This window comes from Lentzea waywayandensis (assembly GCF_900115955.1).
GTDB lineage: Bacteria > Actinomycetota > Actinomycetes > Mycobacteriales > Pseudonocardiaceae > Lentzea > Lentzea waywayandensis.
Genome location: NZ_FOYL01000002.1, coordinates 912,184 through 969,854, shown reverse-complemented (window position 1 = coordinate 969,854; position 57,671 = coordinate 912,184). Strand labels below are relative to the sequence as shown.

Genomic DNA, 57,671 nt, shown 5'->3' with positions numbered 1-57,671 from the left:
GTTCACCCCGTGGATGCGCAACGGGATCTGCTCGTGGACGACTCTGTGTGCCGATGGCATGGCTGTTCCCCGGTTCTTCGCAGGTGCGGTACTGCGGAATGAACCGTGAGCATGCCAGCAGCTGTGAACGCTCACAAGTAGTTGAACTCTTTGCTTTCCCGGTCCGTATCCCGTTGTGCCGGCACAAAACGTCCCCTAGTCGTGAGGTTCGAATATGTCGAGAGCGCATGCACGACCCCAGCGAGGCAAGCGGGTGCTCGTGGCCGGGGTCGCCGTCGCCGCCACGCTGACAGCGGTGACCGCGGCCGTCGCCTTCGCGGGCGGGGAGACCGCCACCGGCGCGATCGCATGTCCGCAGCCCGTCGTCCCGGCGGTGCCGGCCGCGGCGCAGGCCGAGGTCCAGCGAGAACTCGCCAACCTCGACAAGCAGATCGCCGAGGCGAACAACCGGCTGCGCACGTCGGCCGGCGAAGGCGGCCCGAACTTCGTGCAGAACGCGATTCTCGGCCCGTTGGCGAGCAAGCGGGTCGCGGCGCTGAACCGCATCGAGACCGCTATCGGCCGGGTCGCCGAGAAGCCCGAGGGTCTGGAGAGGTTCGCGACCTGCGGACTTGGTCAGGCGCCCGCGGTGTCCGCGCCGCCGGCGACGTCAAAACCGGCGTCGACGAGCACGAACGCCGGTACGGGTTCGGCGGCCGGAAAGGTCATCGAGTGCCCGCTGCCGGTGGTGCAGAACGTTCCCGCGGCCGCGCGTGCCGAGGTCGACCGCGAGTTCGCCAACCTGAGCAAGCAGCTGGCGGAGGCGAACGAGCGGTTGCGCACGTCGGCCGGTCAGGGCGGGCCGAACTTCGTGCAGAACGCGATCCTGGGCCCGTTGGCCAGCAAGCGGAACGCCGCGCTGGACCGGATCGCGATCGCCATCGGCCGCGTGGGGGCACGGCCTCAGGGACTGGAACGCTTCGCCACCTGCTCGCTCAAGTAACTCTCCTCGGGGTTCGAGCGTGCGGGCCCGTCTCCTCGGGGGCGAGCGTTCCCAGGGGTCCTGCCGGACGGACGCGCCTCCGTTCGGCAGGACCTTGACGCGTGAGTAGGTTCTCGATAGATGTTAGCGTGAACATCGCGCGTTCAACGGAGAACCGATGACCAGACTTCTCGCTCTGCTCGCCGTTTCGGCGCTTTCTCTCTCCACCGCGGCCCCCGCGACCGCTGCCGTGGAAGCCGTCACGGTGAGACCGGATCCGACCTACCAGCAGGAGCCGTTCCAGGGCTGGGGCACGAGCCTGGTGTGGTTCGCGAACGCCACCGGCGGCTACCCGGACGAGATCCGCAACCAGTTGGCGGAACTGCTGTTCGGTGAGGACGGACTCAACCTCAACATCGCTCGGTACAACATCGGCGGAGGCAACGCGCCGGACGTGCCGGAGTACCTGCGGGCGGGCGCCGCGGTCCCCGGCTGGTGGAAGGCGCCGGCCGGTACCACTCGCACGGACACCGACTGGTGGAAGCCGGGCGACGCGCGTTTCTTCGACGCCGCCGCGGATCCACGTCAGCGGTGGTGGGTAGACCGGATCAAGCAGGACGTGACCCGCTGGGAGTCCTTCAGCAACTCGCCGCCGTGGTTCCAGACCGTCAGCGGGTACGTCTCCGGCGGCTTCGACCCGAACGCGGACCAGCTGCGGGAAGACCGGATCGGCGACTTCGCCGCCTACCTCGCCCAGGCCACCGCGGAACTGGAGCGGGCCCACGGCATCAAGTTCGCCACGGTCGACCCGTTCAACGAGCCCAACACCTCCTACTGGCGCACGACGCTCGGCCCGGACGGCAATCCGACGGGCGGGCGGCAGGAAGGTGCCCACATCGGGCCCGCGCTGCAGGCGAAAATGGTGCCCGCGATGGCGGAGGCGTTGCGCGCCAACAGGGTGAAGGCCACCGTGTCCGCGCCGGACGAGACCAACCCCGGCATCTTCGCCGCCGACTGGGCGGGCTATCCCGCCTCGGTGCGCGCGCAGGTCAGCCAGCTGAACGTGCACACGTACGGCACGGCACGCCGCACGTCCGCCCGCGACATCGCCAAGGGCGGCGGCAAGCCGTTGTGGATGAGCGAGGTCGACGGGCACTGGGGCTCCGGCCAGAGCTTCACCAGCATGGAGCCGGGCCTCGGCATCGCGGAGCGCGTGATCGACGACCTGCGCGAGCTGGAACCGCGTGCCTGGCTGCTGTGGCAGGCGGTCGAGGACTACAACAACATGACGCCTGGCGCCGAGTCCCCGGACGGCATGAACTGGGGCGTGATCCAGATCCCGTTCGACTGCGGGGCTCAGGACACGTTGGCGACGTGCCCGGCTCGCGTCAACACGAAGTTCCACGCGCTGCGGAACTTCACCCACTTCGTCAAGCCCGGCGATCGCCTGGTGAAGGTCAACACCACGACCGACGTGGCGGCGGTGCGCAACACCGAGCTGAAGTCTTTGGTGCACTTGAACAAGACCGATCAGGCGCAGTCCGTGACGCTGGACCTGTCGGCGTTCGCGTCGGTGCGGTCGAACGCGTCCGTCCGCCCGGTCGTGACGGATCAGCACGGCGCATTGGTGAAGGGTGCGGCCGTGCGGGTCAAGGACCGCAAGGCGACGCTCTCCGTGCCGGCGAAGTCGGTGACCACGTTCGAGGTGAGCGGTGTCAGCGGCGTGAACCGCGAGGCGGCTCTGGGCGGGCAGTACCGGCTCACCGGGGTGCAGAGCGGCAAGTCCCTTGCGCCGTCCGGCACCTCGCTCGTCCAGCGCACCACCGACCCGGCCGCGGCGGACCAGGTGTGGCGGGTGGAACGCCGATCTGGCGGCTACGACAACCGCGCCCAGTTCTCCGTCGTCAACGCCGCCACGGGCCAGCGGATCGCGGCAGGCGGCGGGAACGTCGTGCTGAGCTCCTCCGACAGTCCGGCCGCGAGATGGGTGCTCTCGTCCACCGGCGACGGCACGTGGACCTTCGTCAACCAGGAGAACGGGAGTCTGCTCGACGTGGTCGGCGAGTCGCGTGAGGACGGTGCCAGAATTGGTTTGTACCAAGCGACATCCGGCGCCAATCAGCGTTGGTCGATGACCGCCGTTCCGCGCAGGTAGTCCACTCCGAACGGTCGATTGAGCCGGGCCCGCGACCCTCTAGGGTTGTTGATAGTTCAATGACAATTGGGGTAACGGTGTCGCGCAAGCTTTGGCTCGTCGTTCTGGTCCTGCTCACCGGAGCCTGCACGGCAGGGCCGCCGTCGCCGGCGCCGTCCACCCGCATGCCCTGGAAACCGCCCTCCCTCATCAACGAGGAGGCGCGGTACCAGGGCGTGCTGCACTTCGTGCGTGACGTGATCGACGGCCGCACCGTCGAGCTGGCGGACGGCACGAAGGCCCGCATCGCGCAGCTGGCGGCACCGCCGGCCTGCTGGGCGGAGGGCGCGCTGTCGTTCGCCAGGACGACGCTGCTGGCCAGCGCCGTCCGCATCAGTCCCGTCATCTCCGGCGACGTGAACCTGATGCTGGAGGACGGCACCGACTACGCGTTGCTCGCGGTGCGGCAGGGCGTGCTGCGGGCCGAAGGGGTCGACGGCGGCGCGTTGCTCACGGCCGAGTCCGAGGCTGCCGGTGCCGACAGGGGTCTGTGGGGACCGCCGTGCGACGGTCTCGACGTGGCTCTGCCCCCCACCGCCACCACGGGTCTCCCGGCGCCGGGCACGACCGCGGTGCGGCCGCCACCGGCTCCGGCCATCACGACCACGACGCCGCCCCGTCCGACTCCTACGACCACGTCGCCACCGAAGCCTCCCGCGCGGACGTGTGCGGTCGCCTACCGCATCTCCGGTCAGTGGCCAGGTGGTTTCCAGGCGAATGTGAGCGTGCGCAACACCGGTTCCACGTCCGTCAACGGCTGGACGCTGCAGTGGAGTTTCGCGAACGGGCAGACCGTCACCGACATGTGGAACGCGAAGGCGCGGCAGTCCGGCGCGACCGTGAACGCCGCGAACGCCGACTACAACCCGCAGATCCAGCCCGGCGGTTCGGTGTCGATCGGGTTCAACGGTTCGGTTCGAGGTGGTAACTCCGCTCCCGGCGCGTTCACGCTCAACGGTCAGTCCTGTTCGGTCGAGTGATCACGCGCTGTCCCGCACGACGAGTGCGGAGGGGTAGAACGTCGCCCCGGACGTGTCACGGCGGTCGAGGACTGCCTGTGCCGCGGCGGCGGCGATGTCCTCCACCGGGTGCGTGCTCGTCGTGAGCGCCGGGCGGCTGAGCCCGGCGAACGCGATGTCGTCGAACCCGGCGACGGCCACGTCCCCCGGCACCCGCACGCCCAGCGCGTGAAGTCCGTCGAGGACACCGAGCGCGGTGAGGTCGCTGAGCGCGAACACCGCGTCGGTGTCCGGCCACCGCGCCATGATCTCGACGGCCGCCTTGGCGCCACGGGCGGCGGTGAAGTCACCGGTGACGACCCGGGGTTCGCCGCCGCTGTCGCGCAGCACCCGCCGGTAGGCGTCGACGGCGCGGTCGCCGCAGGGCAGCCACGACGGCCCGGTGACCATCGCGATCCGGTGCCTGCCGGTGCGCACGAGATGCCGCACGACCCCGTCAGTACCGGCGCGGTTGTCGACGTCGAACGACGGCACGTGACGCGCGCCGACCCCTACCGCGGCGACCCGGCCGCGCAGGGTCCGCGGCACGGTCTCCAGCGCCGGCCGCGTCGGGTTCACCACGACCAGGCCACCGAGGCCGCGCCCGTCGGCGAGCCGGGCGAGCGAGCCGGGGTCGGCCAGGGGCAGCCAGTGCAGGGAGACGCCGACCTCGCGCTCGGCGGCGACGTGCGCCGCCGACGTCAGGACCCGGCCGACGTAGGGATCGTCGAGCACGGCGGCGGTGTGGCCGATGACCGCGATGGCGAGGCGTGTGCCGGTGCGGGTGACCAGCGCGCGGGCGGAGGCGTCCGGCACGTAACCCAGTGCGGCCACGGCCGCCGTCACCCTGTCCCGTGCCCGCGGCGATGCCGGACCCTGGCCGGTGACCACGCGCGAGGCGGTGGCCCGGGACACGCCTGCGGCCCGTGCCACGTCGTCGAGTGTCGCGGTGCGTACTCCCGTCATCTCAGCAGTATTGCGGTGGAAGCGCTTCCATGTGTGGGGTAAGTACTTCAGTATCGAGAAAGGAGGACCGGGATGTCGGTCACGGTGCCACGCAATCAGGTCCGAGCCGCCGCCGCGGGGGTCGCGGTCACCTTCGGGCTCAACGGCGTGGCCGTGGCGACCTGGTTCGCCCGCGTGCCCGCCGCCCGTGACGCGCTGGGCCTGACGCCCGGCGCGCTGGGGTTGCTGCTGCTGTCGATGTCCGTGGGCGCGTGCCTGGCGATGCTCACCGCAGGCGAGGTCACGCACCGGCTCAGGCCGAAGCGGACGGTGAGCCTGTCGGCCGTGACGGTCGCGCTGGGACTCGCGGTGGCGGGCGTCGGCATCGGCGCCTACCCGTCGCCGGTGGTGACGGCGATCGGGATCTTCGTGCTCGGCTACGGCTCGGGGCTGTGCGACGTGGCGATGAACGTCGAGGCCGCAGAGGTGGAACGCGCTCTCGGCAGGACGGTGATGCCACGCTTCCACGCCATGTGGAGCCTCGGCACGGTGGCCGCCGCCGGCCTTGCGTCGTTCGCGGCGTGGGCGGTTCTGCCCGTGACCGCGCACCTGGCCGTGGTGGCCGTGGTCGTCGCCGGCGGCACGCTGGTGGCCGCGCGCACGTACCGCCTGGCCGCCGAGGCGGAGCAGGGCAGCGGCAGCGGGGTCATGGCGGCGTGGCGGGAACCCCGCACGTTGCTGATCGGGCTGCTGGTGCTGGTGCTGGCGTTCACCGAGGGCACCGCGAACGACTGGGTGGCGGTCGCGTTCATCGACGGCTACGAGGCCGACCCGGCGCTGGGAGCCCTGGTGTTCGGCGTGTTCGTCACGACGATGACGTTCGGCCGGATCTTCGGCACCATCGCGCTGGACCGCTGGGGCCGCGTGCCGGCGGTCGTCCTCTCGATGCTGCTGGCCGCCTCGGGCGTGACGCTGGCCGTGTTCGCCGGGTCGTTCGGTGTGGCGGTCGCCGGCGTGGCCGTCTGGGGACTCGGGACCGCGCTGGGTTTCCCGGTGGGAATGAGCGCGGCCGCGGACGATCCGGAGAGGGCTGCGGCTCGGGTCAGCGTTGTCGCGGTGATCGGCTACACCGCGTTCCTGGCGGGGCCGCCGCTCGTCGGGCTGCTCGGGAACCAGCTGGGGGTGTTGCGGGCCTTGCTGGTCGTGCCGTTCCTGCTGTTGCCCGCGTTGGTGCTCACGCCTTCGTTGCGGCAGCCCAAGGGCTGAGCCTCTCCGAGCCGACGGGCCACGAACGCCGCGATCAAATTTGATCGCGGCGTTCTGCTGTTCGACGGTATTCGATTCGAAGAATGGTCGAACGCCGTGCTGAATCGTCGAATGAATTCACTTCGTTGACGCATGCCGGAAGCATTCGTAATACTCGGTTCACGATCGTGGACCTTGTTCAAGAATGTGAATCCTCCTTTCCGAAGGGTATTCCGTCATGCGGCTTTTCGTTGGTGCGCTGGTGCTGGCCTGCGCATCCGCCGGGGTGGTGAGCCTCCCCGCGCACGCCGGTCACGACCCCGCGCGGCAGGTGCTGCCCGCGGGGGACGGCTGGGCGTCGGCCGGGCCGGGCACTACCGGGGGAGCGGCGGCCCCCGCCGCGAACGTGCACGAGGTGCGCACGCGTGCCGAGCTCGTCGCGGCGCTCGCGGCCCCGGCTCCGCGGATCATCAAGGTCAGGGGCGTGATCGACGCGAACACCGGTGACGACGGGAAACCGTTGCGGTGTGAGGACTACGCGGCCGACGGCTACACGCTGGCCGGTTATCTCGCGGCGTACGACCCGGCGGTCTGGGGATGGGAGCGCGAACCCGAAGGGGCACTGGAGGACGCGCGGGTCGCGTCGGCGAAGAGGCAGGAAGCGGTCATCGCGCTGAACGTCCAGGCGGACACGACGATCGTCGGGGTCGGCCGTGGCGCCGGCATCACCGGTGGCAGCCTGCGGATCCACGGCGTGCGCAACGTGATCGTGCGCGATCTGACCTTCCGCGACACCCGTGACTGCTTCCCCCAGTGGGATCCCACCGACAACAGCCCCGGCTCGCCGCCCGGCAACTGGAACTCGCTCTACGACTCGGTGTCGCTCCAGCGTTCCGAGCACGTGTGGGTCGACCACAGCACGTTCACCGACGAGCCGAACATCGACAGCACCCAGCCGCTCCACTTCGGACGGCCGTACCAGGTGCACGATGGCCAGCTCGACATCACGAACGGCTCCGACCTCGTCACGGTGTCCCGCAACGTCTTCGCCGAGCACGGCAAGACCATGCTCATCGGCTCGTCGAACTCGTCCACGACCGATCCGGGCAAGCTGCGGGTCTCGGTGCACCACAACGTCTTCCGCGACGTGCTGGAACGCGCGCCCCGCGTGCGGTTCGGCCAGGTGCACGTCTACAACAACCTGTACGAAGGCGCGCAGACCTACAGCTGGGGTGTCGGCGTCAAGTCCCAGATCTACGCGCAGAACAACTTCGTCAAGGGCATCGCGCCGCAGGAGATCGTCTACAACTGGGGCGGCACGGCGATCACCGACACCGGCAACCTGGTGGACGGCAGGCCGGTGAGCCTGGTGAACGCGCACAACGCGGCGTTCCCGGACAAGGCCCTCGGCACGGACGCCGGGTGGACGCCGACGCTGAACCGCGGTCTCGAACCCGCGCACCGGATCAGGCACCTCCGGGCGGGCGCGCCGCCGGCGGGACACCACCTCGTGGTGGGTCAGGGTTTCGCCACCGTGCAGGCCGCGATCGACGCGGCACCGGCGGGAGGCGTGATCACCCTGCCGAAGGGCGTGTACCGGGAGGTCGTCAAGATCCCGGCCACCAAGCAGAACCTCACCCTGCGCGGCGCCACCGGACGAGCCCAGGACGTGGTGATCGACTTCGACAACGCCAGCGGCACCAAGAAGCCCGACGGCACCACCTACGGCACGACCGGCAGTGCCACAGCCACCATCGCGGCCAACGGGTTCACCGCCCGGGACGTCACCTTCCGCAACTCGTTCGACCGCGCGAAGCACCCGGAGATCACGGCCACGCAGGCGGTCGCGGTCAAGGCCACCGGTGATCGAATGCTGTTCGACCGCGTGCGCTTCGAAGGCCACCAGGACACGCTGTACGCCGACACCCCGGCCACGAACACCCGTTCGCGGCAGTACTACCGGGACTGCGCGATCACCGGTGACGTCGACTTCCTGTTCGGCAGGGCGACGGCCGTCTTCGAACGCGCGACCATCACCGCGCTGAACCGCGGCGGCGACCCCAACGGGTACGTGACCGCCGCCAGCACCCGCAAGGACAACCCGTACGGCTTCCTGATCGTGAACTCGACGATCCGCAGCGACGCACAGGCCCGCACGTACTTCCTCGGCAGGCCCTGGCATCCCGGCGGTGACCCGGACGCGATAGCGCAGGTCGTCATCCGCGACACCGTGCTGCCCGCCGCGATCAAGGCCGCGCCGTGGACCGACATGTCCGGATTCCCGTGGCGGGGAGCCAGGTTCGCGGAGTACCGCAACACCGGGCCCGGCGCGGGAACGGGAACGGACCGTCCCCAGCTCAGCGACGAGCAGGCGCGGCAGCACACGAAGGCCACCTACCTGAGCGGGTGGAACCCGGCGTGAGGACCCGCACGTGGGCGCCTTACGCCCTGATCGCCCCGACGCTCGTGCTGATGGCGGTGTTCCTGGTCTATCCGATCGCCAGCGTCGGATGGTTCAGCCTGCGTCAGCACACCGTCACGCAGCCCTGGAAGAACGGCTTCATCGGGTTCGAGAACTTCCGGCGGATGCTGTTCGAGGACCAGCTGTTCTGGCAGAGCCTCGCGTTCAGTGCCAAGTGGGTCGTCGTCGAGGTCGGTCTGCAACTGGTGCTGGGACTCGTTCTCGCGCTGATCGTGAACGAGACGTTCGTCGGCAGGGCGATCGCGCGGGCACTGGTGTTCTCGCCTTGGGCGGTGTCCGGGGTGCTGACCACCGGCATCTGGATCCTGCTCTACAACCCGTCGACGGGGATCTTCCAGCAGCTCGCCCAGTGGGGCATCGGTGATCCCGGCACCTCGGTGCTCGGTGATCCGGCGACCGTGTTCCCCGCGACCGTCATAACCGAGCTGTGGCGCGGGGTGCCGTTCTTCGCGATCCTGCTGCTCGCCGACCTGCAGAGCATCCCGAACGACCTGTACGAGGCCGCGTCGGTCGACGGTGCCGGGCGGTGGCGCAAGTTCGTCAGCATCACGCTTCCGCACCTGCGCGACGCGATCGTGCTGTCCACGTTGCTGCGCGCGGTGTGGGAGTTCAACAACGTCGACCTCATCTACACGCTCACCGGTGGCGGACCGGCGAACCAGACCACCACGCTGCCGCTCTACGTGGCGCGCAAGGCCGTCGACTCGCACGACTTCGGGTACGGCTCGGCGCTCACGATGGCCGGCTTCGTGATCCTCCTGTTCTTCTCGATCCTCTACCTGAGGCTGTCCAAGTTCGGGAGCCGGGAATGACCCAGACGCTCACCCGCCCGGCGACGACGGTCGTGCCCCCACCGGCACCGCCGCGACGCAGGAAGCACCGCGACCCGAGCCGGTACTTCCGGCTGCACCTCCCGCTGGTGCTCTATCTGCTGTTCACGCTGATCCCGTTCTACTGGATGCTCGTCTTCGCCTTCCGGCCGACGGGCCGGACCTCGCTCGTGCCGTGGCCGATCACGTTCGAGCACTTCGACACGGTGTGGAACGGCGTCGGGTTCGGGGTGTTCTTCCAGAACAGCCTGATCATCGGGGTCGGGACGCTGGTCGTGGTCACCGTGTTCGCGCTCATGGGCGGCTACGCGCTGGCGCGCTTCAAGTTCCGCGGTCAGCGGGTGTTCCTGCTGGCGTTGCTGTGCACGCAGTTCATCCCCGGCGCGATGATGCTGATCCCGTTGTTCGTGATCTTCAAGTCCGCCGGGCTGCTGAACAGCCTCACCGGCCTGGTGATCGCCGACACCGCGTTCCAGCTGCCGCTCGCGCTGATCCTGATGAGCGGCTTCGTGCGCAACGTCCCGGTCGAGCTCGAAGAGGCCGCGATGGTCGACGGGTGTTCGCGGCTGCGCGCGTTCTTCGCGGTGACGCTGCCGCAGCTCAAGCCCGCGATCGTGGCCGTGGGGTCGTTCGCGTTCATCGGTGCCTGGAACAACTTCCTGTTCGCGCTGATGTTCGCGAGCAGGCAGGACAAGTTCACGCTGCCGGTCGGGCTGAGCTACGCGCTGGGCGAGTTCAACACCGACTTCGGGGCGCTCGCGGCGGGCGGAGTCGTCGCCGCGGTGCCGGTCGTACTGGTTTTCGCCGTGGTGCAACGGTTCCTGGTGCAGGGGCTGAGCGCCGGTGCGGTCAAGGGATGAGGGAGACATGAGGAGACTGCTGGTCGCGCTGGCACTTGTGCTGAGCGCGTGTTCCGCGGGACAGGACGGGCCCACGACGATCACGTTCTGGGACAACAACGGCGGCCCCGGCCGCACCCCCATCTACCAGGAGCTGATCAAGCGGTTCGAGGCGGCGAACCCCGACGTCAAGGTCGAGTACGTCGGCATTCCCAGCTCGTCGGTGCAGCAGAAGTACGACACGGCCATCGCCGGCGGGTCCACTCCGGACGTCGGCGGCGTCACGACGTCGTACCTCGCGCACCTCATCGGCCAGGACGCGCTCGAACCGGCCGACGACCGGGTGGAGAACGGCGCGCTCAAGGGAAAGCTGCTGAACGGCCTGCTGGAGACCGTGCGGCAGACCGCGCCCGACGGCAAGCTCTACGCCGTGCCCGCGTCCGGCAACATGGACATCATCTGGTACCGGTCCGACCGGTTCGAGGAGAACAAGATCCCGCAACCGTCCACCTGGGATGATCTGACCAAGGCCGCCACCCAGCTGACGAAGCCGGCGGACAACCAGTACGGCTTCACGATCCGCGGTGGTGCGGGGTCGGTCTTCCAGCTGCTGTCGGAGGCCTACTCCTACTCCGGTGTCGAGAAGTTCTACGAGGGCGGCAAGAGCACGGTGTCCGACCCGCGCAACGCCGAGCTCGTGCGCAAGGTGGCCGAGCTGTACAAGAAGGCCACGCCCGAGGCCGACGTGAACAACAGCTACACGCAGATGGTCGCGCAGTTCACCGGCGGCACGGTGGCGATGATGCACCACAACCTCGGCTCGACCGCGGACGTGATGAAGGCGCTCGGCCCGGAACGCGTCGCCGCCATGCCGTTGCCGAAGGGACCGTCCGGCAAGCGCACGGTGGTGCCGAACCCGACCGACGGGTTCGCGGTGTTCAAGGGCGGCAAGAACCGGGACGCGTCCTGGAAGTTCGTCGAGTTCCTCACCTCGGCCGAGAGCAACGGCTACTGGAACGAGAAGGTCGGCCAGATCCCGGCGAACACCGACGTGCGCGGTGCCGAGTGGATCCAGAAGAACCCCGCCGTGAAGATGGCGCTCGGGGTGCTGGAGGACCCGGCGACCGTGCTCGTGCCCGCGCCGGTCTACCTGCCGGAGTACTCCTCGATCACCAAGACCGACACCGAACCGCTGTACCAGAAGGTGTTGCTGGGGCAGATGTCCGCGCAGGAGTTCCTCGACCAGCTCGCGGCCAAGCTCACCACCGCCCAGCAGGACTGGGAGAAGCGCAAGTGATCGAACAGGTGGTGGTGCGGACGTTCAAGACTACGGCGGCCACGTCCGTCGACGCGGAGGGACACCGGCATCCGGCGCCCGAGCACGAGGTCGTCGAGGCACTGCTGGAGATCACCGACACCGACGGGGTCACCGGGTACTGCCAGATCCAGCCCGACCAGCTGCGACCCGCGGTGCTGGACAAGCACGTGCGGCCGGTGCTGCTGGGCCAGGACCCGTGGGACCGCGAGCGGTTGTGGCGGCTGCTCGCGCGACGGCAGCGGGGATCGCACGGCGGGTTCACCGACCGCGCACTCGGGTTCGTCGACCAGGCGCTGTGGGACCTGGTGGCCCGCCGCGCCGAGCTGCCCGCGTGGAAGCTCGCCGGGGGCGCCCGCGATCGGATCCCCGCCTACGCCAGCACGATGTGCGGCGACACGGACGGCCTCGCGACACCGGGCGACTACGCGGACTTCGCGAAGCACCTCGTGTCGGTGGGCTACCGGGCGATCAAGCTGCACACGTGGATGCCGCCGGTGCCCGGTGCGCCCAGCGTCACCCGCGACGTCGAGGCGTGCCAGGCGGTGCGGGACGCGGTCGGGCCGGGCATCGCGCTCATGCTCGACGCTAGCCACTGGTACTCGCGGACCGAGGCGCTGCGGCTCGGCAGGGCGTTGCAGGAGCTGGACTTCTACTGGTTCGAGGAGCCGATGGAGGAGGCGTCGATCAGCTCCTACCGGTGGCTGTCCGAGCAGCTGGACATCCCGGTGATCGGCCCGGAGGTGGCGTGGGGCAAGCACCTCACCCGCGCCGAGTGGATCGCCGCCGGAGCGTGCGACATCCTGCGGGCGGGCCCGGCGGGAAGCGGCGGGATCACGCCGGTGCTCAAGACCGTGCACCTCGCGGAGTCGTTCAACATGGACTGCGAGATCCACGGCAACGGGTCGGGCAGCCTCACCGTGCTAGGGGCGACCGACGCGGGCCGGTGGTACGAACGCGGCCTGCTGCACCCGCACGTCGACTTCGACCGCGTTCCGCCGCATCGCAACGCGATCGCCGATCCACTGGACGAGAACGGGTACGTGTCGTTGCCGTCGATTCCCGGAATCGGGGACGACTGGAATTTCGAACACATCGGAGTTCACACTCTTGAAGTGTGGTGAGAAATGCCCCGGCCGGCGGCCGGGGCATTTCCGCTGTCGGCGCTATCGGTAGGTGATGTCCGAGGACTTGAACAGGCAGTTCGTGCTGTCCGCCCCGGTGCCGATCTTCTTCGGCTCGCCGCTCGTGACACCCTGGTACTTGTCGCAGATCGAGATCTTCTTGCTGCTGTCGCCGACGATCGCGATCCTCGAGAACCGCGCGGTGTCGCCGTAGTTCGTGTTGATGCCGACGAGCGACTTGCCAGGCGAGAACGCGGTGATGTTCTCCAGCACGACGTGCCGCTTGTGCTGCGTGCCGCAGTTGCCGCAGGACCGGTAGAGCTTGCCGAAGTCGTCCACCTGGAAGTTGCGGATGATCATCGTGCCCGGCCCGTTGTGCTGGAACACCTTGTCCGACGCCTTGCGCGCGCCACCGCCGCTGATGGTCATGGTCTGCGACGACGAGGTGCCCTTGAACGTGGCCGCGTCCTCGCCGACGTCCTCCCACCACACGTTGGTGAGCGTGCAGGTGCCGAGGCAGTGGACGCCGTCCGCGGCCGGCGCGCCGAGCACGACGTTCTTCAGCGTCGCGCCGTCGGCCAGCTGGAAGATCGGGCCCTGGTCCTCGTTCTGGCCGCCGGAACCGAGGCTGCCGGTGCCGTAGAACCGTTGCATGCCACCGTCGTAGCCGCTCGACCCGACCTTGATGGTCGTGCCGACCGGTTTCGACCCGGAGGGCGTGGGGAAGGTGCTGCCCGCGGCCTGTGCCTGAGGTGCGAGAAACGCGGCCAATGCCGCGGCCAACATCAATGGTGCGAGTTTCTTCATGTGTGCTCCGCTTGCAGGGGGATATGCGGCGATAATTCGATGGTAGGGAGAGGATCTTTCCTGTCAACTTCTTTCGATTGTTCGAATCGAATTTCTTCGAATTGGTTGACCGCTCCGCCGCGCGCTGGTTGTGTGAGTTGTACCGTCGCTCACCAATTGGAAGGCATGGAATGATTCCAAAGCGTGCAGCATTGATTTCCGCAGTGGCGCTGGTCGCCGGCGCTGTTGCAGTTCCCCAGGCCGCGGCGGCCCCGTTCGGGCTGGTCGGCTGGGCCACCCAGGGCGGTGGCACGACCGGTGGCGGTGGCGCCTCACCGGTCACGGTCACCACGGCGTCCGCGTTCGTCGCGGCCGCGAAGGCGTCGGGCGCGGCGGTGATCCGAGTCTCCGGGACGATCTCGTTGTCGAGCATGACGAAGGTCGCCTCGAACAAGACCATCGAGGGCGTCGGCTCGTCCTCGGCGATCACCGGGCAGGGCCTGAACATCGCCAACGCCTCGAATGTGATCGTGCGCAACCTCAACTTCCGCAGCTGGGGTGACGACGCGATCAACGTGCAGTACTCCACCCGCGTGTGGATCGACCACAACACCTTCTCCAACGGCTACGACGGTGCGGTCGACGTCAAGCGGGCCTCGGACTACGTCACGGTGTCCTGGAACAAGTTCACCAGTCACAACAAGACGATGCTGCTGGGCCACAGCGACGACAACGGGCCGGAGGACCGCGGCAAGCTCCGGGTGACCTACCACCACAACTGGTTCGCCGGCACGCAACAGCGCCACCCGCGCGTGCGGTTCGGCAACCCGGTGCACGTCTACAACAACTATTACGGCGGTGTGACCGACTACGGCGTCGCGTCGACCGTCGAGGCCGGGGTCCTGGTCGAAGGCAACTACTTCGAGAACACCGAGGATCCGTTCCACCGCGGTGAGGGCAGCTCGCCCGGTGGCTCGCTGGTGGCGCGCAACAACCACTTCGTCAACTCGGGAACGGGCGACCAGGGCGGCTCGGTCAAGAGTCTTCCCTACTCCTACCCGCTCGACGGCGCGAGCAGCGTGAAGAGCGTGGTCACGGCCGGTGCGGGAGCCGGGCGCGGCTGACGAGACCAGGGGGCGTCCGAAGTGGCGTGGGCGCCCCCACCCTCGTCTGGGACCGCTCCCAGAATTCCACTCGAAGAGAGCAGTAAGAGGAACCGGCAGACGAATTGCCGTTGTGCCGTGCGGGCTAAAGTCCAGCGCCCTTCAGCTCATCCTCGGCTGCACCGGCGTCCAGTTGGCCGATGTGGCCCACGTTACAGTGCCGTGAACTCTGGGAGCGCTCCCAGTTGTCGAGAGGGCGGCGGCATGACTCGGCGAACAATGGCGTTGGCGGTCACGGCGGTGGTGTTGATCGGCGGGGTTCCCGCCGTCGCGGCACCGCTCGCGGTGGCCTGCACCGTCACCTATCAGATCACCAACGAGTGGAACACCGGATTCGGCGCGGCCGTGTCGATCCGCAACGACGGGGAGGCGCTCAACGGCTGGAACCTGACCTGGACGTTCCCGGACGGCCAGCGCGTCACGCAGGGCTGGAGCGGCAACTTCACCCAGACCGGCGCGGTGGTGAGCGTGACCAACCCCGCCTGGGCGCCGAGTCTGCCCTCGGGCGGCACCGCGCAGGTGGGCTTCAACGGCAGCAAGGGATCGGCCAACCGGCCACCGACGGACTTCGCCGTGAACGGCGTGTCCTGCACCGGCCCCAACCAGTCGCCGTCCGTGGCACTGACGGCGCCGGCCACGGGCAGCAGCTACACCCTGCCCGCGCAGATCCCGCTGGCGGCGACCGCGCAGGACACCGACGGCACGGTGGCCAAGGTCGACTTCTACGCGGGCGACCAGCTGATCGCGACCGACACCAGCGCGCCGTTCAGCGGCACGTGGACGTCGGCGCCGGCCGGTGATCACAGCATCACCGCGCGGGCCACGGACAACCGCGGCGCCACCACGACCTCGGCACCCGCCGCGGTGAAGGTGCTGTCCGGACCGGCGGTGCTGGCATCGCCGAGCACGGTCTCGGTGAAACAGGGACAGACGGCGACGTTCGACGTCTCCCTGGCCACGGCACCAAGTCAGCCGGTCACGGTCACGATCGCCCGCAGCGGCAGCGCGGACCTGACGGCGACCCCGGCCACGCTCACGTTCTCCGGCACCGCGAAGCAGACGGTCACGGTGACGTCGGCGAACAACGGTGGCGCGCTCGGTACCGCCACGTTCACGGCGTCGGCCACCGGGTACAGCCCGGCGAGCGTCACGGTCAACGAGATCGATCCGTCCACATCGGACTTCAACAAGGCGTTCCTCGACCAGTACAACAAGATCAAGTCGCCCTCGAGCGGCTACTTCCGCAAGTTCGGCGACCTGCTCGTGCCGTACCACTCGGTCGAGACGCTGATGGTGGAGGCACCGGACCACGGTCACCAGACCACGTCCGAGGCGTTCAGCTACTACCTGTGGCTGGAGGCGAGCTACGGCCGCGTCACCGGTGACTGGGCGCCGTTCAAGTCCGCCTTCGCGTCGATGGAGAAGTTCATCATCCCGGCGAAGGCCGACCAGCCGACCAACGACAAGTACGACCCGGCGAAGCCGGCCACCTACGCGCCGGAACACCCGAGGATGGACTCCTACCCGGCGGTGCTGGACACCGCGGTCCCGGTCGGGCAGGACCCGATCGCGGCCGAACTCAAGGCCGCGTACGGCAACTCGGACGTCTACGGCATGCACTGGCTGATCGACGTCGACAACACCTACGGCTTCGGCCGGTGTGGCGACGGCACGACGGCACCGTCGTACATCAACACCTACCAGCGGGGTTCGTCGGAGTCGGTGTGGGAGACCATCCCGCAGCCCTCGTGCGACACGTTCAAGCACGGTGGCCCCAACGGCTTCCTGGACCTGTTCACCAAGGACGCCTCCTACGCCAAGCAGTGGAAGTACACCAACGCACCGGACGCGGACGCCCGCGTGGTGCAGGTGGCGCTGCTCGCCCAGCAGTGGGCCACGGCGCAGGGCAAGGCCGGGGACATCTCCAGCGAGATCGGCAAGTCCGCGAAGATGGGCGACTACCTGCGGTACGCCATGTTCGACAAGTACTTCAAGCGCGTCGGCAACTGCACCAGCCCCTCGTCGTGCCCCGGCGCGACGGGCAAGAACAGCGCGCACTACCTGATGTCCTGGTACTACGCCTGGGGCGGCGCGACCGACACGTCCGCGGGCTGGGCGTGGCGCATCGGTGACGGCGCCTCGCACCAGGGCTACCAGAACCCGTTGGCAGCGCACGCTCTCGCGAACGTGCCCGCGCTCAAGCCGTTGTCCGCCACCGGACAGCAGGACTGGACGACGAGCCTGAGCCGGCAGCTCGAGATGCTGCAGTGGTTGCAGTCGGCCGACGGTGGTTTGGCCGGTGGCGTCACGAACAGCTGGGAGGGGCAGTACGCCTCGCCTCCGTCGGGCACGCCGACGTTCTACGGCATGTACTACGACGCCCACCCGGTGTGGCGCGACCCGCCGAGCAACCGGTGGTTCGGCTTCCAGGTGTGGGGGATCGAGCGCACGGCGGCGCTGTACCGGCTGACCGGGGACGCGCGCGCCAAGAAGATCCTCGACAAGTGGGTGCCGTGGGCGATCGCCAACACCACCACGGGCACGAACTTCCAGATCCCGGCCGACCTGGAGTGGTCGGGAGCGCCGGACACGTGGAACGCCACCAACCCCGGCGCGAACGCGAACCTGCGGGTCCGCGTGCTCAATCGCAATCAGGACGTCGGTGTGGCCGCGTCCTACGCCAAGGTGCTGCTGAACTACGCGGCGCGGTCGGGCAACGCCCAGGCCAAGACCACGGGCGAGTCCCTGCTGACGTCCCTGCTGTCGCACCAGGACAGCCTCGGCATCGCGACCCCGGAGACCCGCACGGACTACAACCGGTTCGACGACGTCTACAACACCAGCACGCGCGAAGGCCCGTACGTGCCGAGCGGCTGGACCGGCCGGATGCCCAACGGTGACCAGATCGGCCAGGGCTCGTCGTTCCTGTCGATGCGGTCGATGTTCCGCAACGACCCCCAGTGGCCGAAGGTGCAGTCCTATCTGGACGGTGGACCGGCGCCGACGTTCACCTACCACCGATTCTGGGCGCAAGCCGAGATCGCCACGGCGTTCTCCCTGCACGCCGAGATCTACGGGTGAGGAGTCCCGAGATGAGGAAACGCATAGCGCTCCTGACAGTCGCGGTCGCGGTCGGCGCTGTTCTCGTGCACACCGGCGGCACGGCGGTCGCGCACGGGTCGATGGTCTGGCCCGGCAGCCGCACCTACCTCTGCTACGAGGACGGTCGCGCCGGCAGCGGTGGCGGCGACCTTCAGCCGACCAACCCGGCGTGCGTCGCCGCGGTGGCCCAGGGCGGGAAGCAGCCGTTGTGGGACTGGTTCGGCAACCTGATCAGCAACGCCGCCGGACGCCATCGGGAGATCATCTCCGACGGCAACCTGTGTGGCCCCACCACGAAGTACGCCGCCTACAACCTCACTCGCGCCGACTGGCCGTCGACGCAGGTGCAGGCGAACAGCACGGTCACGTTGCGGTACAACGCATGGGCGCCGCACCCCGGCACGTGGGAGCAGTACGTCACCAAGGACGGCTTCGACGTGACGAAGCCGCTCAAGTGGTCCGACCTGGAGTCGGTGCCGTTCGACAAGGTGACGAACCCGCCGCTGGCGAACGGCGAGTACGCCTGGCAGGCCCGGCTGCCCAACAAGTCGGGCCGGCACATCATCTACTCGCTCTGGCAGCGTTCGGACAGCCCTGAGGCGTTCTACAGCTGCTCGGACGTCGTGTTCGGCGGCGGCACCGGCACACCCGACACCACCGCGCCGTCGGCGCCCGGCACCCCTGTCGCGTCGGGCGTCACCAGCAGCACGGTGAAGCTGGACTGGACCGCGTCGACGGACAACATCGGTGTGACTGGCTACCGCGTCTACAACGGCAGCCAGGTGGTCGCGACCTCCGCCACCAACTCGGTGACGGTCACCGGTCTGACCGCGGACACCCAGTACTCGTTCACGGTGGTCGCGACGGACTCGGCGGGCAACGCGTCGGCGTCGTCGTCGGCGGTCGCGGTCAGAACAGCGAGTGGTGGCAGCATCGGTTCCTGTTCGGTGGCGTACACGCGACCGAGCACGTGGAACGGCGGATTCACCGCGAACGTGACGGTGTCGAACAGCGGCACCAGCGCGATCAGCGCGTGGCAGCTCGTGTGGGCTTTCCCTTCGGGACAACAGCTCTCGCAGGCCTGGTCGTCGACGATCACCGTCGCGAGCGGGCAGGCGACCGCGAAGGGCGCGTCGTACAACGCGGACATCCCGGCCGGAGGCTCGGTCACGTTCGGGTTCAACGCCACGACGACGTCCACACCGACTGATCCGACGTCCTTCACGCTCAACGGTTCCGCGTGCGCCATCCGGTGATGAGGGCCCTGGTCGCCCTCCTGGTGGTGGGTTCGGTCGCGTTCGCCCTCCTCGTAGGACGCGCCGAACCCACCCCGGACCTCAGCAGGGGTGTCGACGGCGTCGCCGCGTGGCTGCACGACCTGACCGACGAGTGCGCGAGCGTCAAGCGGGACGACGACTTCACCGACTTCGCAGGTCCGGTGCGGTCGAAGGTCTACGCGCCGTTCATCGCGGAGTGGGGGACCTGTGCCAAGCAGCCGTACGAACGGCTGGGGCTGCTGATCCTGCGGCCGGGCCTCGAACAGGCCTGGCGGACCGCGCTCGCGAACGGCGAGGTCCGGGGAGATCCGGACCTCGCGTTCGGGGACGGGTTCGCGCTCACCGGCTCGATCGGCATGGAGTACCTCGGCCTGAAAAGACTTGAGTGCACGCCCACCGCGTGTTCGCTCATGGAGATCAAACACCATTGAGAGACGGGAGATCCGGAGCAATGAAGCTCAACGGACAGAGGCGGTGGGCCGCGGCGGGAGTCGTGGTCGCCACCACCGCGGCGACGATCGCGGTGGCGCTGACCGCACCACCCGCGGGCGCCGCACCCGGTTGCCGTGTCGACTACACGGCGAACCAGTGGGGTGGCGGTGGTTTCGGTGCCGCGGTGAAGATCACCAACCTCGGCGACGCCGTGACGGGCGGCTGGACGCTGAAGTTCGCGTTGCCCGGCAGCCAGCGCGTGGCGCAGGGGTGGAGTGCGAACTGGACGCAGTCGGGCGCCAACGTGACGGCGACGAGCATGTCGTGGAACGGGGGCCTGGGCACCAACGCGTCCATCGACATCGGCTTCAACGGCTCCGGTGCCGCCAGCGGTGACGTGAACCCGACGACGTTCACCCTGAACGGCACGGTGTGCACCGGAGCACCGACGACGACCACGACGACGACCACCACGACCACCACGACCACGAGCGGCAACCCGAACCCCGGCAACCGGGTCGACAACCCGTACGCCGGCGCGAAGGTCTACGTGAACCCGGACTGGTCGGCCAAGGCGAGCGCGGAGTCGGGCGGCAGCCGGATCGCGAACCAGCCGACCGGTGTGTGGATGGACCGCATCGCCGCGATCAGCGGCACCACCGGTGCCCGCGGGCTGGCCTCGCACCTGGACGAGGCGGTGCGCCAGGCGGCGGGCACGCCACTCGTCATCCAGCTCGTGATCTACAACCTGCCCGGCCGCGACTGCGCGGCACTGGCCTCCAACGGCGAGCTCGGGGCCACGGAGATCAACCGCTACAAGACCGAGTACATCGACCCGATCGCGGCGATCCTCGCCAGGCCCGCGTACGCGAACCTGCGCATCGTGACCGTGGTCGAGATCGACTCCCTGCCCAACCTGGTCACCAACGTGACGCCGCGACCCACTCAGACGCCGCAGTGCGACGTGATGAAGGCGAACGGCAACTACGTGACCGGCGTCGGGTACGCGCTCGCGAAGCTGGGCGCGGTCCCGAACGTCTACAACTACCTCGACATCGGGCACCACGGCTGGCTGGGCTGGGACGACAACTTCGGCCCGTCGGCGGAGCTGCTGTTCCAGGCCGCCAACGCGTCCGGCGCCACGAAGGCCAACGTGCAGGGCTTCATCGCCAACACCGCCAACTACGGCATCCTGACGGAGCCGAACTTCACGATCGACGAGTCGGTCAACGGAACGCCGGTGCGGCAGTCGAAGTGGGTGGACTGGAACCGCTACACCGGTGAGCTGCCCTACGCGCAGGCGTTCCGGCAGCGGGCCGTGCAGGCGGGCTTCGACGCGAACGTCGGCATGCTGATCGACACCAGCCGCAACGGCTGGGGCGGCGCGGCGCGTCCGTCCGGTCCCGGACCGAAGACGACGGTGGACACGTACGTCGACGGCGGCAGGCTCGACCGGCGCATCCACCTCGGCAACTGGTGCAACCAGTCCGGGGCCGGCATCGGTGAACGCCCGAAGGCGGCACCCGCCTCCGGCATCGACGCCTACGTGTGGATCAAGCCGCCGGGCGAGTCGGACGGCGCGAGCGAGGACATCCCGAACAACGAGGGCAAGGGCTTCGACCGGATGTGCGACCCCACGTACACCGGCAACCCTCGGAACAACAACAACCTGTCCGGCGCGCTCGGGAACGCGCCGCTGTCCGGGCACTGGTTCTCCGCCCAGTTCCAGGAGCTCATGCGCAACGCCTACCCTGCGCTCTGAGCAACTCGATGTGAACGTGCCCATGCGGCCGGCCCTGTCGTTCGGGGCCGTGCCGTGTGGGCGCGCTCTTCCTACCTGCTCTCAGTTTCTGTCGGGCAAGTTTCCAGACAGTGCTGAATTCGTCTGGACCACCCGAATTGCGCAATGTTAACGCACACATAACTCTTGATGTCATCAGAAGGTGCTCCCTATGGTGTCGACACGCTCACTGAGCGCAAGCGCGAAAGGAGGCTGTGTGGTCACCATCGCGGACGTCGCAAGGCACGCCGGGGTAGCCCCGAGCACGGTCTCCTACGTCCTCACGGGCAAGCGGTCGATCTCCGCGGACACGAAGTCGAGAGTCCGCGAGAGCATCAGGGCGCTGGGCTACCAGCCGCACGCCTCCGACCGCACGATGTCGGCGGGCCGGACGAACGTGATCGGGCTGGTGCTCCCGCTGCGGGCGGGCACGCACCTGCCCGCGGTGATGCGCTTCGTCACCGCCGCGGTGACGACCGCGCGTCGCTACGACATGGACCTGCTGCTCATGACCGCGGACGACGGCGCGGCGGGCCTGCGCCGTGCCGCGAACAGCGCCCAGGTCGACGGGTTCCTCGTGATGGACGTGGAGATGGACGACGACCGCGTGCCGCTGCTGCGGCAGCTGTCCAAACCGTCCGTCCTCATCGGACATCCCGCGGCTGCTCGCGGGCTCACCTGCGTGGACCTGGACTTCGAGGCCGCGGGCGCGAAGTGCGTCGACCACCTCGCCGACCTCGGCCACCGCTCCATCGGTTTCCTCGGCGCGCCGAGCGCCGTCTACCGGCGCAGCACCGGCTTCGCCCACCGCACCATGAACGGGTTCAGCGCGGCCGCCATGCGCAGGGGGGTCGCCGCGACGGCACTGGCCGTCGAGGGCGACCACGACTCGGTGCTCAGAGCCACCAAGGCCCTGATCCGCGCCCACCCGTCGATGACGGCGCTGGTCGTGCACAACGAGGCGGCGCTCGGCTGGATCACCACCTGCCTGCGCGCGGCCGGACGGCAGGTCCCCGGTGACGTGGCCGTGGTCGCGATCTGCCCGGACGAGCTGGCCGAGCAGACGTCACCGCTGCTCACCTCGGTACGCCTGCCGGCGGAGGAGCTCGGGAGGCACGCCGTCGACCTGCTCGTCGCCAAGCTGGAGGGCAAACAACCACCACCCCTGATGCTGTTGCCGCCCAGGCTCTCCCGCCGGGCGAGCACACCGGACCCGGCCGCGCACCGCGGTACGGCCTGACCGGTCCGGGCATGGACGGGCGACGCTGGGACAGACAGCGTCCGCGCGTGCGGACATGCGGCGCGCACACGCGGACGGTCCTGGTGGTCGTCTTGGAGGAGTGCGCGATCTGTGACTGTCGCGCACTCCTCCTTCCTCGAAGCCGACCTTCGCCCGCGTTCGTCTCGCGGGCGGTGTGACGGACGGTCGTCGGGCTGGTGTCGTTCTGTGCGGACATGCGGCGCGTACGGAACGACATGCCCTCAGGACCGTCCTGGAGGAGTGCGCGACTCACGGCGGAGCGGTCGTCGCGCACTCCTCCTCCCTTTAGGCTCGCCCCGTGGAACTGGCAGAGGCTTTGACGCGCAGGGTGGTCGTGCTCGACGGCGGGATGTCGACGGCACTGGAGGTCGCCGGGCACGACCTGTCCGACGAGCTGTGGTCGGCGCGGTTGCTGCTCACCGATCCGGACGCCCTGCGCTCGGCCCACCTCGCCTACTTCCGGGCGGGTGCCGAGGTCGCGATCACCGCGAGCTATCAGGCGAGCTTCCCCGGTTTCGCGCGGCGCGGGATCAGCGAGAGCGAGACGGCGCGCCTGCTGCGTTCCAGCGTCGAGCTCGCCCGCTCCGCCGCGTCCGATGTGGACGGACCGCGCTGGGTGGCGGCGTCCGTCGGGCCGTACGGCGCGGTGCTCGCGGACGGGTCGGAGTACCGCGGCCGCTACGGCCTGAGCCGGCAGGAGCTGATCGACTTCCACCGCCCGCGGCTCGAGGAGCTGTGCGCGGCGGGGCCCGACGTGCTCGCGGTCGAGACCGTCCCGGACGTCGACGAGGCCGAGGCCGTGCTGGAGGTGGTGCGCGGCAGCGGTGTGCCGGCCTGGCTCTCCTACAGCGTGCGCGGTAACCGGACCTGCGCCGGGCAGCCGTTGGAGGAGGCGTTCGAGGTGGTGGCGGGTGTCGCCGAGGTGATCGCCGTCGGTGTGAACTGCTGCGCGCCGGAGGACGTGGCGGGCGCGGTCGCCGTGGCCCGCGAGGTCACCGGGCTGCCGGTCGTGGTCTACCCGAACAGCGGGGAGCGGTGGGACGCGCGGGACCGGTCCTGGACGGGGGACGGGACCGGCTTCGCCGCGCAGGCCGGGCAGTGGGCTGACGGCGGTGCTCGGCTGGTGGGCGGGTGCTGCCGGACCGGGCCGGACGCGATCGCGGTGCTGGCGAAGGGCCTTGCCACGAGGTCGTGAACAGGCGAACGGCCTGCCGGTCCCCGTCCGACCGGCAGGCCGCCGCGCTTTCCCCGTGGTGGTCAGGCGACCGCGCAGGCGTTCCCGTTGAGGCTGAACGAGGCCGGAGCGGCCGAGTCGCCGGTGTGGGTGGCCTGGAAGCCGATGGTGATCGACGAGTTCGGTGCTATGTCGGGGTTGTAGGAGACGTTTCTGGCCGTCACCTGTCCCGACGAGGGGGAGTAGGTCGCGCTCCACCCGGAGGTGATCGTCTGCCCGCTCGGCAGCGTGAAGGCCAGAGCCCACCCTCGGACCGGCGCGGAACCGGTGTTGGTGATGGTGATGTTCGAGGTCAGGCCGGTGTTCCAGGCGTTGACGACGGTGCTGACCCGGCAGGCCGAGCCGCCGGGAGGCGACGTGGTGGTCGTTGTCGTGGTGGTCGTGGGCTCGGTGCCGGTGAACTGGGTGATGAACTTCCAGGCCTCGCCGGAGGTCCAGGTGCGCCAGCCGTCGCCGCCCGAGTCGATCGGTCCCGGTGTGTGCCCGCCGTCGAACGCCGCCCACACCACGGGGTAGCCCGCCCGGCAACCGCTGTAGGCGGTGACGACGTGCGTCCGGCTGCCCGCGCTCGGCTCGCGAGGGTTCTGCGGTGTGCAGCCGTTGTTGCGCACGAACGTGTCGCGCAGCCCGCGGCCCAGGCCGATGCCCAGGACGTTGTCACTGATGCCGTGGATGCCCATGTACCCGATGGGTTGGGTACCGCCGTCGCAGCCGCTGAGCTGCGCGCCGGAGTAGGCGACCACGGCGCGGAACACGGTGGCGCGGGCACACGCCACCGCGTACGACATGCCGCCGCCGTAACTGAAACCACCGGCGAAGCGCTGGGTCGTGTCGATGCACAGCCCGGCGTCGAGCAGCCGGACGAGGTCGTCGACGAACCTCAGGTCCTGGCCGCCGGGGTTGGCCCAGCCGTTGTCGTTGCCCTGCGGCGCCACGAAGATCGTGCCGTTGTTCGCGGCGTCGGAGAGCCGCCGAAGCCCGTAGTAGGACCAGTTGTAGCCGTCACCGCCGCCGGAGTCGACGTCGTTCGCGGTGCCTCCCCGCCAGTGGAAGCCCACGAACAGCCGGTACTGGCGGTTGTTGTCGTAGCCGGGCGGCAACCGCAGTGTGTAAGAGCGGTTCTGGCCACCACTGCTGATCGTGTGCTGGCCGCTCGCCAACGCCGGTGGCTTGCCGCATCCCGCCGTCGCCGCCGTCGTGCCGGAGCCCGGACCGCCGAGGGCGATGCCCGCGGCGCCCAGGAGGGCGACCGCACTCGCGACGGCCGCGGCGATCACGGACCTATGCCGGGGCATGGTTCAGCTTCTCGTGCACCATCGTTCTTCCCTTCGATCGTCACACCGGTCAGGCAGCGGAGCAGCGCACGCCGTTGAGAGTGAAGCCGTCCGCGGGGCCGCTGTTGCCCGTGTGCGTGGCCTGGAAGCCGATCGACACCTGGGCGGAAGGCGCTATCTGCGCGTTGTAGTTGACGTTCGTCGCGGTCACCTGGCCGGTGGCGGGGGAGTAGGTGGCGCTCCAGCCGCCCGTGATGGTCTGTCCGCCGGGCAGCGTGAACTGCAGCTTCCAGCCGTTCACGGCCGTCGCGGACGTGTTGGTGATGGTGATCGTCTCGGTCAGGCCGGTGTTCCAGGCGTTGACCGCCGCCTTGACCGAACAGCCCTGGGACGGCGGCGGAGTGGTCGTCGTGGTCGTGGTCGTCGTCGTGGTGGTACCGGTGGGCGGGCGGTCCAGGCCCAGGAACGTGATGGCGTAGCCCACCATTCCGGCGGTCGGCACGTCGTGGCCGGTGCCCTGGGCGCTGATGCCTTCGACGACGCCGGTCGCGCCGTATCGCGTGCGGGTCCAGTTCGACTGGGGCTGGTCGGTGGACGCCGGCGTCCTGCTCACCCCGTGCAGGTTCGTCCACTGGTCGAGCGCCTCACCGAAGTTCGGGTAGGCCAGCGTGGTGTCGTTGGTGCCGTGCCACAGCTGCATCCGCGGGTAGCGGCCGGTGTAGCCGGGGTACATCGCCCTGGCCTGGTCACCCCACTGCTGCGGGGTCTTCAGAAGCGTTCCGCCCGAGCACTGGCTGTTCCACATCGATCCGTCGGTCGTCGCGAAGCAGCCCGCCGGGACGCCCGCGAAGGCCGAGCCGGCGCTGAACACGTCCGGGTACTCGGCGGCCAGCACGTTGGTCATCATCGCTCCGGACGAGATGCCCGCGACGACGATGCGCTCCGGGTCCACGTTGTAGCGCTGACGCGCGTACGACACCATCGACATGATCCCGGTCGAGTCGCTGCCTCCGTTGCGGCGCAACGCGTTCTGCGTGGAGACGTCGAAGCAGTGGCCGTCCCTCGTCGCTTCGGGGTAGACGATCACATAGCCGTTGCGGTCCGCCGCGGTGACGAAGTCGCGTCCACCGCCGTTGTGCACCGCGCTCGCGGAACCGGTGCAGTAGTGGATCATCACGAGGAGTGCGGGGCGTGCCGCGACCGTGTCGGGCGCGTAGACGTACATGTTCAGGTTGGTCGGGTTGGTGCCGAAGTTCGTGACGCGCACGAGCGACGCGGCGCTCGCCGGCTGGGGCACGAGCGAGAGAGCGACGGCGGCGGCCAGCAGCACGGCCGCCGCGACGATGGCAGCTGTGCTGCTCCAAAGCTTGCGGGTCAAGGTCATCATGGTCTCCCCGAGGGCAGGCCGGCTCCCGCGGAGGACGTGTCGCCCGATCCGCGGGAGCCTGCCCGGTGTGTGGTGCGGGACGTCAGCTCGCGGTGCAGGCCGGGTTCAGCCCGGCTCCGCTTCCGCTGCCCTGGAAGCCGAACTCGGTTGACCCGCCGGCGGGCACGTTGGCGTTGTAGTCCACATTGGACCAGGTGACGGTTCCGCTGTTGCCGCTGCGGGTGGCACTCCACGAGCCGGTGACGGTGCCGTTCGACAGGGTGGTGGTGACCTTCCAGCCGCGCAGGGCACTGGACCCGGCGGTGACCTTGATCGTCGCGACGAAGCCCTCGTTCCACTGGTTCAGCGACACCGACGCGCTGCACGCGCCCGGAACGGGGTCGTTGCTCGTCGTCGTGGTGGTGGTCGTGGTGGTTGTCGTCGGGTCGGTGCCACCACCCGCGTTGAGCGCGTCCAGCGTGGAGTTGTAAGCGGCCTTCTTGTTGCCGCTGTTGTCGAACAGCAGCGGAGTGCCGGAAGCGCGCCAGGAGTCGGAGTCGCGGATGCCCCACACGGTGATGCCGGTGCACCGCGAGACGGCCAGACAGGCTCGGGTGACGGTCTGGTACCGCTGCGCCTGGGTGCTGCCGGAGCCCTCGATGTCCAGTTCGGTGATCTGGACGTCGACGCCGAGGTTGGCGAAGTTCTGCAGGGTGGTCTGGTAGTTGGACGGCACCGGGCTGTTGTTGTTGAAGTGGGACTGGAAGCCGACGCAGTCGATCGGCACGCCGCGGGACTTGAAGTCCTGCACCATCCGGTAGACGCCCTGCGTCTTGGCATGCGACCAGTCGTCGGTGTTGTAGTCGTTGTAGCAGAGCTTCGCGTTCGGGTCGGCCGCCCGTGCCGCGCGGAAGGCGACCTCGATCCAGTCGTTGCCGGTGCGCTGGAGGTTGGAGTCACGGCGGCCGCCGCCGCTGCCGTCGGCGAAGGCCTCGTTCACGACGTCCCAGGCGTAGATCTTGCCGCGGTAGTACGTCGCGACCTGCGTGACGTGGTTCAGCATCGCGTTGCGCAGCGCGGAACCGGACATGTTCTGCATCCAGCCGGGCTGCTGCGAGTGCCACGCCAGCGCGTGCCCGCGGACCCGCTTGCCCTGGTTGCGCGCCTGGTTCACGATCCGGTCAGCGTTGCCATAGCTGAACTGGCCCTGGTTCGGCTCAGTCGCGTCCATCTTCATCTCGTTCTCAGCCGTGACCATGTCGAACTCGCGGTTCAGGATCCCGGCATAGGTCGAGTCGCCCAGTTTGTTCGCGGCCACCGCGGTGCCGAAGTAACGACCGCTCTGCTGGGCCGCCGCGCCGAGGGTGGTTGCCGCGTTCGCGGCGGGAGGTGCGATCAGGGTGGCGCCGATTGCCGCTGTCGCGACCGTGGCAATGATCGGGATCAGGGCCACTGACTTCGATGTCAGTTTCATCATTCACGCTTTCGCAGGAACACCCCGTCGCGGGGTGTGATGGGCAGGGTCAGCTCACGAGGTCCGGTGCGCCAGTGCCGGATCCCGTTGAGCGACAACGAGTGTCGCAGCTCGCTGTTCGCGCTCACAAGAACGCGTCGTCGAATTCGACAGCAGGTTGACCTGATCGGCGTAGGAATGTAGGGGAGCGCTCCCAGTCTGAACTTCAAACCGTTTGAGCACAGTGGTCGAACAAGTTTCGAAACTGTATTCCGCAAAAGTGAGCGCTAACAACTTCAGCGTTGACCGAACCTTGTTCCACGGCTACATTGGCCGCAACTCGTATTCGCTTTCCGCGGTGCTGGTCCGATGCGGACCTGGTGCTCGACCACACGGCAGTGGAATTCGCACGCCGTTCGTGGGAGCGCTCTCATGCGCCGTGACTCCTGATGCCCACCAGCGACGATGCTGCGAGGACCCTGAATGAGAGCAACCGATCCGGCTCGCGCCGGTGCTTCCCCGTCGACCCGTGACTCCCCATCGGGTTCGTCTTGTCCGCGAAGTTCATCCAGCAATCGGAGAGGAAGCACGATGGCACGGTGGAAGCGGGGAACAGGCGCGTGCGTGCTCGCGGGCGCGGTCGTCACCGGGGTCACCGCCCTGGTCGTCAGCACCGGCGTGACCGTCAGCGCCGCGGAGTCGGCGTTCTACGTCGACCCGTCGAGCTCGAGCGCGCGGTGGGTGGCCGCGAACCCGGGAGACTCGCGGGCGTCGGTCATCCGTGACCGCATCGCGTCGGTCCCGCAGGCGCGGTGGTACACGACGACCAACACCTCGACCGTGCGCTCGGAGGTCAGCTCCTTCGTGGGCGCGGCGGCCTCCGCCGGGAAGATCCCGATCCTGGTGGTCTACAACGTCCCCAACCGCGACTGCGGAGGCGCCAGCGGCGGCGGGGCGCCCTCGCACGAGGCCTACCGGGCCTGGGTGGACGAGGTGGCGGCGGGCCTGGCCGGTCGTCCGGCGACGATCGTGCTGGAACCGGACGTGCTGCCGTTGATGACCACCTGTCAGAACGCGGACCAGCAGAACCAGACCAAGGCGTCGATGGCCTACGCGGGCAAGCGGCTGAAGTCCGGTTCCGGCCAGGCGAAGGTGTACTTCGACATCGGGCACTCCGCGTGGCTGGCCCCGGCGGAGGCCGCGAACCGGTTGCGCGGCGCGGACATCTCCAACAGCGCCGACGGCATCTCGACCAACGTGTCGAACTACCGCGCCACGTCCGACGAGGTGAACTTCGCGAAGAACGTGCTCAACGCCGTCGGGGACGGCCGGCTCAAGGCGGTCGTGGACACCAGCCGCAACGGCAACGGTCCCGCCGGCAGCGAGTGGTGCGACCCGGCGGGACGCGCCATCGGCACACCCAGCACGACGAACACGGGTGACTCGAAGATCGACGCGTTCCTGTGGGTCAAGCTGCCGGGCGAGTCGGACGGCTGCATCGCGCCGGCCGGTCAGTTCGTGCCGCAGCGGGCCTACGAGCTCGCGATGGCGGCGGGGCCGATCACGACGACGACCACGACGACTACCACCACGGGCGGTAATCCCGGCGGCGGGTGCAAGGCGACCCATCGCGTGGTCAGCCAGTGGAACGGCGGCTACACCGGGGAGATCCTGATCGAGAACCGCGGCCCGGCGATCAACGGCTGGACCTTCACCTTCTCGGCACCTGGCGTGTCCGTCACCCAGGGCTGGAACGGCACGTGGACGGACACGGGCGACGTGGTCCGGGTGGCGAACGTGGCGTGGAACGGCTCGCTGGCGTCCGGTGCCCAGCTGAGCATCGGGTACAACGCGAACTACAACGGCACGCCGCCGTTCGCGTCACCGGCGCTGAACAACGTCGCCTGTTCCTGAGGCGACGACAGGGAAAGCGGGTCCCGTCACCGCACCGCCGTGACGGGACCCGTCGCCGTGCGCCACGGAGTCCTCTGTGGACACGACGCGTCCGCACCCGCCATCGGACCGGATGAAGAGCGGGTGGCCACGACCATCTCGTGGAACTCCGGCCGTGACGTGGCCGGGCCCGTACGGGAGGCGGATCCGCGGTGGGACGAACGCGCGTGACCCTGGCCGACGTGGCGGCGGCGAGCGGGGTGTCGGTCACGACCGCGTCGCTCGTGCTGACCGGAAGAGCGCGGGAACTGCGCATCTCCGAGGCGGCCGAACGGCGCGTGCGCTCGACCGCCCTGGACCTGGGTTATCGGCGTGGCACGCTCGTGACGGGACCCCGGCCAGGACGTTCGCGGACGATCGGGTTCGTGCTCGACACAATCGCCTCGACCGGGCTGGCCGGCGACGTGCTCAGCGGCGCGCTGGAGGCCGCGCATCGGCGCGGGTTCGTGCTGTTCGTGGGGGAGACCGGTGGCGACCCGGTGGAGGAACGGGCGCTGTTCGCGGCGATGTGCGACCGGCGTGCCGACGGCATCGTCCTCGCGGCCGCGGACACGAGGGTGGTCGCCCTGCCGGACGGCCCGCACCACGTGCCCGCGGACGCGAGGGTGGTCGCCCTGCCGGACGGCCCGCGCCACGTGCCGGCGGACACGAGGGTGGTCGCCCTGCCGGACGGCCCGCGCCACGTGCCGGCGGACACGAGGACGGTCGCCCTGCCGGACGGCCCGCACCACGTGCCCGCGGTGCTCCTCAACGCCACCAACGCCTCCCGCCCCGGTCTTCCGTCGGTGATGCCAGACGAGCGGCAGGGCGGCCGTTCGGCGGCGCGTGTCCTCGTCGAGGCCGGGCACCGGCGCGGCGTTCACCTGATCGGCGTGGGTCCCCGCGGCGTGCCGCCTGGCGGTGTCGCGGCCGTGGAGCGCCTCGTCGGCATACGCGAGGTGTTCGAGGCCGCAGGCGTCGAGATCGCCGGTGCGCATTGCTGTCCGAAGTGGACACCGGAGGACGGCTACGACGCGACCCGGCGGCTGCTGAGCGCCCATCGGCCGCGGGCGCTGGTGTGCTTCGACGACCGCCTGGCGTTCGGGGCGTACCAGGCGCTCGCCGAGGCCGGGCTCTCCGTGCCCGGTGACGTCTCCGTGCTCGGGTTCGGCGACCACCCCGTCGCCTCGTGGATGCGACCCCGGCTGACCACCGTCGCCCTGCCGCGCCACGAGCTCGGCGCGCGGGCGGTCGGGGTGCTGGTGGAGATGCTGGAACGGCGGCCGCGTGGCGTCCGGTCGTCCCTGGTCCACCGGGTGCCGATGCCGCTGCGTGAGGGCGGCTCGGTGGCACCTCCGCAGCGCTGAAGCGCCGATTGTTCGCGTTAACAGCGGTGTTGGTACGGATGGCGTTCTGGGTGTTCATGGAGCGGAAGCTGCTAAAAGTTAGCGCTCACATTTAGCTTTGACCCCGCGTGACGGGGTCTTCTACATTGCTGGAAGCAGCCCCCTGTCGCTGACCGCCCGCGCCAGTGCGTGATCGTGCTCTCCGCTTCCTCCGACGACGAAGGGTGATCATGTTCTTCGTACGACTGTTCACATCCCGGCGGGCCCGGCTCACGGCCGCCGCCGCTGTACCGCTGATCGCCGTGTCCGCACTCGCCGCGGTGACGGTGCCTCCGGCCGCGGCCGCGCCGGGCTGTTCGGTGACGTACTCGGCACCGTCCCAATGGGACGGTGGGTTCACGGCGAACGTCAGCGTCACCAACCTCGGTGACGCCGTCAACGGCTGGACGCTCACCTGGAGCTTCTCCGCCGGCCAGCAGGTGAAGCAGGCCTGGAGCGCGGAGACGACCCAGTCGGGGAGCCAGGTGACCGCGCGCAACGTCTCCTACAACGCGGCGATCCCCACCGGCGGCAAGGTCGAGTTCGGCTTCAACGGTTCCTCCACGGGAACCTCCAACCCGAACCCCACGGCGTTCACGCTCAACGGCACCCTCTGCACCGGTGAAGTCGGCCCCACCACCACAACCACAACGACGACCACGACGGGCAACCCGCCCGTGGGCAACCTGCCGTCGAGCTTCCGCTGGAACTCCAGCGGCGTGCTGATCAGCCCGAAGCCGGACTCCACGCACGCGAACGTCGCGGTCAAGGACCCGAGCGTCATCTACCACAACGGCAAGTACCACGTCTTCGCGTCCACCTACACCGACGGCTACAACCTGATGTACACCAGTTTCAGCGACTGGTCCCAGGCGTCGTCCGCACCGCACTACTACCTCGACCGCTCTGGCGTCGGCGCCGGGTACCGGGCCGCGCCGCAGGTGTTCTACTTCGCGCCGCAACGCCTCTGGTACCTCGTCTACCAGACCGGGTCGAACGCCTCGTACTCGACGACGTCCGACATCTCCAACCCCGCGTCGTGGTCCACGCCGAAGAACTTCTACGCCAACGGGATGCCGCAGATCATCCGCGACAACATCGGCAACGGCTACTGGGTCGACTTCTGGATGGTGTGCGACACCGCGAAGTGCTACCTGTTCTCCTCCGACGACAACGGCCACCTCTACCGGTCCGAGACCAGCCTCGGCCAGTTCCCGAACGGCTTCACCAACACGGTGATCGCCATGCAGGACAGCAACCGCAACCGGTTGTTCGAGGCGTCCAACGTCTACAAGATCGCCGGGAAGAACCAGTGGTTCCTCGTGCACGAGGCGATCGGCTCGGACGGCCGCCGCTGGTTCCGCTCCTGGACCGCGCCCTCGATCACCGGTCCGTGGACGGGGCTGGCCGAGAGCGAGTCGAACCCGTTCGCCCGCGCCAACAACGTGACGTTCCCAGGTGGACAGTGGACGCGCGACATCAGCCACGGCGAGATGGTGCGCACGAACGTCGACCAGACGATGGAGATCAGCCCCTGCAAGCTCAGCTATCTCTACCAGGGCATGGACCCCAACGCCGGGGGTGACTACAACCGGCTGCCCTGGCGGCTCGGCCTGCTGACCCAGACCAACTCGACCTGCTGAGTGCAGGACCGACGCCGCCGGGCACGCGCACCGGCGGCGTCCCCCCGCGAGAAAGGGGCGACGATGCCCTCCTGGTCCAGGAAACTCACGCGCCTCGCCGCCGTCCTGCTGGCGGCGATGGCGACCGTCACCGCGAATCCCGCCACCGCCGCTCCCGGCAGTCCGGCGCTGACCCCGCCACTCGGCTGGAACAGCTGGAACAGCTTCGGCTGCGGCATCACCGAGAGCCAGGTCCGCCAGGCCGCCGACGCGATGGTGTCGTCGGGCATGCGCGACGCCGGCTACCAGTACGTCGTCGTGGACGACTGCTGGTTCGACCCGCAGCGCGACTCCGCCGGCAACCTGCGCGCGCACCCGTCGAAGTTCCCGAGCGGGATGAAGGCGCTGGGCGACTACATCCACACCCGCGGCCTGAAGTTCGGCATCTACCAGGCACCCAACGAGAAGACGTGCGCGCAGGGCACCGGCGCCCACCCCGGTTCGACGGGGAGCAAGGGCCACGAGGTCCAGGACGCGCGGAGCTTCGCGTCGTGGGGCGTGGACTACCTGAAGTACGACTGGTGCTCGGGCGCCGGCACCCGGGACGAGCAGATCGCCCGGTTCACGATCATGCGCGATGCCCTGCGCGCCACCGGCCGCCCGATCGTCTACAGCATCAACTCCAACAGCTTCCACGCTCCCACCGGTGACAGGTACGACTGGAGCGAGGTCGCCGACCTGTGGCGTACCACCGAGGACCTGCTGGACATCTGGCAGAACGGCAACACCAACAGCTATCCGATGGGCGTGGGCAACGTCGTCGACATCACCGCCCCGCTCGCCGTGCAGGCCGGTCCCGGCCACTGGAACGACCCGGACATGCTCGTCGTCGGGCGCCCCGGCCTCACGCTCACCGAGTCGCGGTCGCACTTCACGCTGTGGTCGCTGATGGCGGCGCCCCTCATGGCGGGCAACGACATCCGCACCATGTCCGCCGACGTCAGCGCGGTCCTGCGCAACCAGCGCCTGATCACCGTGAACCAGGACGGCCTCGGTGCCGGAGGGCGCCGGGTGCGCGACGACGGCGCCACCGAGGTGTTCGCCAAACCGCTCGCGGACGGCTCGGTCGCCGTCGGCCTGTTCAACCGGGGCGGCGGCACGGCGACCATCTCCACCACGGCCGCCCAGATCGGCCTGTCCGGCAACGGTTTCACGCTGACCGACCTCTGGACCGGCGGCACGTCCAGCACGTCGGGCGCGATCTCCGCGTCCGTTCCCGCACACGGCGTCACTGCGTTCCGGGTGACCGGTGGCAGCCCGCTGGAGAACACCACCTCGCGGCTGCGCGGTGCCGGGTCGAACCGTTGCCTCGACGTCGAGAACGGCTCCACGGCGGCCGGGGCCGCGGTCGTGATCCAGGACTGCCTCACGCCGGCCTCCCAGCGGTGGACCTCCTGGACCAACGGCGAGGTCCGGGTGTTCGGCGACAAGTGCCTCGACGCGTACGACCAGGGCACCGCCAACGGCACGAGGGTCATCGTCTGGCAGTGCAACGGTCAGGCGAACCAGCGCTGGACGCTGGGTTCGGACGGGACGCTGCGCAACACGAACGCCGGTCTGTGCCTCGACGTCGAACGGGCCGCGACCGCCAACGGCTCGAAGCTGGTGCTGTGGACCTGCAACGGCCAGACCAACCAGAGGTGGTCGCGATCATGAGATGGGCTCCCGTCGCGGCGGCGGTGTCCGCCCTCACCCTGGTGGCCGCGGGACTCGCCGCGAGCACGACCGCGCAGGCCGCCCCCGGCTGTTCGGTCGCCTACATCAAGACCTCCGAGTGGCAGGGCGGCTTCGGCGCGTCCGTGTCCATCACCAACACCGGTGACGCGATCACCGGCTGGACGCTCGAGTGGACGTACGCCTCCGACCAGCAGGTCGGGCAGCACTGGAACGCGGTGATGACGCAGAGCGGCGGTGAGGTCAGCGCGCGCAACGCCTCCTACAACGGGTCTGTGCCCTCCGGCGGCAAGGTCGAGTTCGGGTTCAACGCCACGTCCGGCTCCGCCAACCCCGACCCGGCGTCCTTCCGCCTCAACGGAACCAGCTGCAACGGCGGCACGGATCCGACCACCACCACGACCACGACCACCACCACAACGACCACCACCACAACGACACCCAGGCCGGCGTCGTTCAGCAACCCGGTGCTGTGGCAGGACTTCGCCGACATCGACATCATCCGCGTGGGCGACGCGTACTACTACTCGGCGTCGACCATGCACTACTCGCCGGGCGCGCCGATCCTGCGTTCGTACGACCTGGTGAACTGGGAGTTCGCCGGGCACTCCGTGCCACGACTGGACTTCGGCTCCAAGTACGACCTCAACGGCGGCAGGGGGTACGTGCGGGGGATCTGGGCGTCGTTCCTCAACCACCGCAAGAGCAACAACACCTTCTACTGGGGCGGGTGCGTCGACTTCGCCCAGACCCACATCTACACCGCCGCGGCCGTGGACGGGCAGTGGTCGAAGCTCTCCACGATCAACAAGTGCTACTACGACGCGGGAATGCTGGTCGACGACAACGACACGATGTATGTGGCGTACGGCAACACCACGATCAGCGTCGCGCAGCTGTCGGCGGACGGGAAGTCGGAAGTGCGTTCGCAGCAGGTCTTCCAGACGCCGTCCAACATCGGCACCCTGGAGGGCGCGCGGTTCTACAAGCGGGGCGGCAGCTACTACATCTGGCTGACCAGGCCCGCGAACGGCCAGTACGTGCTCAAGTCGTCGAGCCCGTTCGGCCCGTACACCGTCCAGCAGGTGCTGCTGAACATGCCCACGCCGATCCAGGGCGGGGGAGTGCCGCACCAGGGCGGCATGGTGCAGACGCAGAACGGCGACTGGTACTACATGGCCTTCGTGGACGCCTACCCCGGCGGCCGCGTACCGGTGCTCGCCCCGATCACCTGGACCTCCGACGGCTGGCCGCGCATCACCACCGTCAACGGCGGCTGGGGCGCGAACTACCCGATGCCGAACCTGCCGTCGCGCCCGGTGAGACCCATGACCGGCGTGGACACCTTCGACGGCACCGCGCTCAAGCCGCAGTGGGAGTGGAACCACAACCCGGACACGACGAAGTACAGCGTCGGCAACGGTTTGAGGCTGTCCACCGCGACCGTCACCAACGACCTGTACAACGCCCGCAACACTCTCACCCACCGAACACAGGGCCCGACCTCGACGGCCACCGTCACACTCGATCTCGCCTCGATGCGCGACGGTGACCGCACCGGACTGGCGATGCTGCGCGACTCCTCGGCGTGGATCGGGGTCAAGCGCGACAGCGGCCGCAACCGCGTGGTCATGGTCAACGGCCTCACCATGGACAGCAACTGGAACACCACCGGCACCGGCACCGAGGTCGCGAGCGCGAACCTCACCGGCACCCGGATCTGGTTGCGCGCCAACGCCGACATCCGTCCCGGCAGCGGACGGCAGGCCCGGTTCTCCTACAGCACCGACGGCGTGAACTTCACGTCACTGGGCAGCGGCTTCACGCTGAAGAGCGACTGGCAGTTCTTCATGGGCTACCGGTTCGGCATCTTCAACCACGCCACGCAGGCGCTCGGCGGCTCGGTGGGGGTGCAGCGCTTCGAGCTGACCACTCCCTGACAGCTCAGAGATAGCAACAGAACAGCGCGGCGAGCACCGCGCCGGTCACGGCGGCGACGAGAACCGTCGCCGCCGTGACCACGAGGTGACGCCGCCGCACGGCCCGGACGAGCCGGGGCAGGACGGCGGCGGGCACCTCGGGGTCGGTGTCCAGCGACTGCACCGCCCACGCCACCGGCACGCGCGACAGCAGGCCCGTCACCCCCGCGAGCCCGCAGACCTCGCGCTCGCACGAGGCGCACTGCGCGAGGTGCTGCTCGTAGGCCAGCCGGTCCGAGGTCGACAGCGAGCCCAGGACGTAGGCGCCGTCCCACTCCCGGAACGGATCCGGTGCGTTCACCGCCCCGTGACCCCGTTCTCCTGCAGGGCCAGCCTCAACGCGCGCAGGCCGTAGTGCAGCCGCGACTTCACCGTGCCCTGCGGCACCTCCAGCGCGTCGGCGAGTTCGGCGATGGACTCGCCGCGGTAGTAGGCCCGCACGATCACCAGCCGGTGCTCGGGTTTGAGCGTGGACAGCGCGTCGGCGACGAGCCAGGCGTCGAGCGTGGAGTCGGTGTGGTCGGCCCGCGACCGTTCGGGCAGGCTCTCCGAATCGACCTCCCACCGGGCACGGGCGCTGCGGCGTTCGTCGATGGCGTAGTTGCGCGCCACGGCGTAGAGCCACGCCTTGGACGCCGACGAACCCTGCTCCAGGACCTCGGGATGTCTCCAGGCGCGCAGCAGAGCCTCCTGGACGATGTCCTCGGCGAGTTGCTCGTCCCCGGTCAGCCGCAGGGCGTAGCGCCACAGGGCGGCGGCGTGGCCGTCGTGCAGCGCGCGCAACAGGGCGATGTGGTCGTCGTTGATGACGCACCCCGCCTAGGTGCGGAACGCCGGGGAGCGCTTGCCGAGGAACGCCGCTGTGCCCTCACGCATGTCGTCCGTGGTGAAGGCGTGCCGGAACGCCTCGAGCTCGGCGTGCAGCCCCAGACCGACGGGCACGCCGTCCGCGGCGTTGATCACCGACTTGCACGCGGCGACCGCGGCGGGCGAGTTGGCGGCGATGTCGGCGAGCACCAGCCGTGCGGCGGCGAACATCTCCTCGCGGGTGTCGAAGACCTGGTTCACCAGTCCGGTGCGGTGCGCCTCCGCCGCGTCCACCCGCCGGCCGGAGTAGATCATCTCGCGGGCCCGTGCCACCCCGACCCGCCGGAACAGCCTGACGCAGCCACCGAAACCGGGGATCAGGCCGAGGAGCACCTCCGGCTGCCCGAAGACGGCCTTGCGGGTGGCGTAGACGAAGTCGCACGCCAGCGCCATCTCGCAGCCGCCGCCGAGCGCGTAGCCGTCGACGCAGGCCACGACGGGGACGGGAAGCCGTTCGAGCAGGCACGTCACCTCCTGGCCCAGCGCGCCGAACGCCTCGCCCTGCTCGGCGGTCATGGCCGCCATCTCGCGGATGTCGGCGCCGGCGATGAACGCGGGGCCCTCCGATCCCGTGAGCAGGACCGCGCGGGGACCGGAGAGGGTCGACAGCAGGTGGCGCAGCTCGGTGAGGGTCCGCTGGGACAGGGCGTTGCGGGCGTGCGGCCGGTGCACGGTCACCGTCAGCACGCCGCCCTGCTCGTCGAGCACGAGGTCCTGATAGTCCACAGTGGTCTCCTCACGAGTCCCAGATCGCGCCGTAGGCGGGGATTCCCCTGGCCTCCAGCTCTTCGACGACGTGCCAGGTGGTCTGTTTGTTGGAGATGCAGATGACCGCCTCCGCGTCGAACCGGCGGCAGGCGTCGTGCGCGAGCGCGACGAGATCAGGCTTGCCCTGAACGGCGGTGTCCCAGACGACGGCGTCGGGTTGCGCGTCGAGGATCTCGTCGACCAGCGCGTCCCCGTAGGTGCGGCGCGGGTCGCGGGTCGACCACACCAGCGTGGCCGGCGCGGTGCGGGCGAGCAGGTGCGGCAGGCAGGGGCCGATGCCGCTGCCGGTGGCGACCCACACCACGCGGCGGAACAGCTTGTCGATGTTGCCGACGCCCGCGGTCGGGATCCCCTTCACCCACAGGTGGCTCGGCTGGTCGGCGATGAGCTTCGCCGTCCAGTCGCCCGCGCGGGAGATGGTGAGCCGGAAGCCGGAGCGTCCCGGGGCGGGCACGTTCGCGAACGAGTGCCATTCGAGCAACGGGTTGCGGCTCACCGCTGTCGAGGAGCCCGCGAACGGCGTGACGCCGTGGTCGAACGACACGAGCGCGACGTGCGGTGACGGGCTGACGATCCGCACCGGCACGCGCCGCAGCCGCAGCCACGGGAGCGCCACGCTGACCACCACCAGGGCGAGAGGCCAGAGGAACACCGGGTTGGAGACCGCGGCCAGCGCGCCGAACAGCACGAGCACGGTCCAGCCGCCGAACCGGTGCGACCGTTCGAAGAGGTCGTGATGGCGGGCACGGAACCGGGGGAGCGCGAGCACGGTCATCGCGACGAGCAGGGCGAAGATCGTCCAGCTCAACCCGACAGGCAGTGCGTCGCGCATGGTGATCGCGAGCGGGAGGAACCAGGCCACGGCGCAGACGGCGGCGCCGACGTGCAGGCCACCGAAGTGGTAGACCTTGCCCAGCGTCCACCGCACCCGCAACGGCCAGTGGGTAGGCGCGCTGGTGGCCACCCGGAACAGCAGGTTGATCACCAGTTGCTGCCGGACCAGCGCGGCGAGGGTCACGTTGGTGACCACGAGCGTGGTCAGCACGTCCTGGTCGCCCCACCAGTCGCCGGCCACCGCGAAGGCCAGGTTCGCGAGGACGACGGCCGCCGCGAGCCGGTTGTGGTGGGTGAACGGGCGCCGGCGCAGGACCGCGCGCAGGGATCGTCCGGCCGGTGGCAGAACCAGATCGCGCACCGTCATGCCACGGGCTCCCGCCGCAGTCCGTCCACATGCGACAGAAGTGCGCGCCGGTCGACCTTGCCGCGGTCGGTCGTCGGCAGCGTGTCGACCGGGACGATCAGCGTCGGCACGCAGTAGTACGGCAGCCGTTGCGAGACCGCCCGCCTCGCCCGCTCCGGCGTCGCGGTGGCGGGACTGATGAAGCCGACGAGCTTCCCGTCGTGCACCACCGTCGTGGCGCGGTCGCAGTCCTCGGCACGCTCCAGAGCCGCGGTGACCGCGTCCAGCTCGACGCGGAACCCGCGCACCTTGACTTGGTCGTCGGTGCGGCCGCGGTGCTCCAGCCTGCCCTCGCGGGTCCACCTGCCGAGGTCGCGCGTCCGGAACATCAGGTGGTCGCCGCCGAGGAACGGATCGGGGCGGTACCGCTGGGCCGTGAGGTCGAGGTCGCCCAGATAGCCCGCCGTGACGCACGCCCCGCCGGCCCACATCTCACCGACCGCGCCGATGGGGCACGGCCGCAGGTCGTCGTCGAGCACGTACACGGTCGTGTTCGGCACGGGCCTGCCGATGGTGAGCTGCCCGGAGCCCGGTTCGTAGCGCTGCACCGTGTTGACGATGGTGACCTCGGTGGGACCGCAGGCGTTGTGGAACGCCACCCGGCCCGCCCACACGTCCGCGAGGGCCTGCGGGCAGCGCTCACCGGCGACCGCGACCGTGCGCACCCGGTGGCACGCGGCGGGATCCAGCGTCGCCAGCACGCTGGGCGTGGCGATCACGACGTCGACCGTGCTCGCCGTCCGCGCGAGGTCGTCGCCGCGGATCACGAGCGTGCCGCCGTTCGCGAGCGTGCCGAGGATCTCCCACATCGCCATGTCGAACGCGATGTTGAGCAGCTGCGACACCCGGATCCCCGGTGCGACGCCCAGGGATCCGGGCGCGGTGAGCAGGACGTTGCACAGGTTGGCGTGGGAGACCCGCACCCCGTTGGGCCTCCCGGTGGTGCCGGAGGTGAAGATGACGGCGGCGATGTCCGACTCCGCGGTGATGGTGCGGCGGAACGCACCGGCCTCGGGCAGCGTGTCGATCGTGATGATCGTGGCGAGGTGAGGGGGCAGGGAGGCCGCGTCCGCGGTCGTGGTGAGCACGACGTTCACCCGTGCGGTCCGGACGATGTGCCGCAGATGGGCCTCGGGGGTGATGCGCACGTCCTGCGGCACGTAGGCCGCACCGGCCTTGAGCACCGCGAGAACGCCCACCACCATGGAGATCGACCGCGTCAGGAACAGTCCTACGTGGTCGCCGGGGCGTACACCGCCCCGGACCAGGAGCTCGGCCAGCAGTGTGGCCCTGGCGTCGAGCTCCCGGTAGGTCAGGGACTCACCTAGGTGTTCCACCGCGGTCAGGTGCGGGCGACGCGTCGCGTGTGTCTCGAAGGCGTGGTGGACGTGGTCGGACGGAGGGGTCCGGACAGGACCGGCGCCGAACACCTGGAACAGTTCGCGGTCGGTGGGGGACAGGTCGAACAGGGCGGATTCCTGGAACACGGCTGTCACGACGGGTGCCCTTTCGTGAGCGGTGCGTGGGCAACCGCTTGAACGAGACAGCCCGCCGGGAGGTTCACGTCGTGTCGAATCGCCCGTCGAATTCGAAAAGTCCTTGCCGTGCAAAGTTTTTCTTCGCGCGTGGGCGGGACTGTCCCGTCACCCAGACGGATGATCCAGGCTTCCTGCGTTTGTCATAGTCGTCTGCGCATATGAGCATCTGTCCTATGACGACTGTCGAGCACGCTCCGGCGGAACTGCACCGCAGCCACACCCACGGTCCCGGCTGCGGTCACGACGCCCTCGTGCACCGGGACCACGTCGACTACCTGCACGACGGACACCTGCACCGCGAACACGTGACGGATGGCGGCGTGCACTACGACGAATGCGACAAGTGCAGGTGTGCGCACTGTTCGGACTCCTGCGCGCAGTGCAACTGCTCGGAATGCGACTGCCCGACCTGCAACCACGCCCAGTGCGCGTGCGACGGCTGCACCGACTCGTGCGCCAACTGCACGTGTGCCGAGTGCAGTTGTCCCACGTGCGGCCACGCGGCCTGATTCAGTCCGTGGTGGACAGTTGGAAGACCGTCTCCTGGTGGTAGACGTCGCCGGGCCGCAGGACCGTGCTCGGGAAGTCCTGACGGTTCGGCGAGTCCGGGAAGTGCTGTGCCTCCAGGGCGAAGCCGGCGCCACGGCCGTACGGGCGGCCCCCTGTGCCGACCAGGTCCTCGGTCAGGAAGTTGCCCGAGTAGAACTGGAGACCGGGCTCGCTGGTCCACAGGGTCAGCAGCCGCCCGGAGACCGGGTCGCAGGCCTGCGCGGCGAAGGAGGCACCGGAGGAGTCCAGCACCCAGTTGTGGTCGTAACCTCCCGCGATCCGCAGCTGCGGGTGGGCCGCGCGGATGCGGGCGCCGATCGCGGTCGGCAGCCGGAAGTCGAACGGGCTCGCCTCGACCGGAACGGGACCTCCCACCGGGATCAGGGCCTCGTCGACGGCGCAGAACCGGCTCGCGTTGAGCATCAGCGACTGGCGGTGCACGTCGCCGCTGCCTTCCCCGGCCAGGTTCCAGTAGGTGTGGTTGGTCATGTTGAGGACGGTGGGCGCGTCCGTCGTCGCGTGGTAGGTGATGCTCAGGCGGTTGTGCCGGTCGAGCCGGTACGTCACCTGCGCGTCCACGGCACCTGGGAAGCCGCCGTCCCCGTGCGGGCTCACCAGTTCGAGCCGCACGCCCACGCTGTCCGTCTCGTGCAGTTCGGTCGCGGACCACACGCGCGTGTCGAAGCCCGCCGGTCCGCCGTGCAGGCTGTTCGGGCCGTTGTTGAGCGGAAGCTGGTGCTGGACGTCGTCGAGGGTGAAGGCGCCGCGAGCGATCCGGTTGGCGTACCGGCCGATCACGGCGCCGAAGAACACCCTGGCCGCGCCGGGCCGGTTGTTCGCGACGTAGTCGTCGAGCGCGGGGAACCCGAGCACCACGTTGGCGGGAACGCCGTGGCGGTCCGGTGCCTCCAGGGACTGGATCACCCCGCCGTAGTCCAGCACCCGCACGGTGAGGCCACCCGGCCACGCCAGGACGTACCGGTGGACGTCGGTGTCACCGACCCGGCCGAACCGTTCCCGGCGGAGCTCGGGTTCCCGCTGCGACATCGAACTCCTCGTGTCAGTCGACCAGGGCGCGGCAGTGCTGCGGCCGGATCCGTTGTGGTGCGACGCTTTCCAGGGTCGGCTTGATCGGGACGATGGAGCCGTCGCGGTCGAACCTCATCCTGTCGATCGTGGTCTCGCGGTGCGTGCCGTCCCCGCCGGGGATGGCGAAGCGGTGGTAGACGACGTACCAGTCGTCGGTGCCCGGTACCTGGAGCATCGAGCTGTGCCCGGTGCCCTTGATCCCGAGCTTCACGTCCTTGCTCAGGATCAGGCCGCGGTTCGTGAACGGGCCGGTGGGGCTGGGCGCGGTCGCGTAGGCGACGCGGTAGTCCTCGCTGCGGGTGTCGTCGATCGACCAGCTCAGGTAGTACGTGCCCTTGCGCTCCACCATGAACAGGCCCTCCCGGAAGTCCGTCAGCCCGGTGAGGCGGGTGATCTTGGCCGGGTCGTAGGAGATCATGTCACTGTTGAGCGGAACGACGTAGGCCTCACCGTTGCCCCAGTAGAGGTACGCCTGCCCTGAGCGGTCGACGAAGACGGCAGGGTCGATGGCCTGGCCGCCGGTGGGGTTGCGGGCGATCAGCGGCTGACCGGAGTCGACGAACGGGCCGGTCGGGGAGTCGCTCACCGCGACGCCGATCTTGGCCTCGGCGCAGAAGTAGAAGTAGTACTTCCCGCCGCGTTCGACGATGGTCGGCGCCCACGCGTTGCGGTCCGCCCAGCTCACGCCGGGACCGAGGTCGAGGATGACGCCCTCGTCCTTCCAGTCGACCAGGTTCTTCGACGACCAGGCGGAGAACTTCGTGCCGCTCCAGCCGTCGAAGCCGTCCGTGGTCGCGTAGATGTAGTAGGTGTCGCCGAACGCGACGATGTTCGGATCGGCGTTGAGACCGGGCAGCACGGGGCTGCGCATCTCGTGGGCCTCGACCGTCCACACGCGACTCTCGCGGCCCAGCCTCACGGTGAACTGCCTCGGCTTGCGCAGATCGACCGGGCCGCTGGGCGTGATGGAGGCGCCAGGAGCGAGTCCGAAGTCGAGCTGGACCCGCCGCAGGTCGGTACCCGGTCGCACGGGAAGCACCACGCTGCCGGGTTCGATGACCGCGGGCGCCTTGAGCGAGTCGTGCGCGACCGACCGGATCAGGGTCGCGTTGAACGGCAGCGCGGCCACCTCGGTGCTCGCGAGCGCCCGGTTGTAGAGCCGGACGTCCTTCATCCTGCCCTGGAAGGTCCTGTCCGCCGCGTAGACCGATCTGCCGAGGTAGTTGGCCGCCGTGATCCCACCGCCGATGTCGGACGGCTTGATGGAGACAGCGGTGTTGCGCGCCACTTCGACGCCGTCGAGGTAGAGCACCTCCACGCCGTTGCCGACGGTCAGGGTGACGTTCTTCCAGACGCCGCGCGGCAGCGCGCGACCGGAGTTCACGCCCTGCTCAGTCGTCCAGTTGCCGGTCGCGATCGCGCCGCGGTAGCCGTCACCGGTGCTGAACAGGTAGCCGTTGCCGACGCCGTTCGGCGCGGTGTTGCCGAAGCCGTAGAGGAAGTACGGCGTCTGCTGGGCCGGATCCACCAGCACGTCGGCGGAGATCGTGGCGGCCGGAGCGCCGGTCAGCATGTTGTTCGGCAGTTGGACGTGCCCGCCCTTGAGCGACAGGGATCCCTCGGACCACGTGGCGTCGCCGGCGAGCACGCCGTCGTAGCCGTGGCCGGTGGCGTCCGCGGCGGAACCGTTGAGCGGCCAGTGCGCGACGAGGCCCTTGCTGTCGGCCTTCACCGGCGCCGGGGGAGCGGTGAGCCGGGTCAGCTCGGCCTGGGTCACCGGAAGCACCGTGCCGTGGCGCGGAGAGGTGGGCAGACGGGCGCCCGTGGACATCGTCCACTTCCCGGAGGCGAGGTCGGTCGTCTCGAACGGCACGTAGCCGCGGCCGCCGTACTCGTCGATGAAGAGGTACCACTTGTCCTCGGTGTTGGACTTGAACCCGGTCGGGCCCTCACCGGCGCTCAGCCCCGGACTGGTCGAGGTGGCCTTGCCGATGCACTCGGCGACGAAGTCGTACTTCGGGTTCAGCAGATCCGTCGACTTCTCGGCGGTGATGTACTTGCTGCACGGCGAGGACGACGAGTTGTTCCGTTCGTCCTTGGTGTAGCGGTAGTAGGTGCCGTTGTGCTCGATGACCGTCGAGTCGATGACCGAGTAGCCGGGGTCGATCCACACCTTCGCCGGGCTGAACGTCACGAAGTCGCGCGTGGTCGCGTACATCATCCGGTTGTAGCTGTCGCCGGTGTGGCCGGGATCGGTCTCCGCGTACAGCTTCGACGCCCAGTAGACGACGTAGTGGCCGCGCTTGGCGTCCCAGAACGCCTCCGGTGCCCAGGTGTTGCCGGCGGTCGGCGGTGAGACCTGGACGCTGCGCTGGCGCGACCAGTTCCGCAGGTCCGTCGACTCCCACACCATCAGCGACCGGCTGCCGCTGCGCTGCGCCGCGTCCCAGCCACGTCCGCCGTTGATCTTCAGATCGGTGGCCAGCAGGTAGAACTTGTCCCCCTCGGGGGAGCGCAGGATGAACGGGTCGCGCACGCCCAGCTCGCCGAGGCTGGACTTCAGGACCGGCTGGCCGCCGTTGACCTCGGAGAAGTCCAGCGGGTTGTTGCCGTTGCTGGCGGCGGCGTAGATCTGCTCGCCGATCGGGCTGCCTTCGCCGGTGAAGTAGAAGAAGCTGTAGCCCGCCAGCGGTTCCTTGACGGGCAACGGGACGACGGTCGCGGTGAGCGCGCGGGTGGCGCTCTGCTGCCCGCGGCTCACCTTCGCCGTCAGCACGACCTTGGTGGGCTTGCCGCCCGCAGGAGGGCGGCTCACCTCGCCGGTCGCCGTGATCACCTTGCCGTTGGACGACTTCCACGTGACGGTCGTGTCGTGCGCACCGGTGGCCGGCAGGGTGAGATGTCCGCGGACGTCGTCGAGGTTCGGCACCTCCAGCGCGTTCGCCGCTGTCCGCACGAGCGGTTCGGCGGCGGCCGGAGTGATGGGGACCAGGGCGGCCGTCACGGCCACCACGAGGCCGAAACGGCGCAGGGATGACAACATCGTTGTTGTTCGCCTTCCGGGGGTGGAGACAGGGGACTTCAGGCGCGTCGCTTGGTCCAGACGTCGTAGGCGACCGCCGCGAGCAGGACGAGACCCTTCACGAGCATCACGCGTTCACTGGGCGCGCCGATCAGCGACATGCCGTTGTTGATCACGCCCATGATCAGGCCGCCGGTGATGGCGCCGACGACCTTGCCGACACCGCCCTGCACCGCCGCACCACCGATGAACGCGGCCGCGATGGCGTCCAGCTCGAACGACATGCCCGCCGTCGGGCCCGCCTGGTTGAGCCGGCCGGCGAAGATCACGCCGGCGAGGGCGGCCAGCGCGCCCATGTTGACGAACACCCAGAACGTGACGGCCTTGACCTTCACGCCGGACAGCGTGGCGGCCTGCAGGTTGCCGCCGATCGAGTAGATGTGCCGTCCGAACACGGAGTTGCCGGCCATCAGCGAGTAGCCGAGCGCGAGCGCCGCGAGCAGCACCAGCACCCACGGCAGGTTGCGGAACCGGGCGAGCTGCACCACGACCGCCATCACGACGACGCCGACGCCGACGATCTTGAGGATGAACACCGGCATCGGCTCGACGACCTGGCCGTAGCCGAGCCGGGCCGCGCGCTTGCGCCACTGCGACAACGCGAACCCGGCCACGAACGTGAGTCCGGCGAGCAGGCTGACCAGGTCGGCGCCGCCGAGCGGGCCGAGAGCGATGTTGCCGAGGTAGCCGCCCGTGAAACCGTTCGCCAGCGCCCGGATCTCGTCGGGGAACGGACCGATGCCCTGGTTGCCCAGCGTCGTCAGGGTGAGCGCCCGGAACACCAGCATGCCCGCCAGCGTGACGATGAACGCCGGAATGCCGAAGTACGCGATCCAGTAGCCCTGCGCCGCACCGATCAACGCGCCCGAGAGCAGCGTCAGCAGCACCGCCACCGGCCACGGCAGTCCCCATTGGACGGTCAGCACCGCGCAGATCGCCCCGGTCAGCGCCACCGTCGAGCCCACCGACAGGTCGATGTGCCCGCCGATGATCACCAGGATCATGCCGATCGCGAGGATCAGCACGTAGGAGTTCTGCACGATGATGTTCGAGATGTTCTGCGGCTGCAGCAATGCGCCGTCGGTCAGCACCGCGAACAGGACGACGATCAACGCGAACGCGACGTAGATGCCCGACTGCCGCGGGTTGATCGAGAACCGCCGGGACTGCGCCGGCGGGACGGCGGTGGGAGCGGGCGCGGTCTTCGTGGTCATCAGCTCTGTCCTCGCGTCATGTACTGCATCAAGCGTTCCTGCGTGGCCTCTTCGCGGCTGACCTCGCCGGTGATGCGGCCCTCCGACAGCGCGTACACGCGGTCGCACAGGCCGAGGAGCTCCGGCAGCTCCGAGGAGATCACCAGCACCGCACGGCCTTGGGCGGCGAGCTCGTTGATGATCGAGTAGATCTCGTACTTCGCGCCGACGTCGATGCCGCGCGTCGGTTCGTCGAGGATCAGCACGTCCGGGTCGGTGAACATCCACTTCGCCAGCACGACCTTCTGCTGGTTGCCGCCGGACAACGTGCCGGTGACCGTCGACACGGCGGCCGTCCTGATGCCCATCGACTTCCGGAACCGTTCCGCGACGGTGTACTCCTCGTTCTCGTTCACCCACCCGCGATTGGCGAGCTTGTCCAGCGCCGCGGCGGAGACGTTGCGCTGCACGCCCTCGATCAGGTTGAGCCCGTACCGCTTGCGGTCCTCGCTCACGTACGCGAGGCCGTGCCGGATCGCGCCGCGCACGGTGCGCGTGTCGATCTCCTGGCCGTCCTTGACCACGCGCCCGGAGATGCCGACGCCGTACGAACGGCCGAAGACGCTCATCGCGAGCTCGGTGCGGCCCGCGCCCATCAGGCCGGCGAGACCGACGATCTCCCCGCGCCGCAACGACAATGTGGCGTTGTCGACGACCACCCGGTCCGGCTGGGCGGGGCTGTGCACCGTCCAGTCCTCGATGCGCAGCACCTCCTCGCCGATGTCGGGCGTGCGCGGCGGGAACCGGTGCTCGAGGTCGCGGCCGACCATGCCGGAGATGATGCGTTCCTCGCTGAGACCCTTGGCGGGCAACGTCTCGATGGTCTTCCCGTCGCGCAGCACCGTGACGGTGTCGGCGATCCTGGTGACCTCGCCCAGTTTGTGGGAGATGATCACCGAGGTGATGCCCTCGTCCCGCAGGCCCTCGAGCAGGTCGAGGAGGTGCTGGGAGTCGTCGTCGTTCAAGGCTGCCGTCGGCTCGTCCAGGATCAGGAGGCTGACCTCCTTGGACAGCGCCTTGGCGATCTCGACGAGCTGCTGCTTGCCGACGCCGAGGTCGTTCACCGGGGCCGTCGGGTTCGCCCGCAGTCCCACGCGGTCGAGGAGCGCCTGGGCCTCGTGGTTGGTGCGGTTCCAGTCGATGAACCCGCGCCGGGCCCTTTCGTTGCCCAGGAACAGGTTCTCCGCCACGGAGAGCTGGCCGCACAGCGCCAGCTCCTGGTGGATGATCACGATGCCGCGGCGCTCGCTGTCGCGAATGCCGTCGAACGCGCACGGCTCGCCCTCGAAGAGGATGTCGCCGTCGTACGTGCCGTGCGGGTGGACTCCGGACAGCACCTTCATCAGCGTGGACTTGCCCGCGCCGTTCTCGCCGCAGATCGCGTGGATCTCACCGCGCCGCACGGTCAGGGAGACCTCGTGCAGCGCGGTGACACCCGCGAACCTCTTGGTGATGCCGCGCATCACCAGGATGTCGTCGGACACCGGACCTACCTGAGCTGGTCGGCGGTGTAGTAACCGGAGTCGATCAGCTCTTTCTGGTAGTTCGCCTTGTCCACGGGGACGGGCTGGAGCAGGAAGGACGGCACGACCTTGTTGCCGTTGTCGTAGTCCTTGGTGTTGTTGACCTCGGGCTTGCCGCCCTTGAGCACCGCGTCGGCCATCTTCACCGTGACGTCGGCGAGCAGGCGGGTGTCCTTGTGGATCGTGGAGTACTGCTCACCGGCGATGATCGACTTCACCGAGGCGACCTCGGCGTCCTGACCGGTGACGATCGGGTAGGCCTGGCCGGCCGAGCCGTAGCCGCCGCTGCGCAGCGCGGAGAGGATGCCGATCGAGATGCCGTCGTAGGGGGACAGGACGCCGTCGACCTTGGCACCGCCGTAGGTCGAGGTGAGCAGGTCCTCCATGCGCTTCTGCGCGGTCGCGGGGTCCCAGCGCAGGATCGCGACGGTCTTGAAGTCCTTCTGGCCCGACTTCACCACGAGCTTGCCCTGGTCGACGAGCGGCTGGAGCACGGACATGGCGCCGTTGAAGAAGAACGTGGCGTTGTTGTCGTCCGGTGAGCCGGCGAACAGCTCGACGTTGAACGGGCCCTCGCCCTTCGTCTTCAAGCCGGCCAGCAGCGAGTTCGCCTGCTCCACGCCGACCTTGAAGTTGTCGAACGTGGCGTAGTAGTCGACGTTCGGGCTCTTGCGGATCAGCCGGTCGTAGGCGATCACCGGGATCTTCGCGTCGGCGGCCTGCTGGAGCTGCGAGGTGATCGCGGTGCCGTCGATCGAGGCGACGATCAGGAGCTTGGCGCCCTTGGTGATCTGGTTCTCGATCTGGTTTGCCTGGGTGGGGATGTCGTTCTCCGCGTACTGGAGGTCGACCTTGTACCCCTTGCCCTCCAGGGCCTTCTTGATGTTGTCGCCGTCGTGGATCCAGCGTTCGGACGACCGCGTCGGCATGGTGACGCCCACCAGCGCACCCTCACTGGAGCTCGTCTGCTGGTCGACCGTCTTCTGCGCCGAACCGCAGGCGGCGAGGGTGACGGCGAGTGCGGTGGTGGCCGCGATCCTGGCAAGCCTCATTGCTTCTCCTCGATGTCACCGACAGGCAACAGTGCTGTAGGCGGCGAGTGTTATCGCTAACAACTGGCCCGTCAAGTTTCATCTGGATAACAGCAGGTAGTTCCTGTTAGCGCTCACAGAGGCCGTAAAGCGCACGCGCCTGCGGCCTTGCAGCCCAAGTTGCCGAGGTCGAAGGACGTCTTCCTGGCGGTCTTGGTCCCGCCGGCGGGCCGTGCCCTGGCGACTGAGGGCCTGTCGAGTTTCCGGGTGGGATGTCAGAGCTGGTGTCGCGTGCCGCTCCCGGGCTTGCCCTCGCGCCCGCGGCCGTGTGGTCGGGCGTGGTGGTGATCTGGCGATGGTGCAGCCGGGAAGCCGCGTCCGAACCACGAATGCCGAGCGCCCGCCGCCACCGAGGTGACAGCGGGCGCATCCCTGGTGCGGGTCAGGCGATCTTGCAGGCCTTCCCGTTGATCGTGAAGGCGGCCGGGTCGGCGCCGGTGCCGGAGCCGTTGAATCCGATGTGGACGGTCTTGCCGGGTTCGACCCGCCCGTTCCACGGCATGCTGGCCGCCGTCACGTCCCGCCCGGTCTGGCTCCACGTCGCCGACCACCCGGCGGTGACCTTCTGGGTGCCGGGCAACGCGAACCCGAGCTTCCACGACGTCCACGCGGTCTTGCCGGTGTTGGTGATCTTCACCTGCGCCGACAGACCGTCGGGCCACCTGCCGGCGGTGAAGCCGACCTCGCAGTCCGGCTTCGGCGTCGAGGTACCGGACTTCTCCGCCGCCCAGCCCGAGACCCAGGCGAGCGCGGAGTTCCAGTTCACCGCCACCTCGTTCACCGAGTACGCGCCGATGTCGTCCACCCAGCACTTCTGCTGCGGGCAGCCGACGAGCAGCCGCTGGGCCACCGGGTCCTGAAGCGCGCTGTTCGGACCGCCGGACAACGAGCCGGGCGGCGCGATCGGCAGCGTCGGGTCGTTCTGGTTCGCCCAGAACCGGTGGTGCGCGTTGCGCATCGCCTGGTCGCCGTAGCCCGCCACGTACGACGTGCTCAGCGGGTTGCGGCCGAGGATGTAGTGCAGCGCCTCGAAGACCCCTTCGCGGTACTTCGCGGCGCCGGTGAAGTCGTGGGCCAGCGCGAGCACCTGGGCGTTGTTCAACACCGACGAGTTCGAGCCCCAGACGTACCCGGCCGTGCTGTTGTCGTACGGCGCGGCGTATCCCATTCCGGCCATGGCCGTCAGGTGCTGGTCCGCGACGGTCGCGAACGCGGCCTTGATCGCCGTGACGTCCGCGGCGGGCAGTCCGTTGGGTGCCAGGGCGAGCGTGATGTCACCCAGCGGGGCCGTTCCGCCCCAGTGGAAGCCCGCCCTGCTCAGGCTCGCCGCCTTGTAGTGCGGGGAAGCGGTGACGTCGGTCCGGTAGGCGCTCTCGCCGGTGGTCGCGAACAGCTCCGAGGCGGCCCAGTAGAACTCGTCGCTCACGGTGTCGTCGCTGTACGCGCCACCGCCGGTGCCGTCGTTCGGGTCGGCGAGCTTGGCCGGGTTCGCCTTGGCCGCCGCGTAGGCCTTGCGGGCCGCCGTGAGCAGCGTGGCGGAGTACGTGGCGTCGATGCCCTTCCACAGCCGGGACGCCTGTGCGGCGACGGCGGCCAGGTTCAGCGTGGCGGCGGTGCTCGTCGCGGACAGGCGGCGCGGCTGGTCGTCCAGTTCGGGACGGGTGGGCAGGGCGGTCCAGTTCGCGTCGTGGATCTTGTGGTGCGCCATGCCGTCGGGCGCCTGCATCTTCAGCAGGAAGTCGACCTCCCAGCGTGCCTCGTCGAGGAGGTCCGGTACGCCGTTGGACTTCTCCGGGATGGCGAGTGTGCCGTCGCGGAACGCGGACGCGTCACCGACACGGGTGGCCCGCTCGTAGGAGTTGAGCAGCTGCCAGGCCGAGATGCCGCCGTTGACCACGTACTTGCCGTGGTCGCCCGCGTCGTACCAGCCGCCGCGCACGTCGAGCGTGTAACCGCACGCGAGGTCGGCGCGGCACGGCACGTTGTCGTCACCCTGGTTGGGCGCGACGTTGACGTGACCGGCCGGGCGCGCGTACTCGTCGCCGACGTACCGCGCCTCGATCGGTGTGCCGCTGCGCTGGTGGTAGAAGAACGCGAGGGAGTCGTAGCGCAGCCGCTTGATCGCGTCGGCGGAGATGTCGAACGGGAAGCTGCTGTCCTCGCCCACGGACAGCGTGTAGCCGGTGCCGGCCGTGTCGAACGACGAGAAGTCGATCAGGTGCACCGAGTCGCCGGACGTCGCGTCCGCACCCTTCGGCGTGCTTTGACCGGTGGCCACCGCGGTGCCCGCGGAGTTCTTGAGAGTCCACGGTTGTGGCGTGGTGGCCGTGGACACGAGGGTCGCGCGCTTGGGCAGACCCGGCACGTACGCCACCAGGTCGACCTGGACCTTCTTGGCGGGGTTGGGGTTGACGCCACCGGGCGGCTTCACGCCGCCGACCAGCGACACGTTGTCCACGCAGATCGTGTTGTCCGAGGGCTGTCCGCCCAGCTGGAACGCGACCTGGCCGTTGCCCGCGTCGGGGAAGTCCAATGTGGACGTGAAGGTGAACGAGAAGCGTTGCTTGTCAGGGGACAGCGTGAACTGCTGGCTCGCAATCCCGCGGTACGGGCTGACGCTCTCGCCCGCGGCGGCCGTGACGGGCTGCGCCGTCGTGGCGTGGGCGTCGAACGAGAAGGTGTAGGACTGGCCGTTCTCGAACGGGACGCCGTTCTGGCCGATCAGCGCGTCCCAGGGGTTCGCCGTGCCACCGGTGACCGCCGCGCACAGTTCGCCACCGGTGACCCGGTTGGTGACACCGGCGCCGCTCCACCACGGATCGGGGGAGCCGCTGTCGAAGGTTCCGTTGAGCACGCGCTCGTAGTCCGCCGCCGCGGCCGCGGCGTGCAGCGAGGTCGCCGTCAGCGCCGCGAGCAGGGTGGCGGCGAGTAGCCGCAGGGGTTGAGATCTCATGCTGGGAGGGTCTCCGTCCTCGTCGACGGTCTTCTGGGAGCGCTCCCAGGGACCGTAGGGCGAGTTCGGGGACGGCTACAAGCCCCGTGCGGTCACTGATCGCATTCGACCCTCGATTCGACTCGATCCGCGAGGGCGATCGGGGACGGTCAGCCCAGGAGTCGGTCGACGAGGTCGTGCCACCCGGCCTCGAGTCGCTCCAGCGACATGCCGCCCTCGCGCAGGAGGTGGTCGGCCAGGACGACGTCCACCGAGGCCAGCAGGGTGTGGGCGAGCAGGTCGGAGTCGGCGCCGGGGAGGACCTCGCGCAGCAGCACGACCACGTGCCTGTGCCGCAGCTGATCGGCCGGGACCGCGAACCGGCGGTCGGGCGGCGGCTCGGCCGCCAGGTAGAGGTCGCGGTGCTCGTGCTCGTGGCGCAGGAGGGCGGGACCGAACGCCCTGAGCCTCGTGGCGGCGTCGGCGCCCGGCCCGAGCGGCGGAGGACCGCTCAGGAACGCCTCCTGGAACCGGCTCTCCGAGTGGTCCAGCAACGCCCGCAGCAGTCCGTTGCGGTCGCCGAAGCGGCGCGACACCGTGCCCTTGCCGACCCCCGCCGCCGTGGCCACGGTCTCCATCGTGATCGCCGCGGCACCTCGTTCGCTCGCGATGCGCGTCGCCGCTTCGAGCAACAGGGCCCTGTTGCGCACCGCGTCCGCGCGCAGGTTCGTCTCCGGCCCGGCGAGCGGGACGGGTGTGCCGTCGATCACCTTCGCAGCCTAGCCGGAAGATAACCGGGCCGCGTCCCGTTTAGGGGGTAGTCGCTCGATCACCATCTGCACCTGGGAGTCACGTCATGGCCGTCCGCATCCTCACGCTCGTCGGCAGCCTCCGCGCCGGATCGCACAACCGCAGGCTCGCCGAGGCCGCGGTCCAGATCGCGCCGGAGCACGTCGAGGTCGGTCTGTTCGACGGCCTGGACACCGTGCCGTTCTACAACGAGGACATCGACGCCGAAGGCAGCGTCCCCGCTTCCGCCGTGAAGCTGCGGGAGGCCGCCGCGCAGGCTGACGCGCTGCTGCTGGTGTCGCCCGAGTACAACGGCACCATTCCCGCGGTGCTGAAGAACGCCATCGACTGGCTGTCGCGTCCCTACGGTGCCGGCGCCCTGTCCGGCAAGCCGGTCGCCGTCGTGGGCACCGCGTTCGGCCAGTACGGCGGGGTGTGGGCGCAGGACGAGGCCCGCAAGGCCGTCAAGATCGCCGGCGGCGAGGTCGCCGAGGACCTGACCCTGTCGATCCCCGGCTCCGTCGTGCGCTTCGCCGAGCTCCACCCGGTCGACGACCCCGAGGTCACCGAGAAGCTGTCCGGCGTCATCGAGGGCCTGGCCGCCCGCACGACCGCGACCGTCTGACCGGGCCGCGTTCGACTGTCGATTCGAGTCGAACGTGCCCCGAAAGGCGCAGCGCCCCAACGGAAGCGCCGACTTCCGTTGCGCCACCGGGAGAAGCCTCCGATGATCACGTGAGCGTCCCGCTCACCACGGAGGTCTCCTGATGGCTGTCCTGCCCGAGCGGGTGTTGTTCGGCGCCGCGTACTACCACGAGTACCAGCCGTACGAGCGGCTCGAAACCGACCTGGACCTGATGGCACAGGCCGGTTTCACCGTCATCAGGGTCGGCGAGTCGGTGTGGTCGACGTGGGAGCCGGAGAACGGCCGGTTCGAGCTGGACTGGCTCCAGCCGGTGCTCGACGGCGCTCACGAACGCGGGATCTTCGTCGTGCTCGGCACGCCGACGTACGCGGTGCCGCCGTGGCTCGCCCGGCAGTACCCGGAGATCGCGGCCGAGCGGGCCGACGGCCGGCGCGTCGGCTGGGGAGCCCGGCAGGAGGTCGACTTCACCCACCCCGCCTTCCGCTTCCACGCCGAACGGGTCACGCGCAGGATCGCCGAGCGGTACGCCGGCCACCCCTCGGTCATCGGTTTCCAGGTGGACAACGAACCGGGCGTGCACCTGCTGCACAACCACGGCGTGTTCCAGCGCTTCGTCGACCACCTGCGCGCCACCTACGGCGACGTCGAGAACCTCAACCGCGCGTGGGGCCTGGTGTACTGGTCCCATCGGCTGTCGGACTGGGCCGACCTGTGGACGCCGGAGGGCAACGCCCAGCCGCAGTACGACGTCGCGTGGCGCGCCTTCCAGGCACGGCAGACCACGGAGTTCGTCGCGTGGCAGGCCGGCATCGTCCGCGAGCACGCGCGGCCGGAGCAGTTCGTCACCACCTGCCTGCACTACCCGCACGTGGCTCTGAACGACGACGAGCTGACCGACCACGTGGACGTCACCGCCGCGAACCCCTACTACGACATGCAGGACGGGCTCACGCTGCCCGACCCCACGCCGGACGACCACGAGCAGGGCTGGAAGACCAGGGGAGTCTGGGCGTTCTACCGCGGTGCCGACTGGATCTTCTCCTCCCGCCGGGAACCGTTCCTGGTCACCGAGACCAACGCCGGGAACATCGGCTCGCCCTGGGACAACCGTCCCGCCTACGACGGCCAGTGGCGCCAGGCCGCCTGGGCGTTCGTGGCCCGCGGCGCGCGGATGATCGAGTACTGGCACTGGCACACGCTGCACTTCGGCGCGGAGACCTACTGGGGCGGCGTGCTCCCGCACAGCGGCCGGCCCGGTCGCGTGTACAGCGAGCTCGTGAGGCTGGGAGCCGAGTTCGAGACCGCGGGCGCGGCGGTCGCGGGCGTCGAGCCGGACGCCGACATCGCGATCGTCCACTCGGTGCCCAGCAAGTGGTTCATGCAGAAGTACCCTCCGCTGTCCACTCCGGACGGTGGGCCGGACGCCGCCGCGTACCAGCGGATCTTCGACTCGTTCTACCGGGGCGCGTTCGAGGCGGGACGGCAGGTGCGGATGATCCACGCCCGCCGGCTGCCCGACCTGGAGGAGGCCGCGCGACGGCACCCCGTGCTGATCGCGCCCGCCCTGTACCTCGCCGACGACGCGACGATCGACTGGCTCGCGGAGTACGCGCGCTCGGGCGGCCACCTGGTCATCGGACCTCGCACCGCCTACGCCGACCAGGAGGGCAGGGCACGCCACGAACCCGCTCCCGGCCGCCTCACCGAGGCGGCGGGCGTCCACTACGACGAGTTCAGCAACCTCTCCGGCGACCTGCGCGTGCGTGCCGCGGCGGGATTCGCGCCGCACCTGCCCGCGGACGCGGTCGCCACCCGGTGGGTCGAGGGGTACACGCTCACCGACGCGGACGTGCTCGTGGAGTACGACCACGACCACTTCGGACGCTGGCCCGCGGTCACCACCCGGCGGCACGGCGCCGGTCGTGTCACCTGCGTCGGCACGGTGCCCGGCCGCGCTCTCGCCGCCGCGCTCGCGAGGTGGCTCGCGCCCGCACCGGTGTCGGGCTGGGCGGATCTCCCGGAGACGGTCACCGTGACGACCGGCACCTCGCCGGACGGACGTCGTCTTCACGTGGTGCACAACTGGAGCGGAGACCGCACCGAGGTCGTCACGCCGGTCGCGCTCACCGACCTGCTGGGCGGTGACGGCGTTCCGGCGGGCGGGCGCGTCGCACTCGGGGAACGGGACGTGCGCGTGTTCGCGTCGGACCGGTAGGTGTTCGCCTAGTCCGGTCGACGTCGTTCAGCGCATGGTGACGGCGCGCCAGTGCGCCGAGTCGTCCTGCGAACCCCGGCCGGGGCGGTTCTCCTGGTACCAGTCCATGATGCGCCGCCGCCCGGCGTCCGTGATGTGGTAGCCGAGGTGGTCGCCGACCGGCGCCCAGATCAGCTCGCTCTTCAGGGCGTGCTCGATGGCGTCGCCGCGGCACATGCTCTGCAGCAGCCACGGCCACACCATTCCCTGCGCGGTCATCCACAGCACGCGCAGCACCGCTGTGTCCGGCAGTTCCGGATCGTCGTCCGGTGAATCGTCGAAGAATCGGCCCGCCTGCATCCGCAACCCCCGCTCTCTCCCACTCGCATGTCGTAATACGGCCTGGTCCTGGCTCTGGTTCAGGCCCGGGAGGAATTACTTCCGCGTCGAATGGGTTCGATTCGATTCGACGCGAGGGCGATCGAAACGGTGGGGTGCAAGCACGATCAGGCGCTCGCCCGGCGCACCAGTGACGTGGGCAGCAGCATGGACTGCGGCAGCTTCTCCTCGCCCGCCAGCTCGGCCAGCAGCCGCCAGGTCATGGTCCGGCCGAACCCCTCCACGTCCTGCCGCACGGTGGTGAGCGGCGGTACGGCCGTCGCGGCGAGCACGGAGTCGTCGAACCCCACGACCGCCACGTCGTCGGGGATCCGGTAGCCACGTGCCTGGAGCACCCGCAACGCTCCGAGCGCCATGATGTCCGCCGCGACGAAGACCGCGTCGAGATCAGGTGCCCTGCGCAGCAGCTCCTCCATCGCGAGCGCGCCGCTGTCGGGCGTGAAGTCGCTGTGCACCACGAGTTCCACGGCCATGCCGTGTTCCGCGAGCCCGCACCGCCAGCCGCTCAGGCGATCCATGCCGACCGCCATGTCGTGCGGTCCGGCGATCGTCGCTATCTTCTCGCGGCCCAACGAGATGAGGAACCGCACGGCCCCCAGCGCGCCGTTGAAGTTGTCGGCGTCGACGAACGGGACGGAGCCGCCCGCGAGCGGACGGCCGCCCACCACGATGGGCAGCCCCGTCTCGTGCAACGTCCTCGGCAACGGGTCCTCGCCGTGCAGGCTCACCACGAGGGCACCGTCGACGTGCCCGCCGGTGAGGTACGCGATCTGGTCCTCACCGTCGAGCGGTTGGTTCATCATCAGCAGGAGCTGCACGTGCCGCCCGGCGAGCTCGGCGTGCACCCCGCGCAGCACCTGGGCGAAGAACGGGTCGGCGAGCACCCGGCTGCCCTGCTCGGAGATGACCAGGGCGATCGCGTTCGCCTTGCTGCCGGCCAGGGTGCGCGCGGCGTGGTTCGGGCTGTACCCGAGCAGCGCGATCGCGCGGTGCACCGC

The 57,671-nt window shown here is 69.4% G+C and carries 45 protein-coding genes (2 of these 45 only partly in view); 25 read left to right on the top strand and 20 right to left on the bottom strand.

Features of this window, described 5'->3' with window-relative positions; all coding sequences use genetic code 11:
* Window positions 1-60 carry the start of an alpha/beta fold hydrolase gene (locus BM417_RS09190; protein WP_093589968.1) on the bottom strand. The gene continues 768 nt to the left of window position 1, outside the view, so only the first 60 of its 828 coding nucleotides appear in the window; its start codon is at window positions 58-60; the stop codon falls past the left edge of the window.
* 154 nt (window positions 61-214) lie between these two features.
* On the opposite strand from BM417_RS09190, the gene BM417_RS09185 reads away from it, so the two are divergent.
* The 3 genes from BM417_RS09185 to BM417_RS09175 all read left to right on the top strand — a co-directional run bounded on the left by BM417_RS09185 (window position 215) and on the right by BM417_RS09175 (window position 4,135).
* A complete protein-coding gene (locus BM417_RS09185; RefSeq protein WP_093589966.1) occupies window positions 215-982 on the top strand; it encodes a hypothetical protein in 768 nt (255 codons plus the stop codon).
* A 157-nt stretch (window positions 983-1,139) separates the two neighbouring features.
* The gene (locus BM417_RS09180) at window positions 1,140-3,116 is read left to right on the top strand and encodes an RICIN domain-containing protein (RefSeq protein WP_093589964.1); all 1,977 of its coding nucleotides are present in this window, start codon (window positions 1,140-1,142) and stop codon (window positions 3,114-3,116) included.
* Between the two features lie 77 nt (window positions 3,117-3,193).
* Complete coding sequence (locus BM417_RS09175) at window positions 3,194-4,135, top strand: cellulose-binding domain-containing protein (protein WP_177320344.1); 942 nt, start codon at window positions 3,194-3,196, stop codon at window positions 4,133-4,135.
* Here BM417_RS09175 and BM417_RS09170 read toward each other — a convergent pair whose 3' ends face one another.
* Window positions 4,136-5,119, bottom strand: coding sequence for a LacI family DNA-binding transcriptional regulator (locus BM417_RS09170; RefSeq protein WP_093589960.1), 984 nt, complete (start codon window positions 5,117-5,119; stop codon window positions 4,136-4,138).
* A gap of 72 nt (window positions 5,120-5,191) precedes the next feature.
* Here BM417_RS09170 and BM417_RS09165 point away from each other — a divergent pair, with 72 nt between their 5' ends.
* From BM417_RS09165 to BM417_RS09140, 6 genes are all read left to right on the top strand, one after another.
* Entirely contained in the window at window positions 5,192-6,364 is a 1,173-nt protein-coding gene (locus tag BM417_RS09165) for an MFS transporter (protein WP_093589957.1), read from the top strand.
* A 217-nt stretch (window positions 6,365-6,581) separates the two neighbouring features.
* Complete coding sequence (locus BM417_RS49130; protein WP_245821797.1) at window positions 6,582-8,765, top strand: pectinesterase family protein; 2,184 nt, start codon at window positions 6,582-6,584, stop codon at window positions 8,763-8,765.
* On the top strand, window positions 8,762-9,637 hold the full coding sequence (locus BM417_RS09155; RefSeq protein ID WP_218164403.1) for a carbohydrate ABC transporter permease: 876 nt from the start codon (window positions 8,762-8,764) through the stop codon (window positions 9,635-9,637). The genes BM417_RS49130 and BM417_RS09155 overlap by 4 nt, the downstream gene beginning before the upstream one ends.
* Window positions 9,634-10,515 (top strand): carbohydrate ABC transporter permease, encoded by an 882-nt coding sequence (locus BM417_RS09150; RefSeq protein WP_093589954.1) that lies wholly within the window; start codon window positions 9,634-9,636, stop codon window positions 10,513-10,515. Before BM417_RS09155 ends, BM417_RS09150 begins: the two co-directional genes overlap by 4 nt.
* 7 nt (window positions 10,516-10,522) lie before the next feature.
* Window positions 10,523-11,791: an ABC transporter substrate-binding protein gene (locus tag BM417_RS09145; protein WP_093589951.1), complete on the top strand. Its 1,269-nt coding sequence runs from the start codon at window positions 10,523-10,525 to the stop codon at window positions 11,789-11,791.
* Window positions 11,788-12,933: an enolase C-terminal domain-like protein gene (locus BM417_RS09140; RefSeq protein WP_093589948.1), complete on the top strand. Its 1,146-nt coding sequence runs from the start codon at window positions 11,788-11,790 to the stop codon at window positions 12,931-12,933. Before BM417_RS09145 ends, BM417_RS09140 begins: the two co-directional genes overlap by 4 nt.
* A gap of 42 nt (window positions 12,934-12,975) precedes the next feature.
* Here BM417_RS09140 and BM417_RS09135 read toward each other — a convergent pair whose 3' ends face one another.
* On the bottom strand, window positions 12,976-13,740 hold the full coding sequence (locus BM417_RS09135; RefSeq protein ID WP_093589946.1) for a pectate lyase: 765 nt from the start codon (window positions 13,738-13,740) through the stop codon (window positions 12,976-12,978).
* Window positions 13,741-13,931: 191 nt separating this feature from the next.
* On the opposite strand from BM417_RS09135, the gene BM417_RS09130 reads away from it, so the two are divergent.
* The 7 genes from BM417_RS09130 (at window position 13,932) to mmuM (ending at window position 23,929) form a co-directional block, all read left to right on the top strand.
* Window positions 13,932-14,843 (top strand): pectate lyase family protein, encoded by a 912-nt coding sequence (locus tag BM417_RS09130; protein WP_245821796.1) that lies wholly within the window; start codon window positions 13,932-13,934, stop codon window positions 14,841-14,843.
* A 243-nt stretch (window positions 14,844-15,086) separates the two neighbouring features.
* A complete protein-coding gene (locus BM417_RS09125) occupies window positions 15,087-17,963 on the top strand; it encodes a glycoside hydrolase family 48 protein (protein WP_218164402.1) in 2,877 nt (958 codons plus the stop codon).
* An 11-nt stretch (window positions 17,964-17,974) separates the two neighbouring features.
* Window positions 17,975-19,240 carry a lytic polysaccharide monooxygenase gene (locus BM417_RS09120; protein ID WP_218164401.1) on the top strand — a complete coding sequence of 422 codons (1,266 nt, stop codon included), beginning with the start codon at window positions 17,975-17,977 and terminating at the stop codon, window positions 19,238-19,240.
* Window positions 19,240-19,692 (top strand): hypothetical protein, encoded by a 453-nt coding sequence (locus tag BM417_RS09115; protein WP_143138571.1) that lies wholly within the window; start codon window positions 19,240-19,242, stop codon window positions 19,690-19,692. The genes BM417_RS09120 and BM417_RS09115 overlap by 1 nt, the downstream gene beginning before the upstream one ends.
* Window positions 19,693-19,712: 20 nt before the next feature.
* A complete protein-coding gene (locus BM417_RS09110) occupies window positions 19,713-21,455 on the top strand; it encodes a glycoside hydrolase family 6 protein (protein WP_093589934.1) in 1,743 nt (580 codons plus the stop codon).
* Between the two features lie 235 nt (window positions 21,456-21,690).
* Window positions 21,691-22,713 (top strand): LacI family DNA-binding transcriptional regulator, encoded by a 1,023-nt coding sequence (locus BM417_RS09105; RefSeq protein ID WP_218164400.1) that lies wholly within the window; start codon window positions 21,691-21,693, stop codon window positions 22,711-22,713.
* Between the two features lie 370 nt (window positions 22,714-23,083).
* On the top strand, window positions 23,084-23,929 hold the full coding sequence (mmuM, locus tag BM417_RS09100; RefSeq protein WP_093591009.1) for a homocysteine S-methyltransferase: 846 nt from the start codon (window positions 23,084-23,086) through the stop codon (window positions 23,927-23,929).
* Window positions 23,930-23,991: 62 nt separating this feature from the next.
* Here mmuM and BM417_RS09095 read toward each other — a convergent pair whose 3' ends face one another.
* The 3 genes from BM417_RS09095 to BM417_RS09085 form a co-directional block, all read right to left on the bottom strand.
* Window positions 23,992-25,263, bottom strand: coding sequence for a cellulose binding domain-containing protein (locus tag BM417_RS09095; RefSeq protein WP_093589928.1), 1,272 nt, complete (start codon window positions 25,261-25,263; stop codon window positions 23,992-23,994).
* Window positions 25,264-25,312: 49 nt separating this feature from the next.
* Window positions 25,313-26,620 (bottom strand): extracellular catalytic domain type 1 short-chain-length polyhydroxyalkanoate depolymerase, encoded by a 1,308-nt coding sequence (locus BM417_RS09090; RefSeq protein ID WP_245821795.1) that lies wholly within the window; start codon window positions 26,618-26,620, stop codon window positions 25,313-25,315.
* Between the two features lie 91 nt (window positions 26,621-26,711).
* Window positions 26,712-28,082: an endo-1,4-beta-xylanase gene (locus tag BM417_RS09085; protein ID WP_093589922.1), complete on the bottom strand. Its 1,371-nt coding sequence runs from the start codon at window positions 28,080-28,082 to the stop codon at window positions 26,712-26,714.
* Window positions 28,083-28,652: 570 nt separating this feature from the next.
* Between BM417_RS09085 and BM417_RS09080 the strand changes: the two genes are divergently transcribed.
* The 6 genes from BM417_RS09080 to BM417_RS09060 all read left to right on the top strand — a co-directional run bounded on the left by BM417_RS09080 (window position 28,653) and on the right by BM417_RS09060 (window position 36,674).
* Window positions 28,653-29,975 carry a glycoside hydrolase family 6 protein gene (locus BM417_RS09080; protein WP_093589919.1) on the top strand — a complete coding sequence of 441 codons (1,323 nt, stop codon included), beginning with the start codon at window positions 28,653-28,655 and terminating at the stop codon, window positions 29,973-29,975.
* Window positions 29,976-30,014: 39 nt separating this feature from the next.
* A complete protein-coding gene (locus BM417_RS47660; protein ID WP_177320343.1) occupies window positions 30,015-30,185 on the top strand; it encodes a hypothetical protein in 171 nt (56 codons plus the stop codon).
* Complete coding sequence (locus BM417_RS09075; RefSeq protein WP_218164399.1) at window positions 30,182-31,360, top strand: LacI family DNA-binding transcriptional regulator; 1,179 nt, start codon at window positions 30,182-30,184, stop codon at window positions 31,358-31,360. Before BM417_RS47660 ends, BM417_RS09075 begins: the two co-directional genes overlap by 4 nt.
* Before the next feature lie 209 nt (window positions 31,361-31,569).
* Window positions 31,570-33,021, top strand: a complete 1,452-nt coding sequence (locus BM417_RS09070; RefSeq protein ID WP_093591006.1) for a non-reducing end alpha-L-arabinofuranosidase family hydrolase — start codon at window positions 31,570-31,572, stop codon at window positions 33,019-33,021.
* Between the two features lie 63 nt (window positions 33,022-33,084).
* On the top strand, window positions 33,085-34,716 hold the full coding sequence (locus tag BM417_RS09065) for a glycoside hydrolase family 27 protein (protein WP_093589913.1): 1,632 nt from the start codon (window positions 33,085-33,087) through the stop codon (window positions 34,714-34,716).
* Complete coding sequence (locus tag BM417_RS09060; protein WP_093591003.1) at window positions 34,713-36,674, top strand: family 43 glycosylhydrolase; 1,962 nt, start codon at window positions 34,713-34,715, stop codon at window positions 36,672-36,674. The genes BM417_RS09065 and BM417_RS09060 overlap by 4 nt, the downstream gene beginning before the upstream one ends.
* 4 nt (window positions 36,675-36,678) lie before the next feature.
* Here BM417_RS09060 and BM417_RS09055 read toward each other — a convergent pair whose 3' ends face one another.
* The 5 genes from BM417_RS09055 to BM417_RS09035 are packed head-to-tail and all read right to left on the bottom strand — an operon-like array spanning window position 36,679 to window position 41,084.
* A complete protein-coding gene (locus tag BM417_RS09055; RefSeq protein ID WP_093589910.1) occupies window positions 36,679-37,014 on the bottom strand; it encodes an anti-sigma factor family protein in 336 nt (111 codons plus the stop codon).
* A complete protein-coding gene (locus BM417_RS09050) occupies window positions 37,011-37,520 on the bottom strand; it encodes a sigma-70 family RNA polymerase sigma factor (protein ID WP_093589907.1) in 510 nt (169 codons plus the stop codon). Before BM417_RS09050 ends, BM417_RS09055 begins: the two co-directional genes overlap by 4 nt.
* A 12-nt stretch (window positions 37,521-37,532) precedes the next feature.
* Window positions 37,533-38,306 carry an enoyl-CoA hydratase/isomerase family protein gene (locus tag BM417_RS09045; RefSeq protein ID WP_093589904.1) on the bottom strand — a complete coding sequence of 258 codons (774 nt, stop codon included), beginning with the start codon at window positions 38,304-38,306 and terminating at the stop codon, window positions 37,533-37,535.
* 10 nt (window positions 38,307-38,316) lie between these two features.
* Complete coding sequence (locus BM417_RS09040; protein ID WP_093589901.1) at window positions 38,317-39,549, bottom strand: ferredoxin reductase domain-containing protein; 1,233 nt, start codon at window positions 39,547-39,549, stop codon at window positions 38,317-38,319.
* A complete protein-coding gene (locus BM417_RS09035) occupies window positions 39,546-41,084 on the bottom strand; it encodes an amino acid adenylation domain-containing protein (protein ID WP_093589898.1) in 1,539 nt (512 codons plus the stop codon). The genes BM417_RS09040 and BM417_RS09035 overlap by 4 nt, the downstream gene beginning before the upstream one ends.
* A 215-nt stretch (window positions 41,085-41,299) precedes the next feature.
* Between BM417_RS09035 and BM417_RS09030 the strand changes: the two genes are divergently transcribed.
* Window positions 41,300-41,635, top strand: coding sequence for a hypothetical protein (locus BM417_RS09030; RefSeq protein ID WP_093589895.1), 336 nt, complete (start codon window positions 41,300-41,302; stop codon window positions 41,633-41,635).
* 1 nt (window position 41,636) lies between these two features.
* On the opposite strand, the gene BM417_RS09025 is transcribed toward BM417_RS09030, so the two are convergent.
* The 7 genes from BM417_RS09025 to BM417_RS08995 all read right to left on the bottom strand — a co-directional run bounded on the left by BM417_RS09025 (window position 41,637) and on the right by BM417_RS08995 (window position 53,415).
* On the bottom strand, window positions 41,637-42,722 hold the full coding sequence (locus tag BM417_RS09025; protein WP_093589892.1) for an aldose epimerase family protein: 1,086 nt from the start codon (window positions 42,720-42,722) through the stop codon (window positions 41,637-41,639).
* A gap of 13 nt (window positions 42,723-42,735) precedes the next feature.
* Window positions 42,736-45,807: a family 43 glycosylhydrolase gene (locus tag BM417_RS09020; protein ID WP_093589888.1), complete on the bottom strand. Its 3,072-nt coding sequence runs from the start codon at window positions 45,805-45,807 to the stop codon at window positions 42,736-42,738.
* A gap of 38 nt (window positions 45,808-45,845) precedes the next feature.
* Window positions 45,846-47,060 (bottom strand): multiple monosaccharide ABC transporter permease, encoded by a 1,215-nt coding sequence (gene mmsB / locus BM417_RS09015; RefSeq protein WP_093589885.1) that lies wholly within the window; start codon window positions 47,058-47,060, stop codon window positions 45,846-45,848.
* Window positions 47,060-48,562, bottom strand: coding sequence for a multiple monosaccharide ABC transporter ATP-binding protein (gene mmsA / locus BM417_RS09010; RefSeq protein WP_093590999.1), 1,503 nt, complete (start codon window positions 48,560-48,562; stop codon window positions 47,060-47,062). Before mmsA ends, mmsB begins: the two co-directional genes overlap by 1 nt.
* A 26-nt stretch (window positions 48,563-48,588) precedes the next feature.
* Window positions 48,589-49,674 carry a multiple monosaccharide ABC transporter substrate-binding protein gene (gene chvE / locus BM417_RS09005; protein ID WP_093589882.1) on the bottom strand — a complete coding sequence of 362 codons (1,086 nt, stop codon included), beginning with the start codon at window positions 49,672-49,674 and terminating at the stop codon, window positions 48,589-48,591.
* Between the two features lie 421 nt (window positions 49,675-50,095).
* Window positions 50,096-52,666, bottom strand: a complete 2,571-nt coding sequence (locus BM417_RS09000; RefSeq protein ID WP_093589879.1) for a glycoside hydrolase family 9 protein — start codon at window positions 52,664-52,666, stop codon at window positions 50,096-50,098.
* A gap of 149 nt (window positions 52,667-52,815) precedes the next feature.
* On the bottom strand, window positions 52,816-53,415 hold the full coding sequence (locus BM417_RS08995; RefSeq protein WP_093589876.1) for a TetR/AcrR family transcriptional regulator: 600 nt from the start codon (window positions 53,413-53,415) through the stop codon (window positions 52,816-52,818).
* Between the two features lie 86 nt (window positions 53,416-53,501).
* On the opposite strand from BM417_RS08995, the gene BM417_RS08990 reads away from it, so the two are divergent.
* Together BM417_RS08990 and BM417_RS08985 are read left to right on the top strand one after the other, a co-directional pair.
* On the top strand, window positions 53,502-54,059 hold the full coding sequence (locus tag BM417_RS08990) for an NADPH-dependent FMN reductase (protein WP_093589872.1): 558 nt from the start codon (window positions 53,502-53,504) through the stop codon (window positions 54,057-54,059).
* A gap of 142 nt (window positions 54,060-54,201) precedes the next feature.
* Window positions 54,202-56,295, top strand: coding sequence for a beta-galactosidase (locus BM417_RS08985; RefSeq protein WP_093589869.1), 2,094 nt, complete (start codon window positions 54,202-54,204; stop codon window positions 56,293-56,295).
* A 27-nt stretch (window positions 56,296-56,322) separates the two neighbouring features.
* Here the strand turns inward: BM417_RS08985 and BM417_RS08980 are convergent, their stop codons facing one another.
* Complete coding sequence (locus BM417_RS08980; RefSeq protein WP_093589865.1) at window positions 56,323-56,634, bottom strand: hypothetical protein; 312 nt, start codon at window positions 56,632-56,634, stop codon at window positions 56,323-56,325.
* A 146-nt stretch (window positions 56,635-56,780) separates the two neighbouring features.
* Window positions 56,781-57,671, bottom strand: partial view of a LacI family DNA-binding transcriptional regulator gene (locus BM417_RS08975; RefSeq protein ID WP_093589862.1) — the 3' portion only. The gene runs 129 nt beyond the window's last position; only the last 891 of its 1,020 coding nucleotides appear in the window; its start codon lies off the right edge, out of view; its stop codon occupies window positions 56,781-56,783.

Bases quoted from the DNA above. Each gene is read 5' to 3' on its own strand.
- BM417_RS09030 (WP_093589895.1), top strand. From the start codon at position 41,300: ATGACGACTGTCGAGCACGCTCCGGCGGAACTGCACCGCAGCCACACC.
- BM417_RS09080 (WP_093589919.1), top strand. From the start codon at position 28,653: ATGGCACGGTGGAAGCGGGGAACAGGCGCGTGCGTGCTCGCGGGCGCG.
- BM417_RS09145 (WP_093589951.1), top strand. From the start codon at position 10,523: ATGAGGAGACTGCTGGTCGCGCTGGCACTTGTGCTGAGCGCGTGTTCC.
- BM417_RS09040 (WP_093589901.1), bottom strand. From the start codon at position 39,549: ATGACGGTGCGCGATCTGGTTCTGCCACCGGCCGGACGATCCCTGCGC.
- BM417_RS09180 (WP_093589964.1), top strand. From the start codon at position 1,140: ATGACCAGACTTCTCGCTCTGCTCGCCGTTTCGGCGCTTTCTCTCTCC.
- mmuM (WP_093591009.1), top strand. From the start codon at position 23,084: ATGTCGACGGCACTGGAGGTCGCCGGGCACGACCTGTCCGACGAGCTG.
- BM417_RS09095 (WP_093589928.1), bottom strand. From the start codon at position 25,263: ATGCCCCGGCATAGGTCCGTGATCGCCGCGGCCGTCGCGAGTGCGGTC.
- BM417_RS09060 (WP_093591003.1), top strand. From the start codon at position 34,713: ATGAGATGGGCTCCCGTCGCGGCGGCGGTGTCCGCCCTCACCCTGGTG.
- BM417_RS09110 (WP_093589934.1), top strand. From the start codon at position 19,713: ATGAAGCTCAACGGACAGAGGCGGTGGGCCGCGGCGGGAGTCGTGGTC.
- BM417_RS09000 (WP_093589879.1), bottom strand. From the start codon at position 52,666: ATGAGATCTCAACCCCTGCGGCTACTCGCCGCCACCCTGCTCGCGGCG.
- BM417_RS09085 (WP_093589922.1), bottom strand. From the start codon at position 28,082: ATGAAACTGACATCGAAGTCAGTGGCCCTGATCCCGATCATTGCCACG.
- BM417_RS09070 (WP_093591006.1), top strand. From the start codon at position 31,570: ATGTTCTTCGTACGACTGTTCACATCCCGGCGGGCCCGGCTCACGGCC.
- BM417_RS08990 (WP_093589872.1), top strand. From the start codon at position 53,502: ATGGCCGTCCGCATCCTCACGCTCGTCGGCAGCCTCCGCGCCGGATCG.
- mmsA (WP_093590999.1), bottom strand. From the start codon at position 48,562: ATGCGCGGCATCACCAAGAGGTTCGCGGGTGTCACCGCGCTGCACGAG.
- BM417_RS08980 (WP_093589865.1), bottom strand. From the start codon at position 56,634: ATGCAGGCGGGCCGATTCTTCGACGATTCACCGGACGACGATCCGGAA.
- BM417_RS09115 (WP_143138571.1), top strand. From the start codon at position 19,240: ATGAGGGCCCTGGTCGCCCTCCTGGTGGTGGGTTCGGTCGCGTTCGCC.
- BM417_RS09185 (WP_093589966.1), top strand. From the start codon at position 215: ATGTCGAGAGCGCATGCACGACCCCAGCGAGGCAAGCGGGTGCTCGTG.
- BM417_RS09150 (WP_093589954.1), top strand. From the start codon at position 9,634: ATGACCCAGACGCTCACCCGCCCGGCGACGACGGTCGTGCCCCCACCG.
- BM417_RS09025 (WP_093589892.1), bottom strand. From the start codon at position 42,722: ATGTCGCAGCGGGAACCCGAGCTCCGCCGGGAACGGTTCGGCCGGGTC.
- BM417_RS09135 (WP_093589946.1), bottom strand. From the start codon at position 13,740: ATGAAGAAACTCGCACCATTGATGTTGGCCGCGGCATTGGCCGCGTTT.
- BM417_RS09020 (WP_093589888.1), bottom strand. From the start codon at position 45,807: ATGTTGTCATCCCTGCGCCGTTTCGGCCTCGTGGTGGCCGTGACGGCC.
- BM417_RS09120 (WP_218164401.1), top strand. From the start codon at position 17,975: ATGAGGAAACGCATAGCGCTCCTGACAGTCGCGGTCGCGGTCGGCGCT.
- chvE (WP_093589882.1), bottom strand. From the start codon at position 49,674: ATGAGGCTTGCCAGGATCGCGGCCACCACCGCACTCGCCGTCACCCTC.
- BM417_RS09170 (WP_093589960.1), bottom strand. From the start codon at position 5,119: ATGACGGGAGTACGCACCGCGACACTCGACGACGTGGCACGGGCCGCA.
- mmsB (WP_093589885.1), bottom strand. From the start codon at position 47,060: ATGACCACGAAGACCGCGCCCGCTCCCACCGCCGTCCCGCCGGCGCAG.
- BM417_RS08985 (WP_093589869.1), top strand. From the start codon at position 54,202: ATGGCTGTCCTGCCCGAGCGGGTGTTGTTCGGCGCCGCGTACTACCAC.
- BM417_RS09165 (WP_093589957.1), top strand. From the start codon at position 5,192: ATGTCGGTCACGGTGCCACGCAATCAGGTCCGAGCCGCCGCCGCGGGG.
- BM417_RS49130 (WP_245821797.1), top strand. From the start codon at position 6,582: ATGCGGCTTTTCGTTGGTGCGCTGGTGCTGGCCTGCGCATCCGCCGGG.
- BM417_RS09125 (WP_218164402.1), top strand. From the start codon at position 15,087: ATGACTCGGCGAACAATGGCGTTGGCGGTCACGGCGGTGGTGTTGATC.
- BM417_RS09065 (WP_093589913.1), top strand. From the start codon at position 33,085: ATGCCCTCCTGGTCCAGGAAACTCACGCGCCTCGCCGCCGTCCTGCTG.